The organism is Streptomyces sp. NPDC001663 (assembly GCF_042893105.1).
Taxonomy (GTDB): Bacteria; Actinomycetota; Actinomycetes; order Streptomycetales; family Streptomycetaceae; genus Streptomyces.
The window spans coordinates 565,485-622,564 of sequence record NZ_JBIAUR010000002.1; the positions used below are offsets into that span (position 1 = coordinate 565,485).

A 57,080-nucleotide genomic window follows, 5' to 3' on the forward strand; every position below is an offset into this window, starting at 1 on the left:
GAACGAGCACGTCGAACTCCACCCGATCTCGGAGGATGACCGTGAACCACTTCGCAAGATCGCATTCGACGACCGGATCTGGACGTACTTCGTTTCCCGTGTCGAGAGCGACGCTGATTTTGACCAGTTTTTCGACGCCATGCTCGCTGACCAGCACAGTGGCAAGCGCGCGGTCTACATCATCGTCGACAGGGGCACCGGACAGGTCGCCGGAAGCTCCAGCTACGGCAACCTGAGCGAGGCCGACGGGCGGCTGGAGATCGGCTGGTCCTGGCTCGGAGTCGACTTCCAGGGGAAGGGCATCAACCGCTGGGCCAAGTACCTGCTTCTGCAGCACGCGTTCGACGTCCTGGGCGCCGAGCGTGTCGAGTTCAAGACCGACGTCCTCAACGCTCAGGCCCGTGCCGGACTCCGCAAGATCGGTGCGTACGAGGAAGGCGTCATGCGCAGCTTCAACCCCATGCCCGAGGGCAGGCGGCGCGACGCGATCTACTACTCGGTTCTCCGCGCCGAATGGCCCTCGGTCGAGGACCAGCTCGGCCGGCTCGGCAAGGCTGTCAACCCGTGCGCGTGAACAGTGTGCCGCTCCTCGAGCTGTCCGGCCCGCCGCGCGCCCGTGGCCTCACCCACGGGCGCGCGCTGGCCGGACGGCTCCGCGGCTTTCTCGACGACTCGCTCGCCCGCCTCGGCCACCTCGGTGACCGCCCGGTCGACCTCGACTCGCTGCGGCCGGACATCGCGGCCCACCGTGAGGTCGTCACCAGGGCGCTGCCGGACCTCGCCGAGGAGATCGACGGCCTCGCCGCCGGCGCCGGAGTCGACCGCGACGCGGCCTGGCTGCTGCAGCTGCGCCGCGAACTGCTGGGCTACAGCCGTGTCACCGCCGGGGACTGCACCACCTACGCCTCGGTCCTGGGCGAGCCGGTGCTGGCGCAGACGGTCGACCTGAACGGGAACCTCGACGACCAGATCGCCGTCCTCGCGGTCTCCGGACCGCGCCACCGCTCCCTGGTGCTCAGCTTCGCCGGTCTCCTCGGCTACCTCGGTGTCAACGACGCCGGCATCGCCGTGGGCATCAACCTCGTCCTCGGCGGTGAATGGGAGCCGGGAGTGCCGCCGTACCTGGCGATCCGGCACGTTCTCGACACCGCCGACACGGTCGACCAGGCCGTCGAGACGCTGCGCGAGCTGCCGCTGGCCAGCTCGCGGTCGTTCATGATCTGCGGCGCGGACCGGACCGTGTGCGTCGAGGCCCTGGGCTCGCAGCGAAGCGTTCTCGAAGGCGATGAGCTGGCGCACACGAACCACTTCCTGGACGCCGGTTTCGCCGAACGGGACGAGATCAACATCTTCGCCAAGAACTCGTCCAGGCGGCGTCTGGAGACGGTTCGCGAGGCGGGCATCCCGAAGGCGAGCGACACCGCGGGCCATCACCGGCTCCTGTCGACACCGCCGATCCTCGTGCCGGACAACGGCGACATCCGACGCGAGCGGACCGTTGCGGCCGTGATACTGCGCCCGGATCTGGGGGAGATGCGGCTGTGGCCGGGCGACCCGTCCGCTGTGCCGGAGCAGGTCCACTGCCTGCGTTAGCAGTTGACACCTCTGTGCCATACGGGTTCGGCCCCGGGACCGTGAACACGGTCCCGGGGCCGAATGCTTCGACTCGGTGGGTGCGGACGCTCAGCGGCCGATGAGGTGATGCTGGTCCTGCGGCCGCAGTCGCAGGCTGTGCTGGCCGCCGTCCACGGCGAGCATCATGCCCACGGACGCGCTCGACAACGGGCTTGCCAGGTAGGCGATCGCGCCGGCCACCTCGTCGGCCGTCACCAGACGGCCCGGCGCGAGGAACTTGAGCAGCGACTCCCGGGCCGCCTCCGGGTCCGCCGTCCCCTGCAGCTGATTCTCCACCCACGGGGTGTCCGCCGTGCCGGGCGCGACACAGTTGACGCGGATGCCCTCGCGGGCGTGGTCCGCCGCCATGGCCAGGGTCAGCGAGTACACGGCACCCTTGCTGGCCGAGTACAGCGTGCGCGTCTGGTGTCCGGCCCAAGCCACGATCGAGCACGTGTTGACGATCGCGGCGGCGGGCGAGCGGCGCAGGTGCGGCAGGGCGTACCGGGCGACCCTGACCATGCCGACCACGTTGACGTTCAGGACGTTCAGCCACTCCTCGGAGCTGTTCGTGGCGACATCGCCGACCGCGGGTATGCCGGCGTTGTTCACCACGATGTCAAGGCGGCCGAACCGCTCGACCACGGCCTCCACGGCAGCCTCGACCTGGGCGTCGTCGCCGACGTCGGCCTGGACGCCGAAGACGTCGTCCGGCAGGCCTTCCGTCTTGAGATCGAGGACGGCGACCTTCGCGCCCCTGCTGGTCAGCAGTTTCGCCGTGGCCAGACCGATTCCCTGGGCGCCGCCCGTAACGATCGCCACGAGTCCTTCGAAGTCACTCACTGGTTCTCTCCTGTCACATGTCGAACTATCAGGAATGCGCGGCGGCCACCGCGTCGTCCGGGCGGCGCAGCCGCAGACAGAGCTGGGCGCTCAGCAGCCCGAGGACGCCGACCATGGTCCACAGAGCCCAGGGTGCGAACGCGTAGACGGCACCGCCGACGATCGGCCCCGCGCCCGTGCCGATCGTGTACGCGGCGCCGTACAGCCCCTGGTAGCGCCCGATCAGGCCCGGCGGGGTCAGACTCGCCAGATGGGCCTGGGCGATGGAGGAGTACACCATCTCGCCGAACGTCCAGATCAGCACCGTCACCGCCAGCAGGCCCATGCCGGTCGTGAACCCGGTCAGGGTGAGACCGACGCAGGTGAACAGGTTGCCGACGGCCAGGACATGGTGCGGCCGGTACCGAGAGACCACGCTGATGAGGGGCAGCTCGAAGAGCACCACCACCAGGCCGTTGAGCGCCATCAGGAGACCGAAGTCGCGCGCGTTCATGCCCACGTCGCTGACGTGCAGGGGCAGGCCGACGGTGGTCTGGATGTAGACGAACATGGCGAACACGGCCATCAGCAGGAAACGCACCAGGGTGCGGTCGCCGAGCGCCTGCCGGTACCCGACCGCCGAATCCTCCTGTGTTTCCTCGTCGTCGGCGTCGGACTGCGCCTTCGGCGCGTCCCGCAGCAGCACCGTCACGATCAGGCCGAACAGCAGGAGCGCGGCGGCCTCTCCGAGGAAGAGCCCCACATAGGAGATGCTGGCCACCACGCCGCCGACGGCGCCGCCCAGGGCGACGCCGATGTTCTGGGCGAACCTCAACACGCCGAAGGCGGCGAGCCGTTGGTCCGCCGCCACGGAGTCGACCAGCACCGCGGCCATGGCCGGCCGGTGGATCTGCGACACCAGGCCGATGAGTCCGACCACCACGACGATGAGCGCGAGCGGATCGACGAACGGCACGAGCGCCGTCAGGCCCGCGGTGGCCACGACGGACAGCAGGATGGCCGCGCGCCGGCCGATGGTGTCGGTGAGGTAGCCGCCGATGACGTTGCCGAGCACATTGCCCACACCGGACGCACCGAGCACGAGCCCGGCGGCCCCGGCGGAGTAACCGCGCCCGGTCAGATAGAGCACGATGAACGAGGGCAGGAAGCTGCCGGCGTTCAGGATCAGGCTGCCGAGGCTGATGACCCAGACCCGGCGGGGCAGGCTCCGCAAGGTGTCACGGAAGCGCGGCTTGTCGACGCTCGACCGGTCCGACGCCGTGGTACTCACTCGACCGACCCGGTACGCCGGTGGGCCGAGGGCCGCCTGCTGGTGGGTACGACATTGTTGGACAACGTGGCTCCTTTTCTTGCGTTTCCTCCCGGCGAAATGGACGCTACGACCCGCCGACGTCATGCGCGTCCCCGACAAGTTCATTCACGGGGACACATCGCGTTGACCTTTCCCCGCTGCGGCTAAGCGTCTCGGTTACCCCGGCGCGGTGCGGGGCCGTGCCACCCTCGATGCTGGTCCGGATTTTCTTGATGCAGCCCTGGGAACTGGGGGATTTTGAATGCCGCTTGATCCGATCTACGTGGGAATCAGGGAATATCGGGTCGCCACCGGATTCACACCGCTCTACACCATGTCGGTGGACCGGGCCCGGGTAGCGGATCGGGAGACCGAAGCCGAGATCTGGGACTGGGTCGAACAACCCAAAGAGGTATTCGACTTCGACATCGACGGTCCGACGGGTCCGCTGACGCTCAGGGCGTACCGCCCGCAGAGCGAGAGCGACGGTCCGCTTCCCGTGGTGGTGTACTTCTTCGGCGGCGGCTTCGTCGTCGGCTCCCTGGACACGTCCGAGGCGATCTGCCGCGCGGTGGCCAGCCTGACTCCCTGCGTGGTCGTGTCCGTGGGCTACCGGCTGGCACCCGAGCACCCGTTCCCTGCGGCCATCGACGACTGCTACGCCGCCGTGAAGTGGGTGGGGGAGCACGCGTCCGAGCTCGGCGCCGACCCGGCCCGTATAGGCGTCGCGGGAGACAGCTCTGGCGGCAATCTCGCCGCGGTCATGGCCCTGATGGCCAGGGACAAGGGCGGGCCGGAGATCTCCGCCCAGGTGCTCGTCTACCCGCCGACGCGCAATGACGCCACGACGCAGTCCATGCAGGACAACGTCGATCCGATGTTCTTCAACGCGCATTCGTCGGAATGGTTCTGGGACCATTACCTCGCCGACCCCGCCGACGGTGAATCGCCTTATGCCTCACCGGCCAAGGCGGACGACCACAGCGGACTTCCCGCGGCTTTGCTGATGACCGCCGAGTACTGCCCGCTGTACGACGAGGGCGAGGAATACGCGAATGTGCTCTCGCGTGCGGGTGTGCCGGTGGAGTTCCACCCGTACAAGAACCTGCCGCACGGGTTTCTGCAGTTGTCGGCCGTGCTCGAGACGTCCAGGAACGCCATGCGCCTGATCGCCGATTTCCTGCGCCGACGGTTGGGATGACATGAAAATGGCTGAAACCAACCGCGTGGTTCTGCGCGCGCCGAGGTATGTGCTCGGCGAGATCTCGATGGACCACACCGAGATCAAGGGATTTGCCGAACTCGTCGACGAGCGGCGGATGGTGCCCGATGCCGGGATGTGGGGCTGGGGCACTGTGCACCGTACGGAACTCGACACGGCCACGCTCGCCGTACGAGCCGGCCGCCTGACCCTCAGCGCGGCAGGCGTCGAGCCGGGCGAGGTCGACGCGATGGTGCTGTGCTCCACCACGTTTCCCGGCGAGGTCGGGGCCCACGGTGAGCTGATCGCGTCGGTCCTGCGCGGGCTTGGGCTCGACGACGTTCCGGTCACCGGGATCACACTGAACCGGTGCGCGACCCTGCTCACCGGTCTGCAGACGGCCGCCACGATGGTCGCCGCGGGCCGCCACCGGACCGTGCTGGTGATCACCACCGACGCGGTGGCCGACGAATCCGCGCGGCTGGCCGACTTCGCCCTGTTCAGCGACGGCGCGGCCGCCTGCCTGGTCTCGCAGCGGGTGGACGGCGCTTTGGAGTCCTACGAGTGGGTCGCCGACGCGCACGCCCAGGACCCGGCCTCGATGGGCAGGGGCACCGAGATCAGCGCCGATCTGGCCAAGGCGGCCAACCAGCGGCTGTTCGCCGGGGCCGGCATCGCCGTCGAGGAGATCGACGGCCTGCTGCACAACAACATCTTTCTGCCGATCGTGACGATGAAGGAAGTCCAGGCCGGGTTCGCCCAGTCCCAGCTGGACACCTCGAACATCACCAGGGTCGGACACTGCTTCGCCGCGGATCCGCTGATCAACCTGGTCGACCGGCAGTCGGCCGGCACCGTACGTCCGGGCGGGCTCTACCTGCTGGCATCGAGCGTGTCCGGGCTGCGGATGTGCGTCCTGCTGCGGGCAGACCGTCCCCGGCCAACCCACGAAGGAGTCACCGAAGTGCAGAAGAGTGTCGGCGCCGACCCCACCACGCTGTCGTGGCTGCAGACCACGGTCCGGGAGGTTCTGCAGCTGCCCGAGCCCGAGGACGTCGGGACGCGGACCCTGCGCGAGCTCGGCGCGAGCTCACTGCAGACGGTCGGTGTGCAGTACCGCATCCTCCAGGAGACCTCGGTCAGCGTGGAGATGAGCGAGCTGATCGGCTCGTCGACCGTCGCGGATCTCGCCGTGCTGGTCGAGGAGCGCAGGCGGGCCACCGCGTAGCACACGACCGACACGTAAGGGCCGGGGGCGGAAACGCCCCCGGCCCTTACGTGTCGACCGGGACAAAGAGAAACAGGACGCCGCCACCGTCGAGGACGGTGGCGGCGTCGCTCACGCGTACGACAACTGCGTCATCGAATCCCTGAGGTTCGCCAGCTCCGTGGCGGTGGGTGCCGTGATGCGCAGACCGGAGACGCGCCCCGGCTGCTTCCCGTCGAAGGCCCGCACGGCCACACCGTGGTCGAGGAAGAACTGGTACGCCTCGATGGGGTCTTCGGTGGCGATGAAGCGGTAGTGGACGGGAACACCGCGCACCAGACCGGGGAACCGGTCGCCGATGATCTCCTCCAGGCCGAGGGCGTTGGTCAGCAGGGCGGACCGGGTGCGGTCGGCCCACTCGGTGTCGGCCAGCGCGGCGGTCGCCAGAGCGACGTCGACGTAGGAGAGCGTCCAGTTGAGCTTGCGCTCGGCCACCTTGCGGTGGATCTCGGAGTTCAGCGTCCACAGGGCCCCGGTACGGGTGCCGGCGATCCCGAAGAACTTGTTCGGGGAGCGCAGCACCACCACGTTCGACAGACCGGTCTGCGTCATCGAGAGTTCGGCGTACTCGGGCAGGAACTCGATGTACGCCTCGTCGACGATGAGGACCGAGTCCGGGTTGGCGCGGCAGATCTCCACCAGGTCGTCCCGGTGCAGATAGAAGCCCAGCGGGTTGTTCGGGTTGGACAGGAAGACGTAGGGATGGTTGCGCATCCCGAAGTCCACGCGCTCCAGGCGCGACTGGGGCGTCTCCACGGTCCCCGACGGAGGGTCGAGATGCGTGGGGAACCACCGGATGGTGTCGGTGTAGTCGGGCGTGACGACCGCGACCTGCTCCGTGGGGAGAAGCTGTGCGAGGACGCGGATGAACTCGGTGATCCCGCGCCCGGGTATCAGCTGCTCCGGCGACGTCCCCATGAAGTGCGCATAGGCCTCGGTGAAGCTCTCCTCGGATCCGTAGGGGTGCGCGAGGAGATGCTCCGGCTTGATGGACCGCAGTGCGGCTTCCACGACAGGAGGAGGGCCGTAGCGGTTCACGCAGGTTCCCAGGTCCAGATACTCCCTGTCGCGGAGGCCTCTCAGGTCCCCGCCCTGTGTGTTCACTACTGTCGGCGCGTTGTCGATCAAGGCATGTCCCTACAGACGTTGCGGATGAAGGATCGGATTGCTGGGGGCGTACGGCGTCACACGACAGCCGGCGCGAGAACGGCTCTCATCTCCCGCAGATATCCTGGGACGTTGAGCAGGAAGGCGTCATGGCCGGCCGGCGAGTCGGTGTCCCGGTAGTGGGTGACCTTCGTCAGGCCGGTGGCCGTCAGCTGCACCAGGAGTTCGGTGGTGATGTCGCTGCCGAAGAGCCGGTCCGAGGCAAAGCTGAACACGTGGACCGCGGGGTCGTGGTCCGGTGTGAGGCCGTGCGGGCGGTCGAAGGCGCTGAACCGGTCCATCGCGGTCGTCAGATGGAGATAGCTGTTGGCGTCGAAACGGGCCACGAACTTGCCGGCCTGGTGCTCGAGATAGCGCTCGACGGCATAGCGGCCGTGCGCCGGACCGGTGGGCTCGCGGCCGGTCTGGACGGCGCGCCCGAACTTGGTCTCCAGTGATTCGGGAGACATGTACGTGAGGTGGGCGACCATCCGCGCGATACCCAGGCCCTGCCGGGGGCCCGCCCCGAAGAGGCCGTCCGCGTAACGGCCCCCGTCGAACTGCGGGTCGGAGCGGATCGCCGCTCTGCCGACCGCGTGGGCCGCCAGACCGTCGGTGGTGAGACGGGGCGCCGTCCCGATGAGAACGAAGCGCCCCGCGTCGCCGGGGTGCCGCAGCAGCCACTCCAGCGCCTGCATCCCGCCCATCGAGCCGCCGACCACCGAGTGCAGGCGATCGATGCCGAGATGGGCGAGGAGTGCCCGGTGCACGGTGACCATGTCCGAGACCGTGATCTCGGGAAAGTCAGGGCCCAGCGGGCGGCCGGTCTCCCCCGGAGACAGGGGGCCCGTCGTTCCCGCGCAGCCGCCCAGGACGTTGGCGCTCACGACGTGGAAGGTGTCGGTGTCGATCGGCCGGCCCGGACCGACCATCACGTCCCACCACCCGGGTATGTCGTCCGGGTCATGCCGTGCGGGGTGCGAGTCCCCGGTGAGGGCGTGGCAGACGAACACCGTGTTGTCGTGGTGGCGTGCAGGGGTCCCGTACTCCTCGTAGGCGACCTGCACATGGGAGAGCGAACGGCCCGACTCCAGAATGAGCGGACGGTCCGGGGTGAAGAGAGTGGCGATCTTCAGGTGACGGCTGAGAGACGCGGGAAGGCCGGAGGTGGCAGCCCTGCGGTCTTCGATGACGGGAAACGCGTTCAAGTTCTTGTCCTCCAGAAGTCAGCGGCCCGCCGCATGTTTCCGGGCAGCCTCACCGAAAGCGTGGAAGATCCTCCTCGACAGCCCGTCCGTGGTGGCGTACCACTCGGGATGCCACTGCACGGCGAGCCCGAAGGGGTGGCCGTCGGTGACGGCCACCGCCTCGACGACACCGTCGGGAGCTTCGGCCTCGATCCGAAGTCCCGCTCCCAGACGGTCGATGGCCTGGCCGTGGAGAGAGTTCACCCGCGCCGAACCGATGCGGTCGGTCAGCTCGTCCAGCGTTCCGCCCGCGACGATCCGTATCTCATGTGCGGGGAGGTACTGCTCGTCCCGGGGCAGCGAGAGGTCCTCGCGGTGAGTCCCCGACTCGAGGGTGCGCAGGGTGCCGCCGTGGACGACGTTCAGCTCCTGCAGTCCCCGGCAGATGCCGAAGAGGGGGAGGGCGGCCTCGACGGCCGCCGGGATCAGTGCGAGCGCGAGCGCGTCGCGATCGGGGTCGAAAGGGCCGGGCCCGTCCGACGCTCCGTAGCGCTCCGGGGCGACGTTCGTCTCATGGCCGCCGAGCACCAGGCCGTCGAACCGGTCCAGTCGGTCGGCGAAGGTGTGGCCGTCCCCCGGGACGAGGACGACGGTGCACTCGGCCACCTCCTCCAGCGCGGCGACGTACTTGTGACGTACCGCGTCATGACGTACGTCGTCCCAGGTTTCGGCCGAGCACGCGAGAGCGACGAGCGGCCGGTTCATGAGCGGTCCAAGGCCTGACCGAGGTCGGCCAGCAGATCGTCGATGTGCTCGACGCCGACGGCGAGGCGGATGGATCCCTGGGTCACTCCGGCGGCGAGCTGCTCCTGCTCGGGCAGCTGGGCATGGGTGGTCGAGGCCGGGTGGGTGGCGAGTGAGCGCACGTCACCGACGTTCGTCGCATGAGAGACGAGCCGGAGCGACTCGATGAACCTGCAGCCGGCCTCGCGTCCACCGGTCAGCTCGAACTGGACGAGCGGACCGCCGTTCTCCCCGAAGTAGCGTGTGGCGAGTTCGGCCTGCTCGCCGGTGGCGAGGCTGGGATGGCGCACCGCGCCGACCTTGGGATGGGCCTGGAGGAAGCGTGCCACCGCGGTTGCGTTCTCCCCGTGGGCACGCATCCGCAGGTGGAGAGTCTCCATGCCCTGGAGCAGCAGCCAGGCGTTGAACGGGCTGAGGCAGGGACCCAGGTCACGCATCAGGGTCTCGCGGGCCTTGAGCAGATAGCTGCTCCGGCCGAGCGGACTGTCCAGGTTCTTTCCGGTACGCGTCCACACCACGCCGCCGTGCGCCGAGTCCGGCTGTGTCAGCAGCGGGTGGCGCTCCGCGTGGAAGTCCCAGTCGAAGCGGCCGGAGTCGAGGATGAGCCCGCCGAGGGTCGAACCGTGCCCGCCGATGTACTTGGTGGCGGAGTAGACCACGATGTGGGCGCCGTGCTCCATCGGCCGGCACACGTACGGGACCATCGTGTTGTCGAGGATCAGCGGAACGCCCGCCTGCTCGCCCAGTTCGGCGACGGCCTCGATGGGGAACACGCTCAGCCGCGGGTTGGGCAGCGTCTCGCCGAAGTAGCAGCGCGTGCGCTCGTCCGTGGCGGCGGCGAAGTTCTTCGGGTCGGAAGGACTGACGAACCGGGTCTCGATGCCCATCCGCTGGAGGGTGTTGGCGAGCAGGTTCCAGGTGCCGCCGTACAGCTCGTTGGAGCTGACGATGTTGTCCCCGGCCTGACACAGGTTCAGCAGGGCGAGTGCGATGGCCGCTTGCCCGGAGGCGACGGCGAGCCCGGCGGCGGCACCCTCAACGGCTGCCATGCGCTCCTCGAGCACATCGCACGTGGGGTTGTTCAGCCGCGTGTAGGCGTGTCCGTCCTGCTGGAGGTCGAAGATCCCGGCCGCGTCGGCCGTGCTGGGAAGTTCGTACGCGGAGGTCTGGAAGATCGGCGTGACGATCGGCGGTGTGAGGCCGAGCCGCCATTCGTATCCGCCGTGGATGGCCGCTGTCTCCGCGGCACGGAATGCCTTGCGTTGTGCGGGTACGTCATACCGGGACACCGTTGTCCTCCTCAACTCGGACCATGGAGCGGACTATCGCGGTGATCGCGCTGGGCTGGCCCTGTGGACCGGGGTGCCACAATCCGCCGAACTGGGCGTCCACCTCGGCGTACTTCGGGTCGCGCATCCGTATCTCGCGTGCCTGGGGCAGCTTGTAGAAGGGCGTACGCGGGTCGAGATGGTGTTCCAGGTGGTAGTGGTCGTTGTGGATCCCGGTGAGCAGTCGCTCCCACAGGCGGCTCTTGCGGTTGCGGGTCATGTAGAGGTCCACCGAGGAGTCCCGCACCAGAGGCGTGTGCTCCGACAACTCGATGTACCAGCCCAGGATCTGAAAGCTCGTCAGGTAGGGGACGACCCAGAAGAGCAGCAGCTCGACGAACCAGTCTCCGTGCCAGGCCACTCCCGAAACCGTCGCCCAGAATGCCCAGAAGCCGAGCCCGTCGAGTATCCGCTTTCGACGCTGCACAGGATTCGCGGGGGCCGACGACTTCTCCGCCGCCCCGGTGAGCACCCGGTAGCGATTGCGGATGAGATAGCGGATGTACGCCCACGTCTGCGAGCCGAACAGCGGCATGAGCACCACCCGGCGGATGTACGACGGTGCCGTGTCCTGCTTGTAGGCCCCCTGCTCGATGAAGAAGCGCAGGTCGGGATCGAGATCGGGGCTGCCGAGGCGGGGGTGGTGCGTGTAGACGTGCGACACCTTGTACGCGTAGTGCTGCTGAAAGATCGGGTATGCGGTCAGCACGGTGCCGACGGCCATCTGCAGCCTGCGGTTCGATATGCCGACCCCGTGCGCGCAATCATGAAGAATCGTGGACAAGCCGCGCTGTCTGGCGCCGATGACGAGGGCTGCCAGGGGATAGAACCAATACGAGCCGTACACGCACAGCAGGACACAGCCGGCCATCCACACCAGGTCCTCGAGCCATGCAAGCAACGCGTGCCAATTGTCAGGCGTGTTCAGCGCCTTCAGGTCGCGTGCCACGTCGGTCGGAAAGCGATACATGGTGTATCGCCGGCCGGTGTACGCCCAGGTCGTTGTGTCGGTACTCACTCACCCTCCTTGCCTCCACCTCGGTGGCGGTTCTTCCGGTCGGAATTTCGTTGACATGCCGCGCCGAAGGGACACTAAAGGCGCGCCCGCACCGTGCACGTCCGCGACAATTGAATGCGCGGCGACGTATCACGCTGACTTTTCTCCGCTGCGACTGCGGATTTTGCTTACCAAGGTCTTTCAACTCGCCCGCGAGGGCGGCGTGATGCGGTAGTCGACCCTGTTCAGGGTGTTCTCCACGCGGTCGCGCAACTGGCTCATCGAATCGGCGACGACCGCGAAGCGGAGGAAGAAGTTCTCCCGCTTCAGGTCGGTGATCTCGTAGTGGTCGGTGATCCGTGCGCCGATCACACCGGGGAGGGCGCGCAGATCGTCCTCGGTGGTGCTCACCTCGACGGTGCCGAGCTCGTCGCCCTCCATGTCGATCCAGCCGACGATCGGCCGCTCACGCAGCGGAATCGGCTGTTCCAGCGTGAACTCGCCCAGTGCCATGGAGACGAGTGCGCCGACCGCGTCGATCCCGCTGATCTCGAGGACCGCTTCGGGGATCATGCCGCCGCCGGGACGCGGATTGATCTCGATGAGCTCCGTCCGGCCGTCCTCGGTGGACCGGCCCTCGAAGTGCAGCCAGCACTGGTCGAGCCGGAGATCGGTGCAGAACGCGTCGACCCGCTCGCACAGGGTGCGCACACCCTCACGTACGTGATCCTGCTCCGGCGGATGGAACTCGAGTCCCGCGTCGTGGTGCCTGACGTGGTCGTGCTCGGGCTTCTCGACCGCCAGAAGCGGATGGAAACGGCCGCCGACGACAGGCCCGTCCACGGAGAACTCGACGCCGGGCAGATACTCCTCGACGATCAACTCGGTGTCGGCATGGCCGGCTTCGGCCAGGCGGCGTCGGTAGTCGACCAGCTCGTCGGGCCCGTCCACCCGGCTGACCAGCCAGGAGGCCCCGGAGTCACGTGAGGGTTTGACGATGGCGGGGTAGAAGTCCACCGCCGCCGGATCGTCGCTGTAGCGCATGGCGGACAGACCCAGTGCCTTCATACGGTCGCGCACCAGCACCTTGCTGAACAGCACATGACGGTTCTCGTCGGCACCCGGAAGGCCGTAGTGCGCGGCTGTGGCCAGCTGCCAGGGCGCCAGCCTTTCCAGCATGTTGACGACGGCGACGGGCTCGATGTCGCGCTGTTCGAGCCGGGTCGTCAGCGCGTTCAGGTCCTCGCTGTCCCAGTCGACCAGGACGTGGTCGTCGCACTTGTCGCGGTAGAGGTGGTCGGAAAGCTCGGAGACCAGCACGGAACGCAGCCCGCGGGCTCGCAGTTGTTCGGCGACAAGTGCCACGTTGCCGAAATTCTGCGTGGAGAAGATGAGCACGGATTTCACGCCGCGACCTCCGGGGTTTGGTGTTCGGCAGTGATGGTCGATTCATTGGCGAAACAGAGCAAACCCCGCCCCTCAAGTACCGGGACCGGGTGCGGGTTCTGCGTGTTCAAAAGTCAGGGTGGCACGGGCGGGATTGCGGCCGAGTAATCGGGACGCGTATTCGTACGACGGGAATGTCAGCCGGATGCGTCCTCGGGAATGCGTTTGTCGCGGACGTGTGCCGGGCGGGTGGGCTCGTAGGTTGCGTTTTCGATGCGGCGGACATTTGTGCCGTTCGGTCGAGCAAGTGTCAGTGGACGGGAGGGAGTCGCGTGGTGGTGACCTTGAGCGGATCTGTGATCGGGGTGGAATCGTGATCCGGGTGGCGGTGGCCGGTGCGGCCGGCTACATCGGCGGGGAGTTGCTCCGGCTGCTGATCGGGCACCCCGAGGTCGAGGTGGTGGGCGCGGTCTCCTCCCGTTTCCCGGGCAAGCGGGTCGACGGGGTGCACCCGAATCTGCGGGCCTCCACCGATCTGCTGTTCTGCTCGGCCGACGAGGTGGAGGAGTGCGACGCGGTCTTCCTGGCCCTGCCGCACCGGGCCGTGATGACCCAGATCGACCACTGGATCGAGCGGGCCAAGCTGGTCGTCGATCTGACCGGCGACTTCCGCCTCGACGACGCCAAGGTCTTCGAGCGCTACTACGGCACCGCCCACCAGGCACCGCACCTGCTGGGCGACTTCGTGCCCGGCCTTCCCGAACTGCACCGTGAGCGTCTGCGCGGCGCGGACCTGGTCAGTGTGCCCGGCTGCATGGCCACGGCGGGTGTCCTCGCGCTCCAGCCGCTCGTCGCGCACGACCTGATCGACACCGAAGCGGGCGCCCAGCTCGACGCCCGCACCGGCTCCAGCGGCTCCGGCGCCACGGCCGGCCCGGCGAACCTGCACGCCGAACGCAGCGGCGCCATGCGGGTGTTCGCCCCCACCGGCCACCGTCACGAGGCCGAGATCTCCCAACACCTGGGAATGGCCGCGGCGATGACCGCCACCGGCGTCGAAGCCGTGCGCGGTGTGCAGACCATCTGCCACACCACCCTGCGCCCCGGCGTCGACACCCGGACGGTCCGCCGCGCCTTCCGCGAGCAGTACGCCGACGAGCCCTTCGTCCGCGTCGTCGCCCACCAGCGCGGCATCTTCCGCTACCCCGACCCGAAGATCCTCCTCGGCTCGAACTTCTGCGACGTCGGCTACGCCCTCGACGAGGACACCGGACGCCTGACCACCATCGGCGCCCTCGACAACCTCGTCAAAGGCGGCGCGGGCAACGCCGTCCAGTGCCTCAACATCCGCATGGGCTGGCCCGAGACGCTCGGCCTGACCTTCCCCGGCCTCCACCCCCTCTAGCCCTCGCCCCACCGGAGAGACCGTGACCACCAGACCACTCACCGTCGTCAAATGCGGCGGCAATCCCGCCGTCGACGCCGCGGGTATCTGCGCCGACATCGCCCGCCTCGTCCACGAAGGGCACTCCATCGTCCTGGTCCACGGAGGTTCCGGAGAGATCCGGCGGCTCGCGGGGGAACTCGGCGTCCCGCAGCGCACCCTCGTCGCCCCGGACAACGTGTCCACCCGGTACACCGACCCGGCCACCCTCGAAGTGGTCGTCCTCGCCCTGGCCGGCGCGGTCAAACCCAAGCTGGTCGCGGAACTCGCCCGCCACGACGTGCCCGCGGTCGGCCTCACCGGCATGGACGGCGGCATGCTCCGCGCCCGCCGCAAAACCGCCGTCCGCGCCGTCGTCGACGGCCGCACCGTCCTGATCCGCGACAACCACAGCGGTCGGCTCACCTCGGTCCGCACCGAACTGCCCGAAACCCTGCTGAACGCCGGCTACGTCCCCGTCGTCTCGCCACCCGCCATCGACGAGCACGACCAGCCCGTCAACGTCGATGCCGACCGGGCCGCGGCAGCACTGGCCGCCGCACTCGGCGCCGACCAGCTCCTCCTGCTCACCGGCGCACCCGGTGTACTCGCCGACCCCGGCGACCCCACCAGCGTGCAGAGCGTCCATCACATGTCCCCGACCGGCCCACCCGACCCGTCCGCCACCGGCGGCATGGCACTCAAGCTCATCGCCGCACGCGAAGCGCTCACCGGCGGAGTCGCCACCGTACGCATCGCAGACGGACGCACCACCGACCCCGTCAGCAAAGCACTCGCAGGAGCCGGCACCACGGTGAGCATCGCCTGCGCGCAGGCGCCGGCCCTCAGCTCACGTGAAAGGGAGATCCGCGCATGACCGAACCGAAGAGCGAACCAGCCGTGTGGCAGGGCGGCACGGTCTGGCTGACCGGACTGCCGAGCGCGGGCAAGACCACCATCGCGAAGGGCCTCGCCGAGCGACTGCAGGCCGGCGGACACCGGGTTCAGGTGCTCGACGGTGACGAGGTCCGAGCGGCACTCTCCGCGGAACTGGGCTTCTCGAAGGAGGACAGGGACACCAACGTACGGCGCATCGGTTACGTGGCCGGGCTGCTCGCCGAGCACGGTGTCACGGTGCTGGTGCCGGTCATCGCCCCCTACGGGCTGTCCCGCGCGGCGGTCCGGGACCTGCACGCGAAGCGCGGCGTCCCCTACGTCGAGGTGCATGTGGCGACTCCGGTGGAGATCTGCGCCGACCGTGACGTCAAGAACCTGTACGCCAGGCAGGCGGCGGGCGAGATCAGCGGACTCACCGGCGCCGACGACCCCTACGAGGCCCCGATCGACCCCGATCTGCGGATTCACACGCAGAACCAGACCGTCGACGAGTCGGTCCAGCAGGTACGCGCGCTGCTCACGGCACGAGGTCTGTCATGACCGCCGCGACCCAGGCCGTGCTCACGCACCTCGAGATGCTGGAAGCCGAGACGGCGCACATCTTCCGGGAGGTGGCGGGCGAGTTCGACCGGTCGACGCTGCTGTTCTCCGGCGGCAAGGACTCCATCGTCATGCTGCATGTGGCGCTCAAGGCGTTCGCCCCGGCGCCGCTGCCGTTCTCGCTGCTGCACGTGGACACCGGCCACAACTTCCCCGAGGTGATCGCCTACCGCGACCGGATCGTCGAGAAGCACGGACTCCGTCTCGACGTGGCATCCGTGCAGTCCTACATCGACGACGGAACGCTCCGCGAGCGCCCGGACGGCACCCGCAATCCGCTGCAGACCCTGCCACTGCTGGACGCGGTCCGTGACGGCCGCTTCGGTGCGGTGTTCGGCGGCGGCAGGCGCGACGAGGAGAAGGCACGCGCCAAGGAACGTGTGTTCAGCCTGCGGGACGAGTTCGGTGCATGGGACCCGCGCAGACAGCGGCCCGAACTGTGGCAGCTCTACAACGGTCACCATCAGCCCGGTGAACACGTCCGCGTCTTCCCCCTGTCCAACTGGACCGAGCTGGACGTGTGGCAGTACATCGAGCACGAAGGCATCGAACTGCCCGAGATCTACTTCGCGCACTGGCGGAAGGTGTTCCAGCGCGACGGCATGTGGCTGGCGCCCGGCGACTGGGGTGGCCCCCAGGACGGCGAAACCCTGTGTGAACGCCAGGTCCGGTACCGCACGGTCGGCGACATGTCCTGCACCGGCGCGGTCGACTCGTCGGCTTCGACGGTGGCAGCGGTGATCGCGGAGATCGCGGCGAGCCGAGTGACCGAGCGCGGTGCGAGCAGGGCCGACGACCGGTTGTCCGAGGCCGCCATGGAGGACCGCAAGCGAGAAGGGTACTTCTAGACATGTCAACGGGCGTCGCGGAAGCGGCAGATCAGACGTACTCCACCGGCCGGCTCTCGGGTGGCCTGTTGCGGCTGGCCACCTGCGGGTCGGTCGACGACGGCAAGTCCACCCTGGTCGGACGGCTGCTGTACGACACCAAGTCCGTCCTCGCCGACCAGGCGGCGGCCATCGAGGAGGTGTCCCGGAGGCGAGGGCAGGACGGCCCCGACCTGGCTCTGCTGACCGACGGCCTGCGGGCGGAACGGGAGCAGGGCATCACCATCGACGTGGCCTACCGCTACTTCGCGACGCCCAGGCGGCGGTTCATCCTCGCGGACACCCCAGGCCACGTCCAGTACACGCGCAACATGGTGACCGGCGCTTCCACCGCGGATCTGGCGGTGATCCTGGTCGACGCACGCAAGGGCGTGGTCGCACAGACCATGAGGCATTGCGCGATCGCGGCACTGCTCCGGGTGCCTCACGTCGTGCTGGCGGTCAACAAGATGGACGCCGTCGACTACCGGGAGTCCACCTTCACCGAGATCGTGGACGAATTCACCGAGCGGGCCCGCGAGTTGGGCATCGCCGAGGTCACCGCCATCCCGATGTCGGCGTTGGCCGGCGACAACGTGGTCGAACCGTCGACCCGGATGGACTGGTACGGCGGCGACACGCTGCTGTCCCACCTGGAGAACGTGCCACTCGGAGCGGATCCGATCGGGATGCCGCTGCGCCTGCCGGTGCAGTACGTGATCCGGCAGCCCTCGGGCGACCGGCGGACGGTGGACCGCTGGCTGGCCGGACAACTCGCCTCCGGCCTGCTCAGGGTCGGCGACCCGGTGGCCGTGCAACCGTCCGGGGCGACCAGCACGGTCGCCGGCCTCAGCGTGCTCGGCAGGGAGACCGACAGCGTGTGGGCACCGCAGTCGGTGGCCGTCCGTCTCGCCGACGACATCGACATCTCCCGGGGCGACATGCTGACCGCGGGCCCCGCTCCACAGGTGCTGCGGCACATCAGCGCCAACGTGTGCCATCTGCACGATCGCCCGTTGCGCGCACGACAGCGCGTGCTGCTCAAACACACCACCAGGACGGTTCCGGCGGTGGTGGACCGGATCGACCACGGCATGGACGTGACCGACGGCCGCCGACTGCCCTGCCAGGACGGTCTCTTCGCCAACGACATCGGCGGCGTACAGATCCGCACCGCCGAGCCGCTCGCCGTCGACGACTACCTGGAGAACAGACGAACCGGCTCGTTCCTGCTCATCGACCCGCAGGACGGGGCGACGCTTGCCGCGGGGATGGTCCTTCAGCCGCAGCGGGCCGGGTGACCGCGGTCGGTACGCAGGCCGTGGGCGACCACCCGGAGGCGGGGTCGTCCGCCTGCCAGCCGGCGCCGTCCCGGACCGAGCAGGCCGCCGCGTGGCCGGGCGGGGCGGACACGTCCTGCAGTGTCCAGTCGACGATGCCGGCCGGGCGTGTTCCGGTGCCGACGTAGTCGTGGGAGAGCCCCTGGGCGAGTCCGGTACCCGTGCCCTTCAGATACGCCTCCTTCCGCGTCCAGCACCGGGCGAACGCCGCAGGGCGTTCGGGCATGGGCAGCGCGGCCAGTTCGGCCCGCTCCCGCTCGTGCAGCCACTCGGCCACCAGCGCGACGGCGTCGGCGGACGGCAGTTTCTCGACGTCCACGCCGACCGGGTGCGAAGCGAAGGCGAGCAGGGCGACACCGTCGCAGTGGGAGAGGGAGAAGTGCAGGGGCGCGTCCCGCACGGCGGGGCGGCCGTGCGGCCCGCCGCAGCAAGGGCAGGGCTCGCGGTAGAACTGCAGCGCGGCCGGATCCGTTCCCAGGTAACAGCCGAGCAGCCGCCGGAGCGCGGTGTGTGCGGCCACGTACTGCCGTCGGTCCGTTTCGCGCGCGAACGCCCGCGCCCGACCGCGTTCATGGGTGTCCAGCACGCTTTGCTCACCGGCCGCGGGTGCATCGGAGAGGCGGCTGTCGACCAGCCAAATCTGCACGGGGCCATGCTGCCAAGGGCCCGGCATTGCCCGTTCGCCGTAGACGGCGGGCAGTCGGGGCGGCTCGTGCTGGATGGAAGTCATTCGAGGGACGCTACGCGCAGACCGACACCGCCCGCGTCCGCGACAGGTTCGTCCTCGATGGCGCATGCCGCTTACCCGCCGAGCACGGAGACGGCCGGGGCCGCCACCCCCCACAGGAGAGGCCCCGGCCGTCGCACGGCACGGGCCGCGCGGCGGCCCGTACTTCCTACAGCGCCATGAGTGCGGTTTCTGTCACACCCCGGGTACGGCCTGCCCCGCCCTAGGGTGGTTGCATGTTGTACGGACATGGACGAGCAGCGGTTTCAGGTCGTAACGTGCCTTTCGCGCCGGGCGCGGAAGACTAATGACCATCGCGACGAATGACCATCGCAACGATCGGCGGCCTCGAAGCCGCGACCAATGACGAGGAACAATCGGGTGCTGGGGGACGACGCGGAGCTGACCGCCGCGGTGCTTGCGGCACAGGACGGGAACGAGACCGCGTTCCGGACTGTGTACCGAGCTGTGCATCCGCGGCTGCTCGGGTACGTCCGCACACTGGTCGGCGACCCGGACGCCGAGGACGTCGCCTCCGAGGCCTGGCTGCAGATAGCCCGTGACCTGGAGCGGTTCGACGGGGACGCGGACCGCTTCCGCGGCTGGGCCGCCCGGATAGCCCGCAACCGTGCGCTCGATCACATACGCATGCGCGGCCGCCGCCCCGCGATCGGCGGCGACGAGACGGAACTGACCGGCAAGGCCGCCGAGTCCGACACCGCCGGCGAGGCCATCGAGGCCCTGGCCACCGACCACACCCTCTCCCTGATCGCCCGGCTGCCGCAGGACCAGGCCGAGGCCGTCGTACTGCGTGTGGTGGTGGGCCTGGACGCCAAGACCGCCGCCGAGACGCTGGGCAAGCGTCCGGGGGCCGTGCGCACGGCGGCGCACCGCGGTCTGAAGCGGCTCGCCGAACTGCTCGGCGAGGATCCGGAATCGACGGGCGGCCTGGACGGGCTGCCCAACCAGCGAGAACCGCGCGACCGTGCGGTGACGTCCGCGAGTGTGACGCATATGCGTTCGCGGACGCAGAAGGACATGTGATGGCCGACGAGCAGTACAGGTGGCTGGACCGCGAAACAGCGGAGCTTTTGCTGCGCGGAGAGTCACTGGAAGCTGTCGATGCCGCCGCCCGTGACCAGGCCGAACGGCTCGCGAAGAGCCTCGGCGAGCTGGCCCCGCAGGCCCCGCTGAGCAGCGCCGAACTCCCCGGTGAGGCCGCCGCGCTGGCCGCCTTCCGCAAGGCGCGCGAGGGCGGGCGCACCGAGCAGGCCGCCGGCGGCCGGCACGCCCGTCCGCGCACCTCCGACGCCGGGCTCGTCCGTATCGCCGCGCCCGCCCCGGCCGCCCGGCGCTCCCGCTGGGGCCGGCCCGCGCGCTTCGGGCTGACGGCCGCGCTGGCCGTCGGCATGGTCGGCGGGGTCGCCGTCGCGGCCACCACCGGAGTGCTGCGGACGCCGTTCGACGACAACCCGGGTCCCGCCGCCTCGGTCTCGGCCGGCGTCACCCCGAACCGCCCGCTCGTCTCGCCCTCGCCGAACGGCGTCCCGGGCGCACCCACCCCGGACGGCTCCACCGCCGGTTCCACCGCCCCGGGCACCCCGGACGGCTCGGCGGGCGACGGCGCCTCCGCGAAGCCCGGCTCCGACTCCGACAACCGCGGCGGCGGCTCCGGCGGCTGGAGCGAGGCCCCGGAGGCCTGCCGCGCCGTGCGCGACGGCAGGGAGCTGACGCCCGAGCGCAGACGGGCCCTGGAGGGCGCGGCGGGCAGCTCCCGGCCCACCCGTGTGTGGAAGTACTGCAAGACCGTTCTCGCCGACGCCGAGAGCACGGCCCGCGACGGCAAGGACCGGGACAAGGGCAAGGACGGCAGGGGCGGCGGTGGCTCCGGCGGCGAGGGCGACCAGAACGGCCACGGCGGCGACCAGGGCGAGCAGGGCGGTGACGACGACGGCCACCACATAGCCCCCGGCGGGACGGGCGGCACCGGCGCGCCCACGCCGACGGTCACGCCGCTCGTGCCGCTGGTGCCGCCGCACCTGCTGACCCCGGGCTCCCCGTCCCCGGCCTCCCCGTCCCCGGAACCGACGTACAGCGCGCTCTGACCTGCGGTTTCTCGGGGTGGGAAAATTCTTCGCCCCGCCAGTAACGTTTTCGGGCCCGGCCGCGCAGTACTGAATGAGCCGACTGGTCATCGGCCGTCGCACAGAGCCGGGGTTCCCCCCGTACCCACGGCTCGTGCACCTAGGCGCGGGCGGGACACGTTCCCCCGGTCCCGCCCGCGCCCCGCACATCTCCCGCGCGCCTCACCAGTACACGACGACCTTGTCGCCGTTCCTCACCTGCCCGTACAGATCCGCGATCGCCGCCTCGTCCCGTACGTTGACGCAGCCGTGCGAGGCGCCGGAGTAGCCGCGGGCCGCGAAGTCGTACGAGTAGTGCACGGCCTGGCCGCCGCTGAAGAACATGGCGTACGGCATCGAGGAGTCGTACAGCGTCGACCAGTGGTGCCGCGACTTCCAGTACACGTGGAAGACGCCGTCCCGGGTGGGCGTGCCCGTCGCGCCGAAGCGGACCGACATCTCCGACACCGTCCGCCCGTCGATCATCCAGCGCAGGGTCCGGGTGGACTTGTCGATGCACAGCACCCGACCGGTCAGGCACCGCGGATCGGGTGCGCCGGCGGGCTGGCCGCCCATCAGATACAGCTCCCACTTCCCGGGCTCGTGCGTCATCTTCTTCAGCCGCTGCCAGGTGACGGTGTCCGTCTCGCCGGTCTTCGGCAGCCCGCGCTTGCCCTGGAACCCCTTGACCGCCTTCACGGTCAGGTCGTCGTACGTCCCTGTCGGCCCGTCGAAGAGCCAGTCGACCTGACGCAGCCGGGCCTGCAGTTCGCGGACGTCGGTGCCGCTGTCTCCGGGCGACCACAGGACGGGGGCACCGGACTTCGTGGACGGGGTGGCGCTCGGTTTGTCGTCGGAGTCTGAGTCGGCCCCGGGGGAGGGGGCCTTGCTGCTCGGCAGCGTGATGTGCACCGGCGAGTTCCCCTTGCCGTCCGCACCCTGCACCGTGCACCCGCACACGGCGGCCAGGGCCGCGAGGGCCGCCGTGGCGGCGATCGATCTCCCCATGCCCGTAGTACGCACTGCGACCCCCGTCGTCTCACCGGTGTGCACGCATGTCACCACAGATGCTGCCCCCGCGTGACGGGTTGCGAACGGCGCGGCATTGTTGTGGGCGGGACCGGGAACAGCCTGTGCTGTACTGGTGAGTAACTGAAGGCCAACTCGAGCATTGCTCGGCGGGAGGCATCGACCATGGCGCGCGAGTCGGAGTCCGGACTGCCCATCGAACCGGTCTACGGGCCCGAGGACCTTGCGGGCTGGGACCCGGCCGCGAAGCTGGGCGAGCCCGGCTCGTACCCGTTCACCCGCGGCGTCTACCCGTCGATGTACACGGGCCGTCCCTGGACCATGCGCCAGTACGCCGGTTTCGGTACGGCGACGGAGTCCAACGCCCGCTACCAGCAGCTGATCGCCAACGGCACCATGGGCCTGTCGGTCGCCTTCGACCTGCCCACCCAGATGGGCCACGACTCCGACGCCCCGATCGCACACGGCGAGGTCGGCAAGGTCGGCGTCGCCATCGACTCGGTCGACGACATGCGGGTGCTGTTCGGCGGGATCCCGCTGGACAAGGTGTCGACGTCGATGACGATCAACGCACCCGCGGCTCTCCTGCTGCTCCTGTACCAACTGGTGGCGGAGGAACAGGGTGTTCCCGCCGACCGGCTCACCGGCACGATCCAGAACGACGTGCTGAAGGAGTACATCGCGCGCGGGACGTACATCTTCCCGCCCAAGCCCTCCCTGCGCCTGATCGCCGACATCTTCAAGTACTGCAGGGCCGAGATCCCGAAGTGGAATACGATCTCGATCTCCGGCTACCACATGGCGGAGGCCGGCGCCTCGCCCGCGCAGGAGATCGCCTTCACGCTGGCGGACGGCATCGAGTACGTCCGTACGGCGGTCGCGGCCGGGATGGACGTCGACGACTTCGCGCCCCGCCTGTCGTTCTTCTTCGTGGCGCGTACGACGATTCTCGAAGAGGTCGCCAAGTTCCGTGCGGCAAGGCGCATTTGGGCGCGGGTCATGCGGGACGAGTTCGGCGCGAAGAACCCCAAGTCGCTGATGCTGCGCTTCCACACGCAGACCGCCGGGGTGCAGCTGACGGCCCAGCAGCCGGAGGTGAACCTGGTCCGGGTCGCCGTCCAGGGCCTTGCCGCGGTGCTCGGCGGCACGCAGTCGCTGCACACCAACTCCTTCGACGAGGCCATCGCGCTGCCGACGGACAAGAGCGCGCGGCTGGCGCTGCGCACCCAGCAGGTGCTGGCGTACGAGACCGATGTGACGGCGACCGTCGACCCCTTCGCGGGTTCGTACGCCATCGAGAAGATGACGGACGACGTCGAGGCGGCGGCCGTCGAGCTGATGCGGAAGGTCGAGGACCTCGGCGGTGCGGTTTCCGCCATCGAGCACGGTTTCCAGAAGTCCGAGATCGAGCGCAGCGCGTACCGGATCGCCCAGGAGACCGACTCCGGCGAGCGGGTCGTCGTCGGCGTCAACCGCTTCCAGCTGGACGAGGAGGAGCCGTACGAGCCCCTCCGCGTCGACCCGGCCATCGAGGCCCAGCAGGCCGAACGCCTCGCCGCACTCCGCGCCGAACGCGACCAGCCGGCCGTGGACGCGGCCTTGGCGGCCCTGAAGAAGGCCGCCGAGGGCGAGGACAACGTCCTGTACCCGATGAAGGACGCGCTGCGGGCGCGGGCGACGGTGGGCGAGGTCTGCAACGCACTGCGGGAGGTCTGGGGGACGTACGTCCCGTCCGACGCGTTCTGACGTCAGCGGGACTCCGGGACGAGGCCCAGCCGCCCGGCGTACTCCCCGAGCCCGGCCGCCGAGTCGCCCGCCCAGCCGACGTAACCGTCGGGCCGTACGAGGAACAGGCCCGTCCCGTACGGCTCCTGGGCCGCCGGTCCGCTGACGACCCGCACCGAGTCGACGTCCAGTGCGGGCGCCCGGGTGCCCAGCGCCAGCAGTGTCCAGTGCGGGCCGCGGAACGCGTCGAAGAGGCGTACGTCCGCCACGGTGGCGTCCGGCGCGCGGTCGCCCGCGTGCACCTGGCCCGGGGCCGTCCGGGTGTCCTCGGTGAGCGCCGAGTCCCGGTAGCCCAGGCCGAGTTGGACGGTCGCCGCCCCGCGCCGGATCTCGCCGCGGTGCACGCCCGTCGAGATGCCGAGCATCTGTGCCGCGATGGGCCGCCGCTCCTCCTCGTACGTGTCGAGGAGCGCGGCCGGCGCCCCCTCCCGGAGCACCGCGCCCAGCTTCCAGCCCAGGTTGTAGGCGTCCTGGACGCTGGTGTTCAGCCCCTGCCCGCCCGCCGGGGAGTGGACGTGCGCGGCGTCCCCGGCGAGGAAGACCCGTCCGGAGCGGAAGCGGTCCGCCAGGGCCGCCCGGGGGCGGAAGTCCGAGGCCCACCGGACCTCCGTGATGTCCTCCGGCGCGAGGTGCGAGCGCGCGGCGGCCACCTTGCGGATGCCGTCCAGGGACACGTCCACGTCCGTGCCCTCGGGGAACTGGGCGACCAGCTGGAAGTCCTCCGTACCGGCCAGTGGGCAGATCGCCAGGTAGCCGTCGCCGTCCCCGCTCGGCGGGAAGACGTGCCAGTTGTCGCGGTCCAGGCCGGTGATGCGGACGTCCGAGACCAGGACCGGGTTCGGGTCGACCGTCTCCCCGGTCATGCCGATGCCGAGCGCGCGCCGTACGACGGAGCGGCCGCCGTCCGCGGCGACGAGGTACCGGGCGCGCAGGCCGGCCCCGGAGGCGAGGCGCACGGTCACGCCGTCCTCGTCCTGGTCGAGCCCGACGACCTCCCGGCCGAAGACCACCCTTCCGCCCAGCTCCCGCAACCTCTCGAAGAGGATCTCCTGCGTCCGCCACTGCGGGACCATCCACGGCTCGGTGAACGCCGAGTCCCCGGCCGCCTCCTTCACCTCGTCCGCGTCGAACATCCGGTGCTCGCCGACCTGCCTGCCGTCCTGCCAGATCATCCCGACCGGATAGCGGCCGCCGCTCGCGAGGACCGCGTCCAGTACGCCGAGGTCCTCCAGGACCTCCATGGTGCGCGGCTGGATGCCCTTGCCGCGCGAACCCGGGAACAGACCGTCCGCCTTCTCCACGACCAGCGCGTCCACTCCCCGCCGGGCGAGGTCGACGCCGAGGGCCAGACCGGTCGGGCCCGCGCCCACGATCACGACGTCCGCGCCACCGGTCACTGCGTCGGTACCACTCATGATCCATTCTCCTTAACGCTGTTAAGTGCCGTCCTTCAGGAGAGTGCCCTTAACGCTGTTAAGCTGTCAAGCGTGAGTACGGAACGACGCGCGCCCCTCGACCGCAAGCGGGTGGCGGACACCGCCCTGAAGCTCCTGAACGAGGTGGGCCTGGAAGGGCTCACGCTGCGGGCCATCGCCAAGGAGCTGGACGTCAAGGCACCCGCCCTGTACTGGCACTTCAAGGACAAACAGGCGCTGCTGGACGAGATGGCGACGGAGATGTACCGCCGGATGGTCGCCAGTGCCGCCCTCGATCCCGCCGACAGCTGGCAGGAACGCATGCTGAAGGCCAACCGCGGACTGCGCGCGGCCCTGCTCTCCTACCGGGACGGCGCCCGGGTCTACAGCGGCTCGCGCTTCACCGGCACCGACCATGCGCGCGAGATGGAGTCGAATCTGCGCCTGTTCACAGCTTCCGGTTTCACCCTCGCCCAGACGGTCCGCGCGAACTCGACGGCGTACTCGTACACCATCGGTTTCGTCATCGAGGAGCAGGGCGTCAAGCCCCTCCCCGGCGAGCGCCGGGAGGGCTACGACGTGCAGGAACGCGCCCGACTGCTGGCCGAGTTCCCCCTCGCGGCGGCGGCCGGCGCGGAGATCTTCGAGGACTACGACCGGCACTTCGAGGAGGGGCTGGCGCTGATCGTCGCGGGCGTCGAATCGTGGACAAGGCTTGGTTGACGAGCCAACGATTCGCTCTTAGGTACCGAGCGGTTCACCTGGATGTCGTTTTCGCTACCTAATTTTCCCCAGCATCCCCCCACGCCGCGGTAAACCCGTCACACGACTCGGTCATCCGCAACCACTCGCAGCACCAGCTCGGTAAACAACCGGCAAGTATCCAGGAGCGCCATGACGAGGGTCCAGAACAGACGGGGACGCGCACGCGGAGGGGAGTTGGACGACTGCCTGCGCGCCTGCGCCGCCCACAGCGGCAAACTCGTCGGCAGCATCGACCGTCGTCGCGTGGAACTCGCCGAACAGCTGCGCAGGCTGCTCGTGGTGTGGGGCACGACCGCCACCACGGCCCCCGCGCCCGCCCCGGCCGCCGGCGCCACCGCCCTGCTCAAGCGCGCCGTCAAGGGTGCCGCGACCCCCGCCTCGCCGATCGCCCCCGAGCTGCTCGACGCCCTGCTCGCCGTCGCCAACAAGGCGCTGGAGTGCGGCTACGACGACGAGCTGAACCTCGCCCTGGTCATCAGCGACACCGTCCTCGCCCAGCGGAAGAACTCCCGCGCCGGCTGGCGGCTGCGCGCCCGCCTCCTGGAGGCCGTCGGCGACGAGGCCGAGGCACTGGCGGCGTACGAGAAGTACCTCGAGCTCACCCAGGACGACGGCTTCGGCGTCCGCGCCCGGATCGCAGGGCTGCGCATCGCGGCCGAGAAGGAGCGCGAGCTGCTGGACCTGCTGGTCCGGCAGGCCCCGCGCGCCGAGGAGTTCGCCCCCCGCCCCGCCACCGACGTGTGGGCCGAGGGCCTGGCCGCGCACGCCGTCGGCGACTGGGCGGAGGCCGAGCCGCGCCTCGTGGGAGCGCTCCTCGCGCTCGCCGCCGAGGACGCCCCGGTCACCGACCGGCAGGAGCTGCTCAGCCAGTACCTGGACCTGCGCACCGCCGCCCCCGGCGGCGACCTGCCCGCGCTCACCGCGGCCCTCGCCCTCTACGCCGAGCAGCGCCGCGCCCGGATGCGTGGTCCGGTCGCCGACCCGACGATCGGCGGTGTGCAGTGGATCAGCCTCGGCGAGTTCCGCAACCGCATCGCCGGCAGGTCGATCTGCCTGATCGCCAACTCCGGCCGGGTGGGGGCCAGTTCGCTGGGCGCCGAGATCGACTCGTACGACCTCGTGGTCCGCTTCAACTCGTACCGGATCGACCCGAAGCACACCGGCAGCCGTACCGACATCCACGCCACGATCCACAAGCACGGCTTCAACTGGGAGAAGCAGGTCGACACCCGGCTGGTCTTCGGCGGTGTGTCCGGCGACTGGAGGCACTCGCTGCGCAACCGCCTGGTGCCCGGCGCGCAGACCTGTCTCGGCGACGAGTCGCTGCGCTGGCCCGTGCGCAACATCGGCAAGGTCGGCAGCGACGTGTGGTCGGGCATCCCGACGACCGGCTTCAACATGCTGTGGCTGCTGGACTTCCTGGACGTCAGCCCGACCCTCGACCTGATCGGCTTCGACTTCTACGAGAGCGGCGCCTATCGCGTGCCGGAGGCGATGAAGCTGGCCATCACGTCCGTGCACGAATACACCAGCGAGAAGGACTGGGTCATGCAGCGGGCCCAGCGCGTGACCGACATGAGGATATCCCTGCGATGATCACGATCTCCCCGACCTCGGCCGCCGCCCCCCTGGCCCCGGTGACCGACGCGTCCGCGCTCACCGGCAAGCGCCGCATCGCCTTCGCGAGCTTCGTCGACGAGAACTACCTGCCGGGCTTCCTCGTCCTGCTGCGCAGCCTCGCCCTGTCCAACCCGGAGGTGTGCGAGGACTTCGTCGTCCTCTACGACGACCTGCGCCCCGGCTCGATCGCGCAGATCCGCGCCCTGCACCCGCGGATCGTGCTGAAGCGCGTCGACGCCGACCGCTACGACTCGTACAAGAAGGGCGACCAGGACAACTACCTGGTCCGCAAGGCGTACTTCATCCTCGACGTCTTCAGGATCCGCGAGTACGACACCGTCATCACCCTCGACACCGACATGGTGGTGCTGGGCGACCTGAGTGAACTGCTGCAGCTGCGCGAGGGGTTGGCGGCCGTCCCGCAGTTCTTCTACGGGCAGCACAAGCTCAACTCGGGGCTGCTGGTCATCCAGCGCGAATACCTGAGCGACGTGTTCTGCGCGAAGCTCGACAAGTGCGGCCGCTCCGGCCACTACGAGCTCGACAAGCACGACCAGGGCATCCTCAACTCCGTCCTGGACGGCGACTTCGTGCGCCTCGACGCGCGCTACAACTTCGTCAAGCGGCGGCTGTCCGGCGATCTGCCCGTCCCCGACGACACCGCGATCCTGCACTTCACCGGCCGTCACAAGCCGTGGCAGGGCGGCGAGGCCGGCTACAGCCTGGCGGAGGAGCGCTGGCGTGAATTCGAGCTGACGGACGCCGAGTTCCACGCCGCCTACCTGGAGAAGCAGGCCGCCCTCCACCACGACCTGCTCGTCCACTACGGCACCCCGCACGTCGCCCGCACCCAGGACGCCGAGGTCGCCCGCAAGGTCGCCGCCGCGCACATCGCGTCCGGCGACTACCAGAACGCCGTCGACATCCTCAGCAGCGTGCACATCCCGCTCGACGAGGCGTGGCCGCACGAGGTCCTGGGCCACGCCCTGATGAGCGTCTCCCGGTACGAGGAGGCCAAGGCCCAGCTGCTGCTGGCCACCGCCGCCCCCAACCGGGCCGCCACCGCCTACGCCCGGCTCGCCCAGATCTCCTGGGTGCACGGCGACAACGCCCAGGCCCTCAAGCACGCCACGGCCGGCATCTCCGTCGACCCCACCCACCGCCCCAGCCGCCTGTGGGCGCAGCGCGCCGCCGCCCTCCCCGCCCAGGAGCAGGGCGCCCCCGAGGACCAACTCGCCCACGTCGCCTTCTACATGGACCGGCAGGGCAACGCGGGCGACAAGCTGCTCCCGGAGAGCGTCCGGCTCGCCTTCGGCAAGGACACCACCTCCCGCCGCTGGCACTCCGTGCACGCCCACCGTCTCTTCGACCAGGCGGCCCTGGAGCGGGTCAACGCCCGCCGCGGCCTGGTCATCGGCGGCGGCGGCCTGTTCATCCCGGACACCATGCCGAACGGCAACAGCGCCTGGCAGTGGAACGTCCCGGACGAGCTCCTGAACCGCATCGACGTGCCGATCGCGGTCTACGCGGTGGGCTTCAACGCCTTCGACGGCCAGTCCTACCGGGCGGGCCGCTTCCGCTCCTCGCTGCGCCAACTCGTCGAGCGCGCAAGCTTCTTCGGGCTGCGCAACCACGGCTCGATCGACAAGGTGCGCGCCATGCTCCCGGCCCACCTGCACGACAAGGTCCGCTTCCAGCCGTGTCCCACGACGGTCACCCGCCAGCTGGTCGAGGGCTGGCAGGATCCGGCGAGCCGCGAGGACACCATCCTGATCAACGCCGCCTACGACCGCGCGGGCCTGCGCTTCGGCCACGACTACGACTACTTCCTCGCCCAAATGGCCAAGGCCGTACGGGAGTTGGGTGAGCTCGCCGAGGTGCGGTGCGCGGCGCACTCGCTCGACGACGAGCGGATCGCCTTCGACCTGCGGCGCGAGCACGGCATCTCGATGCCGGTCATCCCGATGTACGACTTCGAGAACGACGAGATCCGCGACCTGTACGCCCGCACCAAGCTGGTGATCGGCATGCGCGGTCACGCGGGCATGATCCCGTTCGGCTGCGGCACGCCCATCATCAGTCTGATCTCGCACCCGAAGATGGCGTACTTCCTGCGGGACATCGAGCGCCCCGAGTGGGGCGTCTCCGTCCACGAACGCCATCTCGCCGCCCGCCTGGTGGAGCGCTCCAAGGACCTCCTCGCCGACCACGCGAAGACCGTGGCCGACGTGCACGGCCGCCAGCAGGAGCTGTGGAAGGTCACCGAGGCGAACGCCGCCGATCTGCGGATCGTCCTGGGCGGCTGACCATGGCGACGGCCCTGGCCGACGACGACACCGCCGTACGGCCTGCGCGCAGCGGCCGCCGCTCACCCCTGTGGTGGGCGGCGGTCGCCCTGCCGGCCACGGCGGCCGTGGTGTACACCGTGCTCACCCGGCGGCTCACCGGCGACCTCCACTACGTCCTCGCCGCCCTGCGCACGGGCCGCGCGGCCGGCTTCGGACCGTCGGAGGTCTTCACCCACCGCCCGTTCTTCTACCGGTGGTTCATCGCCCTCCTCGACCGTGGCACCTCCTTCGCCGCTACGACGTCGGTGCGCGAGGCCCTGATCGCAGCGGCCGGTGTGCTGCTCGCCGCGGCGGCCGCCGCCGCCCTGTTCGCCGCCCTGCGCCGCCGGGTCGGCGGACGGGAGGCGGCCCTCACGGCAGGCACCACGGGACTGGCCCTGGCGCTCGCCCCGCGCAACGACTTCCTCCAGCCGGAGTGGGCGGCGGTCGTGCTGACGGTGTTCGGCGTCGCCGCCGCGATCGGCCCGAAGCAGCCGTGGCGGGCGGCCCTGCTCGCCGCGCTCCCGCTCGGCCTCGCGGTGATGATGAAGTACTCCACCGCCGCCACGGCCGCCATCGGCATCCTCCTCGTGTACGTCGTCGACCGGGGCCGCGCCGTACGGGTCGCCCTGGTCGCGGCACCGGCAGCGGCGGCCCTGTTCGGTCTGAGCGTGCTCGGCGGTTCCCATGAGCTGCAGTGGACGCACGACATGCCGCTGATCAACCAGTCGGCGCTCAGCCGTACCGGCATCCGCCCGCAGTTCATCCTCACCCGGTCCGTGGAGTTCCTGGCGGACCGGGCCGTGGCCGGCCCGGTGCTGCTGCTCCTGCCCGGGGCGCTGCTTCTGGTCCTGGCCCGGGTGCGCGGATGGCGGCGGCGGGCCGAACTGCTCCTCGTCGCCCTCACCATCGGCACAGCCGCCCTGGCGGTCGTGGTCGTGCAGGGCAACTGGTTCCTCTACCACGCGGCCCAGCTGCCGGTGCTCGCCGCAGCGGCCTGGGGCCTGGCGGTGGGCGGCGCGCGCCGGTCCCCGCCGTGGACGTTCGGGGCCGTGTCACTGGCGTACGGCGTGCTGCCCGTGCTGTACGCGAAGGCGCCGGAGCAGGACCAACGACCGTACGTGGTCTGGGTGTTCGCTCTGGTCGCCCTGCTCGCGGCCCTCCTGGACGCCCTGTTGGAACGACGCCGTTCCAAGGCCTCCGCCGGATCCGCCGTCCTGGTCGCCCTCACCGGCGTGGTGTGCCTGGCCGCGTCCGTCTGGCCCGGCTCCCCGCATCTGGTGTTCGACGGCAGGGTCACCGTGACCAGCGCCCAGTACCTGGACGAGATGCGGGGCATCGAGCGGGAGGCCGACCGGATCCGGGCCGAGATGCCGGCCGACGCTCCCGTCCTCTACCTCGCCTTCGGCGACACCACCTACTACGTCGACCACCCGGCCCGCTGCCGCTACCCGATCGCCACGTTCCTGCAGCGCAGCCGCTTCCTCCCGGACGTCGCCCGGCTGAAGTCCTTCAAGGAGAACGCCGACTGCGTCGACCACGGCCCCGCCCCGTACGCGGTGCTGGAGCGCCCCTGGTTCAAGCCCGGCAAGGTCGACCCGGAGCTGTGGCGCCGCATCCGGGCCGTCTACGACTGCCCGCCCGGCGACGCCGGGACCAGAATGGTCCTCTGCGTGCGCAAGAGCGACGACGCACGGGCGCACGACTGACCGCTGTCCCCGGCCCGGCAGCGCCCTCAAGGGGCGCGGGCAGCCAGTCGGGGCCGGCGGAGCGCTCAGCGCAGTCCCAGCGACGCAGTCACCTCGCGGGCCAGCTCCACCGAGTAGCTCTGGCCCCGGTCCTGCGGGTAGATCTGGGCCATCGTCGCCAGCGTGACCCGGCTCATCGGTGTCTCGTGGGCCGGGATCAGGGCGCGGTACGCGGGTGTCACCACCGGCTGCGCGAAGGGCGCCTTCGAGAAGTGCCAGTCCTGGACCCAGGAGGCGTCGAAGTCCGGGTTGACGCGCCGCAGATACGGCAGGAAGCGGGTCAGCAGCTCGCCCGGTTCGGTCGTGAACCGCCAGTCGTCGCGCTCGACGTAGTTGCCGACGTAGAGGATGTGCCGGCCGCCGTAGACCGACGGGTCGATCATGCGCGTGTGCTCGACCACCGCGAGGAACGGGAAGTCCGGCTCGTTGATGTTGAGCCAGTAGTACGGGATCGCACTGCGGTCCAGCTCCAGCACGAAGCAGGTGGCGCCCAGGTACTGGTTCTTCCACACCGTGTCGTCGGCGGGCAGCCCGGCGGCCTTCGCGAACGCGGGCTGCGGGGTCGTGACGATCAGCCGCTCGAAGTCGTACGACGAGCCGTCCGCGCACCGCACCACCGCGGGCGCGTCGTCGCCGTCCTGCCGTATCGACTCGACCGCCTTGCCGAACTCCACCTTGCCGCCGCGCTCCTCGACGCCGTCCCGCAGCGCCGCGTAGACCCGCTCGAACCCGCCGTCCACATAGCCGAGTTCGAAGGTACGGCAGTGGATACGGGCCCACAGCCAGGCCATCGACACCTGCTCGGCCCGGTCGCCGAACTTGCCGCGGAGAAGGGGCTCCCAGATGGCCGCCGTGACCTTCCGGCCGGCCCAGCGGCGCAACCAGGCAAGGGCGGTGAGGTCGTTGAACCGCTCCCCGCCCCGCACCGCCTTCAGCACCGCCGACGAACCGGCGAAGCGTACGGCGTCGACGGGGGAGAACTCCGGGAAGCGGAGCATGTCGAGGGGCGTGGTGAAGTCGGTCAGCCTGCCGCCCCGGTAGATGCCGGTCGTCGGCCTGTGGAAGCGCAGGGCGTCCCCCAGCCCCAGCTCCTCGATCAGGGCGATCATGGCCCTGTCACTCCGGAAGATGTGGTGGTAGTAGCGCTCCAGCGGGACGCCCCCCACCTCCAACGAGGCGGCGAGGCCCCCGAGTTCGTCGGCCGCCTCCAGGACGGTGACCTGGTGGCCGGCGCGTACGGCGTCCCAGGCGGCGGTCAGGCCCGTGGCACCCGCGCCGATGATGCCGAGGTTCATGCGAAGCTCCACTTTCTGTTGAGCACGAACTGCAGCGCCAGAACCAGCGGCAGCGAACCCGCCTTGACCAGGTTGGCGTCGACTCCGAGTCCGTCGGTGAAGGCGAGGAAGAGCAGGTTCGTCAGCGCGATGCCGGTCAGGCCGACGGCGTAGAAGCGCAGGAAGCGGACGACGAGCCGGTCCCGGCGCTCGAAGGTGAACCGGGCGTTCAGCGCGAAGTTGTTGGCGATGCCGAGGGTGGTGCTGATCGCGTTGGCGAACTGCTCGTTCATCCCGGCGACGTTGTGCAGCAGCAGGAAGACGAGCAGGTCGAGGGCGACTCCGCTGCCGCCGACCAGGGTGTAGCTGATCAGCTGGCGCGATATGCGGGGAGCCACGGTGGTCGTCGTGGTCTCAGCGGTCACCGTCGCCGCCGATCACCTCGCGCACCAGGTACAGCGGACGGCCCTGCGCCTCGCTGTAGATGCGCCCTATGTAGGTGCCGATGACCCCGAGCGAGAGCATCTGGGTGCCGCCGAGGAACAGCACGACGCACATCAGCATCGTCCAGCCGGAGACGGTGATGTCGGGGCGGAAGAACTTCATGCCGAGCGCGTAGAGGATGCCGAGCAGCGACAGCGCGAGCACCACGAAACCCAGCCGGGTGATCATCTTCAGCGGGGCGGTGGAGAAGCTGGTCATCCCGTCCACGGCCAGCCGGGCCATCTTGCGCAGCGGGTACTTCGTCTCGCCCGCGAACCGCTCGTCCCGGTCGAAGGCCACCTCGGCCTGGGCGTACCCCATCGAGGCGACGATCCCGCGCACGAACCGGCTCCGCTCCCGGTACCTGCGCAGCTCGTCGGCGACCTTGCGGTCCAGCAGCCTGAAGTCACCGGTGTCCAGCGGGATGTCGACCTCGGTGGAGGCGCGCAGGAGGCGGTAGTACAGGTGCGCGGTGGCCCGCTTGAACGCGGTGTCCTGGCGGCTGCGGCGGCGGGCGTGCACGATCTCCGCGCCCTCGAGCCAGGCGTCGACCAGCTCGAGGCTGACCTTAGGCGGATCCTGGAGGTCGGTGTCCATGACGATCACCGCGTCGCCCGCGGCCAGGTCGAGCCCGGCGGTGATGGCGAGCTGGTGCCCGAAGTTGCGGGCGAAGTCGACCACCCGGACCCGGGGGTCCCGCTGCGCGAACCCCTTGAGCAGAGCCAACGACCCGTCCGTGGAACCGTCGTTGACGTAGACCAGCTCGAAGTCGAGCTCCGGGCGGGCGTCGAGCGCGGCGGTGAGCTCGCCGTGGAACGCGGCGATGCCGTCCTGCTCGTTGAAGACGGGCAGGACGTACGAGACGAGCGCCCGCCCGGTCGGCTCCGGATCCGGCTCCACCGCCGCGAGCACGACCGGGGCCTGGGCGGGCGGACGTATGTCCTGCTGGGTCATCTCGGCCCGCCCGGGACGCCGGAGGGTCTGGAGACGAAGAGTGCTGTTTGCGCCATTCGGGGAAGCTATGGAGGCTCTGTGAACCCCACCCCAACAACCCGCGTCGGAAGGAGGTCTTCCCCGTTGCGCTTCACTTCGTGACGGCCTTCTTCAACGCCCTCGCCCGGCGTACCACCCGGCGGGCCGTGGAGTTGCGCGGGAGGAACGCCAGGCGTTCCGGGATACCGCCCGGGAGGCCGAGGGCGGTGAGGCGCTTGCGCTTGAAGTACCGCTTGGTGCGCGGGCCGAGGTGCTGGGAGAGGTGGCGCTCCGCCGCCCGGCGCAGACTCGGGTAGATCTGCGGCTGCATGGTGAAGCTGAGCGCGTCGAGCAGGCCGTCCAGCGTGTCCGCGGCGACGACGGCCTCGCCCTTCCTGCCCTCCAGGTCGGGGACCAGCGCGTCGGCGAGGACGGCCGGGACCCGGTTGCTGTTCTGGTACGGCGTGAGCCGGTCCAGGAGCGGCTCGGTGCCGATTCGGGCGACCGGGAGGCCGTAGAACGCGGACGCCGTGAACAGCGCCGTGGAGAAGCAGCCGACGACCAGGCCGGGCGGGGACTTCTCGAACAGCACCTCGGCGAGCACCGGCACGTCGAGGACGGTGAGGTCGACGCCCAGCTTGTCGGCCTCCTTCTCCAGGGCGCGGCTGTAGCGGGCCGGTGCGGTGGGGTGCGGCTTGAAGACGATGGCGCGGTGGCCGCGCTCGACCGCCCCGCGCATCATCCGCACATGCAGGTCCTCCTCCTCCTCGGGGGAGAGGATGTTCAGCGCGGAGAGGTACTGACCGAGCAGCAGTGCCGAGTTCTCCGGCAGTACCGGCAACTCCGGGAGGGAGGCGGTGAGTTCGCCCAGCACCTTCAGGAAGGCCTCCGTCGGCAGTATCTGCGCCGGCACCTCGAACTCGGTCAGCAGCCGCGGCGTGAGCCCCGGCACCAGGTCCAGGTGGAGCAGCCGCCGCACACGCGTGCCGACCAGCGGGTCGATCTTGTTGCGGGTCGGGCCGTAGCTCATCAGACCGTCGGCGTACACGTCGACGGGAGCGTCGGTGAACAGCTGGGCCACGGTGAGCGCCGGGGTGACCTGGATGGACTCCAGGACCAGCTCCACCCGGTCGTCGCCCAGGTCCCACAGCAGCCGCAGATAGCGCTCGAAGAGGGGGATGTCGTCCTGGCGCGGGGTCCAGGCGCCCGGATGGAAGGGGCGGATGGCCTCGTTCCAGGACAGCACGGCGTCGAAGTGGTCGCGCAGCGGCTCGAAGCCGGGCATCTCGTCGACCGGCGGCGTGGTCTCCGGTGTCGCGGAGTTGTTGAACACCAGCAGCAGCCGGCGGTCCTCGTCCCGCTCCGTGAAGGAGTCGGAGTCGATCGCGGCGGCCAGGGTCGCGGCGCCGTACAGCGTCGAGACGCAGAAGATACGGGTCGTACGGGACATCAGGCGGCCGCCTTCGCTGTGGTCACCCGGCGCCGCAGCCGCCGGAGCTTGGAGGAGCGGTGCATGTCCATGGTCTCCAGCACGTCGCCGAGCATGTCCTGCGGCAGGCGCTGGATGGCGGCCGCGGCCCTCGCCCGCAGCTGCTTGTACACGGACGGCTCCCACTTGTCCTCGTCCGAGACGTGGTGGGCGATGATCGCGCAGTACGTGCGCACCGCCTTCGGCAGCAGCTGGTCGGCGTCCGGGTCCTTCCGCGTCTCCTCGATCACCTGGTCGAAGGCGCGGATGAAGTCGAGCTGGCGGACGTCGCCGATCTGCGTCAGTGAGGAGGCGACCCCGCGCCGGTAGAAGACGCCGAGCAGGCTCACCACGGCGAACGACTCCGCCTCGCGGTGCAGCCGCCAGATCCACGGCCGGTCCTCGGCCGTGCGCAGCCCGTCGGTGAAGTGCAGCAGGCCCTTGTCGAGGAGGCGGCGGTGGTAGGCGCCGGCCCACGCGTACGCGTAGTCCACGGAGGTCGAACGGTCGGCCGGCAGGATCGCCTCGCGCGGGTTGAAGGCCTCCCAGCGGCGCCCGATCGGCACCCGGTGCACACTGCGCGCGCGGGCGGTCGCCTGCACATGGTCGGTCCGCACGAAGTCGCAGCCCAACCCCTCGATGGCGCCCACCAGTTCGGCGAAGTAGCCGGGGGCCAGCCAGTCGTCGCCGTCCAGGAAGGTGAGGTACTCGCCCTGCGCGGCGTCCAGGCCGGTGTTGCGCGCGGTGGCGAGTCCCCCGTTCTTCTCATGGCGGATGTAACGCACCTGCGCGACATCGGAAAGCTCGTCGGCCGCGCGTTCGAGAATGGCCGGAGTTTCGTCCTTCGAATGGTCGTCGACCAGTACGAACTCGAAATCCCGTTGCGCGTTCAATCGAAGGCTTCTGAGGGTGTCGGGGGCGTATTGCTGCACGTTGTAGAACGGCACGATCACGGAAAGCTTTGGCACACACGGAAGCCTAGGAGGCCGTCCGGCGGCGTAACTTTCCGGTGTCCGTACAGGGGGTGAACTCAATGTGTCGGATCGGTGCATCCCCTGTACTTCCTGAGAATTGGCGGCCCAGTTCGGCTCTCGGCGAGGTGTTGTTAACTTTTTGTTGAGGTGCGGTTGGGCCGCTCCTCGGAATTGCTTCCTAGCGTCTTCGTCGTGCCACCAAGTACAACGAAGCCCACGCGAATCGCCGTACTCGCGGACTCCGACACCCGCTGGAAATGGGGTGCGTTGACCGCGGCTCGTGTCGCCCCGGGCCCGTCCATGGAAGCCGCACCCCGCGAGGACGCGCAAGTCGGCCTCGAGCTGAGCGGATTCCTGCTGCGCGGGCGGGCGACGCCGACCGCCCGTCAGCTCGCGGAGGTCGGTGTGCGCGCCGACTCCCTCCGGGAGGTCACCTCCGTCGAGTTCCTGCGCGCCATGGCGGAGGAGGAGTACGACGTCGTCGTGCTCGCCCTCGTCGGCGGCGGCGTCCAGGCGATGCTGCACGGCCTGAAGCGCGTCTGGGAGGGCCGCTCCCGGCGCCCCGTCGTGGTCACCGGCTACGTCGGCGTCGTCTACGAGAAGCTCGCCGACGGCCTACTGCTGCGGCACGGCGCGGACCTCGTCCTCGCCAACTCCCGCCAGGACGCCGAGCGTTTCCGCGCGGTGTACGAGGGCGTGGGCGCCGACGCCTCGTCGGTGACGGAGGTGGCACTCCCGTTCCTCGGCGGCGCGGCCTACGAAGGCGAACACGACCCGTACACCGTGGTGTTCGCCGTCCAGCCGTCCGTGCCGGACAGCCGCAAGGACCGTACGTACCTGCTGAACCGCCTGGTCCAGCACGCCCGGAAGCACCCCGAGCGCGAGGTGCTGCTGAAGCTGCGCTCCAAGCCGGGCGAGCACACCACGCACATCGAGGAGCAGCCCTACCAGAAGCTGGTCCAGCGGCTCGACCCGCCGGCCAACTTCCGCCTGGTGTACGGGAACATGGGCGAGGTCCTCGACCGCACCGACCTGCTGGTCACCATCAGCTCGACGGCGGCGCTGGAGTCCCTGCACCGCCGTATCCCGACGGTCGTCCTGACCGACCTCGGTGTGCGCGAGGTGCTGGGCAACCACCACTTCGTCGGCTCCGGGTGCCTCGCCTCCTGGGACCAGCTGGACGCCGGCCACCGGCCGACGCCGGACGAGGAGTGGGTGGCCCGGCAGGGCGTCGCGGCTGGGGGAGGCTCCTACGAGACGGCCTTCGACGCGGCCCGGGAGCGCATCGCCAAGCTGCTGGCCGCGCCCGAGCTGTCCCCGCTGACCCCGTACTACACACCGGCGACCGCGCCCGGCTATCTGCCCGGCATCCTCGCCCGCCACCACCTCGGCCCCGACGGCAGCCCGCTGCCGGGAGCGCCCGCCGCCGACAAGGAGCCGGGCCCGGTCCGGCAGATCGTGCGCCGGGCGGCACGGGGTGCCTACCGGCACGGGGTGCAGCGCGTGGCGCCCGTCATCCGGCGGATGGGGGAGCTGTGAGCGCCGACCGGACGACCGGCGTGCAGGCCGCGGGCGCCGCGGAAGCGGCGGTCGCGCGAGCCGTGTCCGCCGCGAAGGCGGGTGCGATCCGGCCGACCGGTACGCAGGCGCAAGCCGTGCCCGCCGCAGACCCGACCGGCGTCGCACGAGCCGCGGCCGCCGCCGACCCGACAGAGGCGCGAGCCGTGCCCGCCCTGATTCCTCCGCAAGGAGCCCAAGGAGTAGAGCCCATGTCCAACCCGCAAGCGGGCCAAGGCGCTTCGGTGCGCCGGGTGCTCGCGGTGATCCCCGCACGCGGCGGCTCCAAGGGCGTGCCCGCGAAGAACCTCGCCCCCGTCGGCGGTGTGCCGCTGGTGTCCCGGGCGGTGCGCGAGTGCCTCGCCACCCGCCTGGTGACCGACGTCGTGGTCTCCACCGACGATCAGGCCATCGCGGCGGCGGCGCGCGAGGCCGGCGCCGAGGTCGTGCTGCGCCCCGCCGCCATCGCCGGCGACACCGCCACCTCCGAGGCCGCCGTCCTGCACGCCATGGACGCCCACGAGGCGCTGCACGGCGCGGCCGTCGACGTGGTGCTGCTCGTGCAGTGCACCAGCCCGTTCATCATCCGCGAGGACATCGACGGGGTGGCCGGCGCGGTCGTCGAGAACGGCGCCGACACCGCGGTGACCGTGGCCCCCTTCCACGGCTTCATCTGGCGCGACGCCGAGGACGAGATCGCCCCCGGCACCGTCTCGGAGGCCGACGCGGCCACCGGCGGCGGCTACGGCGTCAACCACGACAAGTCCTACCGCCCGCGCCGCCAGGACCGCCCCCAGGACCTCCTGGAGACCGGCGCCGCCTACGCCATGGCCGCCGAGGGCTTCCGCAAGCACCAGCACCGCTTCTTCGGCCGTACGGAACTCATCCGCACGGACCCCGCCCGCGTGCTGGAGATCGACGACCCGCACGACCTCGCGCGGGCCCGCGCCCTCGCGCCCCTCTTCGACGCGGACCGCCCCGGTTCGCTGCCGACCGCCGAGGACATCGACGCGGTCGTACTGGACTTCGACGGCACCCAGACCGATGACCGGGTGCTGATCGACGCCGATGGAAAGGAGTTCGTCTCCGTGCACCGCGGAGACGGCCTCGGCATCGCGGCGCTGCGCAAGAGCAGCCTGAAGATGCTGATCCTCTCCACGGAGCAGAACCCGGTCGTCGCCGCCCGCGCACGGAAGCTGCAGATTCCCGTGCTGCACGGCATCGACCGCAAGGACCTCGCACTGAAGCAGTGGTGCGAGGAGCAGGGCATCGCGCCCGAGCGCGTGCTCTACGTCGGCAACGACGTCAACGACCTCCCGTGCTTCGCCCTCGTGGGCTGGCCCGTGGCGGTCGCGAGCGCCCACGACGTGGTACGCGGCGCCGCACGTGCGGTCACCACCGTCCCCGGTGGCGACGGCGCGATCCGAGAGATCGCCAGCTGGATCCTCGGCCCCTCTCTCGATTCCCTAACCAAGTAAGGACAGTTCCTGCCATGAGCACCAACTCCCGTCTGCGCACGTTCGGTTCGAAGACCGCCGGCCCGGGCCAGCCCGTGTACGTCGTCGGCGAGATCGGCATCAACCACAACGGCGAGCTCGAGAACGCCTTCAAGCTGATCGACGCGGCCGCCGAGGCCGGCTGCGACGCCGTCAAGTTCCAGAAGCGCACCCCGGAGATCTGCACCCCGCGCGACCAGTGGGACATCGAGCGCGACACCCCCTGGGGCCGGATGACCTACATCGACTACCGCCACCGTGTGGAGTTCGGCGAGGACGAGTACCGCCAGATCGACGAGTACGCCAAGACCAAGAACATCGACTGGTTCGCCTCCCCGTGGGACACCGAGGCCGTCGCCTTCCTGGAGAAGTTCGACGTCCCGGCCCACAAGGTCGCCTCCGCCTCCCTCACGGACGACGAGCTGCTGCGCGCCCTGCGCGCCACCGGCCGCACGGTCATCCTGTCCTCCGGCATGTCGACCCCGAAGCAGATCCGCCACGCGGTCGAGGTCCTGGGCAGCGACAACATCCTGCTCTGCCACGCCACTTCGACGTACCCGGCGAAGGCCGAGGAGCTCAACCTCCGCGTCATCAACACCCTGCAGGACGAGTACCCGAACGTCCCGATCGGCTACTCCGGCCACGAGACCGGCCTGCAGACCACCCTCGCGGCGGTCGCCCTCGGCGCCACCTTCGTCGAGCGCCACATCACCCTCGACCGCGCGATGTGGGGCTCCGACCAGGCCGCCTCCGTCGAGCCCCAGGGCCTCACGCGCCTGGTCCGCGACATCCGCACCATCGAGGCCTCCCTCGGCGACGGCGTCAAGAAGGTCTACGACTCCGAGCTCGGCCCGATGAAGAAGCTGCGCCGTGTCACGGGCGTCGTCGCCGAGGCGGAGATCGCCGCCGCCGCGGGCGAGCCGGTCGCGGTCTGAGACACCCTGCAACGCTCTACGACGGGACGGTCGTACGTAGATGAGCCCCCGCGCCGGGTCAGCCGGCCCCCACACTCTCGCCTTCGTCGAGAGCCCGGTACAGCTGCTGAACGTGCTGGAGTGGGCGCACCTCCATGCCCTCGGGGCCGAGGAGGCACCCGGCGCGGCGCTCACCGTCGTCGTCCTGTCCCCGAACGACCCCATGACCCGCGGCCAGCTGCGCCGGATGGCCGAGCTGGCCCGGGACGAGGGGTATGCGGTCCGCTGGGAGGAGGCGCGCGGTGGTCCGGGCGCCCCCTTCCACACCATCGGCGGTCTTACCCCGCTGCTGCGGCGGGCCCGCCGGGTCGTGATGGGGGATCCGTTCTCCCGTTACGTACAGCTCCTGCTGACGATCACCAAGGCCCGGGATCTCGTCGTCGTCGACGACGGCACGGCCACCATGGAGTTCGTCGCCCAGCTCGCCCGCGGGGAGCGCCTGGTGCGCTGGCACCGCAAGGGCGGCCGCCCGGGCGCGCGGGACCTGATCTTCGCGCCGGTGTCGTCCTCGGCCCGGCGCCGCCTCACGCCGAGCGAGAAGCGCAGGGTGGAGATCTTCTCCTCCATGCCGATGGAGGAGACCCTCGTCGGAGTGACGGTCACCGCCAACTCCTTCGCCTGGACCCGGGCCCGCTTCGGCCCGCCGCGCATCACCAAGGGTGCCGACATGGTGGGCACCTCGCTGGTGGAGACCGGCGTGGTGGACGGCGACCGCTACCTGGAGGCCGTCCGCACCCTCGCGAAGGCTCATGGGGCCACGCGCTACTTCGCGCACCGCCGCGAGAGCACGGACAAGCTCCACCGCCTCGCGGTCGAGACGGGCCTGGAGATAGTCCGCCCGGACCTCCCCCTGGAGCTGATCGCCCGCCGCGGCCCGGTCGGCCGCACCATCCTCAGCTTCCCCTCCACCGTCGTGCACACCCTGCCCCTCGCCCTCGCCGGCACGGACGTCAAGGTCGCCGTCTGCGACATCGACCCCGCCTGGCTGACGGAACACGCCTCACCGCGGGCGCAGGGCTTCCTGTCGGGGGTGACGGGGACGGCCCGGGACGTCACCCGCCTCCAGACCGTCAGCGCGGTCGGCTGACCTTCTGCGCCAGCAGATACGCCCGCGGCCGCGTCTCGTCGTCGTCCGGCTCGCGCAGCACGCGCGCGTGCAGCCGCAGACCCGCCTTGACCAGCAGCTCGACGACCCTGTCCGGCGTACGCCAGTAGTAGTCGAGCGAGATCTCCTGACCGAACCGCTCGGACAGGTGCAGCCGGTCCTCCTCGTCGCCGCTCTGGAAGCCGAGCAGGACATGGCCGCCGGGGACCAGGACACGGTGGAACTCGGCGAAGGCCGCCGGCAGGTGGTCGTCCGGGACATGGATGATCGAGTAGAGGGCGAGGACGCCGCCGAGCGTCTCGTCCGGCAGGTCCAGCGAGGTCATCGAACCCACGTGGAAGCGCAGGTGCGGATGCGCCTCCCGGGCCAGCGCCACCATCCGCGGCGACACGTCCACCCCGAACGCCGGCACGCCGAGCGCGTCCAGCCGGGCGGTGACATTCCCGGGACCGCTCCCGACGTCGGCGACGGGCGCCGTACCGCCCTGCCGGACCAGCTCCGCGAAGGCGGTGACCAGGGCCAGGTCCAGCGGTCTGCCGCTCAGCCAGTCGGCGAGCTGTTCGGAGTAGGGCCGCGCGATCGCGTCGTACGCGGCCCGTGTGTCGTTCAGGAATCCCGGTGCACCCGGTATCTCGGAGCTCACGCGCCCGCACCTTACTCGGGCTCGTGCGTCCTCCAGGTGAAACCACCGAGAGAGTCCTGCGAAGTCTCCTCGAACTCGACCGACACCGGCGGGTGCCGCCACCGCTGGTACAGCGATACCGCCAGCACCAGCAGCCAGCCCGTCAGGATCATCGCGACCAGCAGGCCCAGGAACAGCCCCGCCGTGCCGAGCAGGCCGAATTTCGCCAGCATCCAGGGGATGTGTTCCTCGCCGCAGCCGCATGCCTCCATGGAGGCAGGGTGCCCGCGATCGGCCGCTGTGTGCGCAGCGTGCTGGAATCGTCGCGCGGTGGTGATGATTCCGGGACCGGGAACCGGGCGGGGCACAGAGGTGTTCCGACAGGTGAACAGAACCGGCCTTGAGCGTGCGGAGCGTGGTATGCGTAGAGAAAGGAGAGGTTTACCCATCTCAATCCACACCCATGCGTCGAGCGGCCAGATTTTCTTCCCCTGAGGGGTTGAACTTTTGTTGATCGAGGGTCAGTTGGCCACCCCGGCGTCCTACCCTTCAGAGGGTGAAGCAACTGATGTCACTGGAGTCCGAGGTCGATCTTCCCGGGGAAGCAGTGCTCCCCGGCACGCTGGGCGAGGAACTGTTCGCCGAACTCGTGGCGTTCCGGCGCGACTTGCACATGCATCCGGAGCTCGGCAACCAGGAGTTCCGCACGACCGCCGCGATCAAGGAGCGCCTCGAGAGGGCCGGCCTGCGGCCCCGCGTGCTCGCCACCGGCACCGGCCTCGTCTGTGACATCGGGGAGTGGGACGGCGGCCGCCCCATGCTCGGCCTGCGCGCCGACATCGACGGCCTGCCCATCCCGGACACGAAGAGTGACTGCCCCTACCGCTCCACGGTCCCCGACCGCGCCCACGCCTGCGGCCACGACGTGCACACCACCGTGGTCCTGGGCACCGGCCTCGTCCTGGCCGAACTGCACAGGCAGGGCCGTCTGCCCCGCCCCGTGCGGCTCCTCTTCCAGCCGGCCGAGGAGGTGCTGCCCGGCGGCGCCGCCGACGCGATCGACTGCGGAGTGCTGGAGGGGGTGGGCCGGATGCTCGCCGTGCACTGCGACCCCCGGGTCGACGCCGGCCGTATCGGCCTGCGGCAGGGCGCCATCACCTCCGCCTGCGACCGCCTCGAGGTCTCGCTCGACGGCCCCGGCGGCCACACCGCCCGGCCGCACCTGACCACCGACCTGGTCACCGCCGCCGCCCGCGTCGCCATCGACGTGCCCGCGCTCGTCGGCCGCCGCGTCGACACCCGCGCCGGGCTCGCCGTGACCTGGGGCCGTATCGAGTCCGGTCACGCCCCGAACGTCATCCCGCAGCACGCCGAGCTCTCCGGGACCGTCCGCTGCCTCGACCTCGACACCTGGCGGCAGTCCCCGGACATCGTCGTCGCCGCCATCGACGAGGTCGCCAACCTGCACGGCGCCAAGTCGGAGATCAACTACGTGCGCGGCGTCCCGCCCGTCGTCAACGACCCGGACGTGACCGACCTGCTGCGCGACGCCATGACCGCGCGCCGCGGCCTGGAGTCGATCGAGTCCACCGAGCAGAGCCTCGGCGGCGAGGACTTCTCCTGGTACCTGGAGCACGTGCCCGGCGCCATGGCCCGCCTCGGCGTCCGTACCCCCGGCGAGCGGACCGTGCGCGATCTGCACCAGGGCGACTTCGACGCCGACGAGTCGGCGATCAAGGTGGGCGTGGAGCTGTTCACGGCGGCGGCGCTGCTGGACGCGGCCGAGTGACGCGAGCGTGACGTGCGGCCCCCTCGGGGGCCGCTGCGCCGTCCGGCGCAACATGGTCGTAAGCCAATCGTGCACTCTTCGAAATCCGCGCGTGTGAAGGCTCCAGACGCCGAGTTCAGACGCCGTTTGCCTCGAATCGATAACGGCTTTGGAAGAGGTCTTTTTCTGACATCTACGCGCGTTACGATGCCGCGAAGCCGACGCCGCAGGGGCGTCCGGGCCCGAGCACTGGCATGGTGCTCACATGAAGCGCCGACAAGGCGCTCAGGTCAGGTGAAGGAGCCTCCCGTGCGCCGGGTAGCCAAGCTTTCCGCTGCGTGTATCGCCACTGCAGCTCTTGCACTGACTGCCACAGCCTGTGGCAGCACCTCGTCCGAAAAGGACAGCTCGTCCTCCTCCGCCTCCGCCGGCGGTGGCAAGGGCATCAAGATCGGTCTCGCCTACGACGTCGGCGGCCGTGGTGACCGTTCCTTCAACGACTCCGCCGCGCGCGGTGCCGACAAGGCCGAGAAGGAGTTCGGCGGTTCCATCAAGGAGCTGACCGCCAAGAGCTCCGACACCGAGGCCGACCGCGAACAGCGCCTGACCGACCTGGCGGACGCCGGCTACAACCCGATCGTCGCCGTCGGCTTCTCCTACGCCACCTCGGTCGACAAGGTCGCCGCCAAGTACCCCAAGGTCAGCTTCGGCCTCATCGACTCGGTCGCGACCGCCAAGAACGTCGACAGCATCACCTTCACCGAGGAGCAGGGTTCCTACCTGGCCGGTGTCGCCGCGGCGCTGAAGACCAAGAAGGACCACGTCGGCTTCATCGGCGGCGTGGACACCCCGCTGATCAAGAAGTTCGCGGCGGGCTACGTCCAGGGCGTCAAGGACACCAACCCCAAGGTGAAGGTCGACGTCCAGTACCTGACCCACGGCTCCGACCTGTCCGGCTTCGCCAGCCCCGACAAGGGCAAGGAGGCCGCGTCCGGCCAGCTCGACAACGGCGCCGACGTGATCTACGCCGCGGCCGGCTCCTCCGGCAACGGCTCGATCGAGGCCGTCTCCGGCGTCAAGGGCGCCTGGGCCATCGGCGTGGACTCGGACCAGTACAACATCCCGGGTCTGTCCAAGTACAAGAACTCGATCCTGACCTCGATGGTCAAGAACGTCGACGTCGGTGTCTACGACTTCGTCAAGTCCGTGCACGACGGCAAGCCGCTGACCGGCAACCAGATCTACTCCCTCGCCAAGGGCGGTGTCGGCCTGGCCACCAGCGGTGGCTTCATCGACGACATCAAGACCCAGCTGGACGCCGCGAAGAAGAAGATCGTCGACGGCACCGTCAAGGTCAAGACCAGCTGACCTGACGGTTCCCGCGGGAACCCGGGCTCGGCGAGGGGGCGCTCGACAAACCCCCTCGTCGAGCCATAACAATGTGTCAACTCTACGCGTGTAGCATGGAGTTGCCGCGCTAGCGTCGCCGACGCCTGCCCTCCCCTACGCAGCCCCTTTTCCCCGAGGAGAGTGCGCCATCAACGCGTCCAGCCCTCCCGCTGCCGTCGAACTGCGCGGCATCACCAAGCGATTCCCCGGTGTCGTGGCCAACAAGGACATCGACATCACCGTCCGTACGGGCACCGTCCATGCCCTGTGCGGTGAGAACGGCGCCGGCAAGTCCACCCTGATGAAGATCCTCTACGGCATGCAGCAGCCGGACGAGGGCACCATCACGGTGAACGGCGAGACGGTCACCTTCCACAACCCCGCCGACGCCATCGCCCGCGGCATCGGCATGGTGCACCAGCACTTCATGCTCGCCGACAACCTCACCGTCCTGGAGAACGTCGTCCTGGGCGCGGAGAAGCTGTACGGCATCGGCGCCAAGGCCCGCGCGAAGATCAAGGAGATCTCCGACGCGTACGGCCTGAACGTCCGCCCCGACGTCCTGCTGGAGGAGCTGGGCGTCGCCGACCGCCAGCGGGTGGAGATCCTCAAGGTCCTCTACCGCGGCGCCAAGACCCTCATCCTCGACGAGCCCACCGCGGTGCTCGTGCCGCAGGAGGTCGACGCGCTCTTCGACAACCTGCGCGAGCTCAAGGCCGAGGGCCTCACCGTCATCTTCATCTCCCACAAGCTGGGCGAAGTCCTGTCCGTGGCCGACGAGATCACCGTCATCCGCCGCGGCACCACCGTCGGCACGGTCGAGCCGGCCGGCACCACCCCCAAGCAGCTCGCCGAGCTGATGGTCGGCAGCGAACTGCCCACGCCGGAGACCCAGGAGTCGACGGTCACGGACGTCCCGCTGCTCAAGGTCGACAAGCTGCACCTGAGCCAGACCGACCTCGACGGCATCGAGCGCATCATCCTCGACGCGATCTCCTTCACCATCCACAAGGGCGAGGTCCTCGGCATCGCCGGCGTGGAGGGCAACGGCCAGTCCGAGCTGGTCGAGGCGATCATGGGCATCCGCGACCCCGACGCGGGTGTCATCACCCTCGACGGCATCGACATCTCCCACGCCCCCACCCGCGACCGCCGCGAGGCGGGCGTCGGTTACATCCCCGAGGACCGCCACCGCCACGGCCTGCTGCTCGAGGCCCCGCTGTGGGAGAACCGCATGCTCGGCCACGTCACGGAGCGGCCCAACTCCCGTGGCCAGCTGCTCGACATCAAGGGCGCCCGCAGCGACACCCGGCGCATCATCCAGGCGTACGACGTCCGCACTCCCGGCATCGACGTCACCGCCGCCTCCCTCTCCGGCGGCAACCAGCAGAAGCTGATCGTCGGCCGGGAGATGAGCCACTCGCCGAAGCTGCTCATCGCCGCCCACCCCACCCGTGGTGTGGACGTCGGTGCGCAGGCCGCGATCTGGGACCACATCCGCGAGGCCCGCCGCGAGGGCCTGGCCGTGCTGCTGATCTCCGCCGACCTGGACGAGCTCATCGGGCTCTCCGACACCCTGCGGGTGATGTACCGCGGCCGTCTGGTCGCCGACGCCGACCCCGCCACCATCACCCCCGAGGAGCTGGGCTCCGCCATGACGGGTGCGGCCACCGGCCACCTGGAGCACACAGAGGACGACGCCCGATGAACAAGCTGACCAAACGCATTGACAAGGAGCGGCTGCTCCTCGGCATCGCGGCGCCGCTGCTGGCGATCGTCGCCGCCCTCGTCGTCACCGCCCTGGTCATCCTCGCCACCGGCAAGAACCCGGGCAGCGCCTTCAGCGACATGGTGACCTACGGCACCGCGAGCGACAGCCAGGTCTACATCCTGAACAAGGCGACGACGTACTACCTGGCGGGCGTCTCGGTGGCCATCGGCTTCCGGATGAACCTGTTCAACATCGGCGTCGACGGCCAGTACCGCATCGCCGCGTTCTTCGCCGCCGTCCTCGGCGGCGCGCTGACCGTGCCCGGCTGGATCGCCATCCCGCTGATCATCCTGTGCGCCATGGCGACCGGTGCCCTGTGGGCGGCCATCGCGGGTGTCCTGAAGGTGACCCGAGGCGTCAGCGAGGTCATCTCGACGATCATGCTGAACTCGATCGCGACCGCGATCATCGCCTACCTGCTGCAGCCCGGGAAGCTCGCCGAGCTGCAGAGCGGCGGCACGGTCATCTCCACCAAGCCGCTGCCGGAGTCCTCGTACTTCTTCCAGATCAACACCGGCGCGGCGGGCGAGCTGTGGGGCTTCATCGTCATCGCCGTGATCATCGGCGTCGCGTACTGGTTCGTGCTCGGCCGCACCCGCTTCGGCTTCGACCTGCGCACCGTCGGCCAGTCCGAGAGCGCGGCCACCGCGAGCGGTGTCTCCGTCAAGAAGATGATCGCCACCAGCATGGTCATCTCGGGCGCGGTGGCCGGCCTGATCGGCATGCCGACCCTGCTCAACGACAGCCACCAGTTCAGCAACGACTTCCCGTCGGGCATCGGCTTCACCGGTATCGCCATCGCGCTGCTCGGCCGCAACAACCCCGTCGGCATCGCGCTCGGCGCGCTCCTGTGGGGCTTCCTGGAGCGCACCACCAACCACCTGGAGTTCCAGGGCTACGACAAGGAGATCCTCGGCGTCATCCAGGGCGTCATCGTCCTGTGCGTCGTCATCGCCTACGAGCTCGTACGCCGCTACGGCCTCCGGCGCCAGCAGCAGCGGGTCGGCGCCGAGCTCGCCGCCCAGGCCGCCGCCCCGACCAAGAAGCAGGAGGTGGCGTGATGACTGCCACGATGACCGACACGCCGCCCCCCGCGGCTCCCAAGGCGGACACCCAACGCGGCCGCTCGGGCCGTCCGATCGGCCAGATCCTCATGATCGTCGCCGGTGCGCTGCTGCTCGTCGCCGCGGTCCGCGTCATCACCGGCTCCGACCAGCTCACCTCCGAGGGCCAGGTCTCCGCCGCGCTCGGTCTCGCCGTACCGATCGGCCTCGCGGGTCTCGCCGGTCTGTGGTCGGAGCGCTCCGGTGTGGTCAACATCGGCCTCGAGGGCATGATGATCCTCGGTACCTTCGGCGCCGGCTGGATCGGCTGGCAGTCCAACCCGTGGCTCGGCCTGCTGTGCGGCATCGGCTTCGGTGTCCTCGGCGGTCTGGTGCACGCGGTCGCGACCATCACCTTCGGTGTCGACCACATCGTCTCCGGTGTCGCGGTCAACCTGCTCGCGCTGGGCATCACCCAGTACCTCGCCAAGATCTTCTTCTCCGAGGGCAAGGCGGCCGACGCGGGCGGCAACCCCAAGCAGTCCCCGCCGGTGGACTCGCTGCCCAACATCGACGTACCGGGTCTGTCGGACGGCCTGAAGTCCCTCGAGAACCACCACTGGTTCCTGATCTCCGACATCGCCGGCATCCTCGGCGGTCTCGTCACCGACCTGTCCGTGGTGACGCTCTTCGCCGCGCTGCTGTTCGTCGGCAGCTGGTGGCTGCTGTGGCGGACCTCGTTCGGTCTGCGCCTGCGCTCCTGCGGTGAGAACCCGATCGCCGCGGAGTCCCTCGGCGTCAACGTCTACAAGTACAAGTACGTGGCCGTGGCGGTCTCCGGCGGTCTCGCCGGCCTCGGCGGCGCCTTCCTCGCGCTGGTCACCTCGCACACCTACCTGGAGAACCAGACCGGCGGACGCGGCTACATCGGTCTCGCCGCCATGATCTTCGGCAACTGGCGGCCCGGCGGCCTCGCGATGGGCGCGGGCCTGTTCGGCTACTCCGACGCGCTGCAGCTGCGCAACGGCGGCGAGACCGTCCACGCGCTGCTGCTCCTGCTGGTCGTGCTCCTGGTGGGCCTGGCCGGCTGGAAGCTGTACCGGAAGGCGCACTGGCAGGGCGGAATCAGCCTCATGGTGGGCGCGGGTGTCCTGGTCTGGTACCTGGTCACCGACGAGGTCCCGAGCGACTTCGTGGGCGCGACGCCGTACGTCGTCACCCTGCTGGTGCTGTCGCTGTCCGCGCAGCGCCTGCGGATGCCCAAGGCCGACGGCATGCGTTACCGGAAGGGCCAGGGCAAGTGACCACTCCGGCCGCCGTCGACTGGGAGGCGCTGCGCGAGCTGGCCCGCGAGGCCATGTCGCACGCGTACGCCCCCTACTCGGACTTCCCCGTCGGGGTCGCCGCCCTGGTCGACGACGGCCGCACGGTCTCCGGCTGCAACGTCGAGAACGCCTCCTACGGCCTCGGCCTGTGCGCCGAGTGCGGTCTGGTCTCGGAGCTGCAGCGCACGGGCGGCGGCCGCCTGACGCACTTCACGTGCGTCGACGGCCGGGGCGAGATCCTGGTCCCGTGCGGCCGCTGCCGTCAGCTGCTGTACGAGTTCGGGGGCCCCGACCTGCTGCTGGAGACCCCGGCGGGGATCCTGCCGCTGTCGGAGATGCTCCCGCAGGCCTTCGGGCCGGAGCACCTCACCAAGTAATTCCCGTACGGCCCCTCCGAGTTGTTCAAGTGACCGGCTCAGAGGGGCCGTACGACTTCTGGAACCTTCGGAAGGAAAGCAAGCCATGGCCATGGACGCCATCTCCGTCATCCGCACCAAGCGGGACCGCGGCGAGCTCAGCGACGAGCAGATCGACTGGGTCATCGACGCGTACACCCGCGGGGAGGTCGCCGACGAGCAGATGTCCGCACTCGCCATGGCGATCCTCCTCAACGGCATGAACCGCCGTGAGATCGCCCGCTGGACCGCCGCGATGATCGCGTCCGGCGAGCGCATGGACTTCTCGTCCCTGTCCCGCCCGACTGCCGACAAGCACTCGACGGGCGGCGTCGGCGACAAGATCACGCTCCCGCTGGCGCCCCTGGTGGCGGCCTGCGGCGCGGCCGTACCCCAGCTCTCGGGCCGGGGCCTCGGCCACACCGGCGGCACCCTGGACAAGCTGGAGTCGATCCCCGGCTGGCGCGCGCTGCTGTCGAACGAGGAGATGCTCTCCGTACTGGACGGCACCGGCGCGGTGATCTGCGCGGCGGGCGACGGTCTGGCTCCCGCGGACAAGAAGCTGTACGCCCTGCGCGACGTCACCGGCACGGTCGAGGCGATCCCCCTGATCGCGTCCTCGATCATGTCGAAGAAGATCGCGGAGGGCACCGGCTCGCTGGTCCTGGACGTGAAGGTGGGCACGGGCGCCTTCATGAAGACCATCGAGGACGCACGGGAGTTGGCGTCCACGATGGTGGGCCTCGGCACGGACCACGGAGTGAAGACGGTCGCGCTTCTCACGGACATGTCCACCCCCCTGGGCCTCACGGCGGGCAACGCCCTGGAGGTCCGCGAGTCGGTGGAGGTCCTGGCGGGCGGCGGCCCCTCGGACGTGGTGGAACTGACCATCGCCCTGGCCCGCGAAATGCTCGACGCGGCCGGCGTGAAGGACGCCGACCCGGCGAAGGCCCTGGCCGACGGCTCGGCGATGGACGTCTGGCGCCGCATGATCGCGGCCCAGGGCGGCGACCCGGACGCGGAGCTGCCGGTGGCCCGTGAGCAGCACGTCATCAAGGCCCCGTCGACCGGTGTCCTCACCCGCCTCGACGCCTACGACATCGGCGTCGCCGCCTGGCGCCTGGGCGCGGGCCGCGCCCGCAAGGAGGACCCGGTGCAGGCGGGCGCGGGCGTGGAGCTCCACGCGAAGCCCGGCGACACGGTGACCGAGGGCCAGCCCCTGCTGACCCTCCACACGGACACCCCGGAGCGCTTCGAGTACGCGCTGCAGTCGGTGGAGGGCTCCTACGACATCGGGGCGGCGGGCACGGAGTTCTCGGCGTCGCCGGTGGTGCTGGAGCGCATCGCCTGACGTTGCCGCGCGTTCTGCGAGGGGCCGGTCCTTCGGGGCCGGCCCCTCCGGCTCGAGCGGGTCGGCCGCGGCCCGGGCGTGGTGGCGTGCGGCTCGGGCGGGGTCAGCCGAGCAGAGCCGCCACCACGACCAACACCGGCACCGACAGCACCGTCGACAGCAGGATCGAGTCCCGCGCCAACCCCTCCGCCACGCGATACCGACTCGCGTACGTGTACAGGTTCTGCGCCGCCGGCAGCGCCGACGTCACCACCACGTCGAGGAGTTGGTGACCGTGGAGGCCGAACACCCCCGTCGCCAGCGCCCAGGCGGCCACCGGCTGACCCACTGCCTTGAGGGCCACCGAGAGGAACACCGGGCCCCTGTCGGCACCCCGCCCCGGCATCGTGCTGCCGCACAGCGAGATGCCGAAGGCCAGCAGGACCGCCGGGACCGACATGTTGCCGATGAGCGTCACCGGGTCCATGACCGGGTCCGGCACCTTCAGCCCCGTCGCCGCGACCGCGACGCCGGCGAGGGAGCCGACGGCGATCGGGTTGCGCAGGGGTGTGAGCAGCCGCAGCCACAGCGGGCCCTTCTCGCCCTTGCCGGACAGGTCGAGGATCGTCAGGGCGATCGGGGTCAGCGCGATGATCTGGAACAGCAGCACCGGCGCCACCAGCGAGGCATCGCCCAGCACGTACACGGCGATCGGGATGCCGAGGTTGCCCGAGTTGACGTAACTGGAGCACAGGGCGCCGATGATGGTGCGCCCGATGCCCCAGCCCCGTACGACACCTACCGCCACGAAGACCCCGGCCGCGGCGGCCGTGCTCATCGCCGTCACCAGGAGCCGGCTGGAGAAGATCACCGACAGGTCGGCCTTCGCGAGCGTCGTGAACAGGAGGGCCGGGGAGGCCACATGGAAGGCCAGCTTGGTCAGGACCTCGCGGCCGTGCTCGCCGAGGTGCCCCTGCCGTCCGATGACATAGCCCACGCCGATGACGACCGCGATGACCGCGAAGCCCGTCAGCACCCCCTGCACGGCGCCTCCTCGACGGGGTGGAGGAGGCCGTCGGGTATCCAGGGCGGTGCTGATGCTTGGGGCATACACCCAACCCTCTTGGGAACGAGGGGAGCGGGTCAATGTGATCCCGGTCCGCGGACACGCACGGTGGTCGGGTGTGCCGCGATGAGTTCCGTCCGTCCGCCCGGTCTACCGCTCGTGGACGCCGCCAGGACACCCGCCGTACTCGTACTGCCCGGCCCCGTCACCCGTGACGAGGTGACCGGGCTGTGCGAGGACGTGCGCGCGCTGCTGGAGTCCACCGGGGCCGCGGTCGTGGTGGTGGACGTCGCCGCGATCGGGCCGCCGGGGCTCGGGGCCGTGGACCTGCTGGCGCGGCTGGAGCTGGCCGCCCGGCGGGCGGCAGGCCGCATCCGTCTCCGCGACCCGGCCCCCTCCCTACACGCCCTCCTCGACCTGGTCGGACTCCGCTTCGAGGTGGAGCGGCAGGCCGAACAGCGGGAACCACCGCTTCGTGTCGAGGAAGAAGTGGAACCCGGTGAGCCTCCCGTCTGATATCTCCAGCACCTGCACCGCCCACGGGGTGTAGCCGCCCTCCTCCGGGTCCGGCTTGTACTGGGCGAAGCCCGGTAGTCCGTTGACCTGCACCGGGATCAGCCGTGAGCCCTCGCAGGCGGAGCCGAGCGTCGTCATGAAGCCGGTGATGTCGTCGTGGCCCGTCAGCCACAGGTCGAACGGCGGCATCGTCATCACGGCGTCCTCGTGCAGCAGGGCCGTGAGCGCCGTCATGTCGTAGCCCTCGAAGGCCGCGACGTACCGGTCGAGCAGCTTCTGCTGCTCCGGGTCCAGGGGGTCGGAGACGGCGGCGCCGGCGGCCTTCTCACCGTCCCGCTCGGCGAGCGTGGCCCGGGCCCGCTGCAGTGCGCTGTTGACCGACGCGACCGAGGTGTCGAGCAGTTCGGCGACCTCGCTCGCCTTCCAGGCCAGCACCTCGCGCAGGATCAGCACCGCCCGCTGCTTGGCGGGCAGCTGCTGCAACGCGGCCATGAAGGCGAGCCGCACGGACTCCTTGGCGACGGTGGCCTCCGCGGGGTCCTCGACGGTCGGCAGCACCCGGGCGTCCGGCATCGGCTCGAGCCAGGTGTTGTCGGGCCGGGGGGAGAGGGCGGCCTGGGCGAGGGGCGTGGACTCGCTGAGGTCCATGGGCCGGGCGCGTTTGTTCCCGGCGGTCAGCATGTCCAGGCACACATTGGTCGCGATCCGGTACAGCCACGACCGCAGACTGGAGCGGCCCTCGAACTTCTCGTAACTTCGCCAGGCGCGGACCATCGTGTCCTGCACCGCGTCCTCGGCCTCGAAGGAGGAGCCGAGCATGCGGTAGCAGTACCCGGTCAGCTCGACGCGGTGCTTCTCCAGCCTGACGTCGAGATCCGCTGTCGTAGTCGCCGTACCGTCGCTCATCGTCCACCCACCCCTGTGGCCGTTCTGTGTCGCGCCTTTGCGCCCCAGCACGTTCGAAGCTAGCGCAGCCCACTGACAACGGCCCCCGGAGCAGAAGAACACCCAGGTGGAAAGGGCAGTCCCCCTGGCCGACCGACCTCGGCCAGGGGGAAGAAGGGGGGAGGGGACGTGCGGCTCAGGCCGTCAGGAGCCGCTGCTGGGCCCGAGCCGCACGCGTTCCGAAGACGGTGATCGTCACGACGCCCAGCACCGCCAGCAGGCCGACCCCCACCGTCCCGGCCCAACCGCCGGCGTGGAAGGCCACCGCCCCGACCGTGCTGCCCGCGCTGGACCCCACGTAGTACGCCGACTGATACAGCGCCGAAGCCTGCGCACGCCCGCTCGTGGCCGTCTTGCTCACCGCCGACGAAGCAACCGCATGCCCCGCGAAGAAGCCCGCCGTGATCAGCACCAGCCCCAGCAGCACCGGCACCAGAGACCCGGCCAGGGACAGCACCAGCCCCGTCGCCGTCGTACCGCCCGCCAGGTACAGCGCCCCACGGCGGCCCAGGCGACCCACCAGCCGCCCCGCCGTGGACGCCGACACCGTACCCACCAGATACACCAGGAAGATCGACCCGATGACACCCTGCGGGAGCGAGAACGGCGCCTCCGTCAGCCGGTAGCCGATCACCGTGTAGACCCCGCCGAACACCGTCATGAACAGCGCGCCGATCGCGTACAGCCGGCACAGCAGCGGGTTGGAGAGGTGGTCGCGGACAGTCCGCGCGAGCACCCGCGGCCGCAGCGATCCCGCGACGAAGTGCCTCGGCGCCGGCAGCAGCAGCCGGAACGCCACCGCACACGCCACCGCGATCGCACCGATCACCCCGACGGCGACCCGCCAGCCCCACTCCTGCGCGACCCAACCGGTGATGACCCGGCCGCTCATCCCGCCGACACTGTTGCCCGCGACGAACAGCCCGATCGCCGTGACCAGCGCCTTCGGCCGGACCTCCTCGGCCAGATACGCCGTCGCCGAGGCCGGCAGCCCGGCCAGCGCCGCACCCTGCAGCCCGCGCAGCACCACCAGCACGCCCAGCGAAGGCGCGAAAGGAACCAACAGCCCCACGGCCACCGCGACCACCAGCGAACCGGTCATCACCGCGCGGCGTCCGAACCGCTCCGACAGCGCGCTCATCGGCAGCACGAACAGCGCCAGCCCACCGGTCGCCGCCGCCACCGTCCAGCTCGCCTCGCTCGCCGCCACCCCGAACTCACCGGAGATCAGCGGCAGCAGGGCCTGCGTGGAGTACAGCAGCGCGAAGGTCGCCACCCCCGCGAGGAAGAGCGCGAGACTCATCCGCCGATAGCCGGGCCCACCGGGAGCCAGGCGCGAATCGGCGGCGGAGTCGGAGGCGGAAAGGGACGATACGGCGCCCACGACGGTGGACGCCCCGGTACTGGCGGGAGACATGCCTCGAAGCTACGTACGCTCCCGCTCATCCGTCCAATGCATGGAATCGCCATAATCGTTCCCATGGTGCATCAACACAGCTCACAGCCTCGACTGTCACCGTCCAGTGACACAGAAGACATGGCGGACATGGCGCGGCTGCTCGCCCCACGTCTCGCGCACTTCGCCGGCGTCGCCCGCACCGAGCACGTCACCCGGGCCGCGCAGGAACTCCAGGTCCCCCAGTCGACCCTCTCCCGTGCCATGGTCCGCCTCGAACAGGACCTGGGCGTCGACCTGTTCGCCCGCCGCGGCCGCACAGTCTCCCTCACCCCGGCCGGCCGCACCTTCCTCACCCACGTCGAACGCGCCCTCGCCGAGATCGAGCGTGCAGCCGAGGAGGTCCGCGCCGACGCCGACCCGGCCACCGGCAAGGTCGCCTTCGGCTTCCTGCACACGATGGGCGCGGAAACGGTCCCCGGCCTCATCCAGGCCTTCCGCGTCGACCACCCGCGCGTCCGCTTCAGCCTCGTCCAGAACTACGGCGAGGCGATGCTGGAGAAACTCCGCGCAGGCGAACTCGACCTCTGCCTCACCTCCCCGGTCCCCGACGCCCCCGACCTCGTGGCCCGCCGCCTGGACGAACAGAAACTCCGCCTGGTCGTCCCCGCCGACCACCGCCTCGCCACCCGCCGCCGCATCCGCCTCGCGGAAGCAGCCGACGAAACCTTCGTCACCCTGGAACCCGGCTACGGCCTGCGCCGCATCACGGACGACCTCTGCCAGGAGGCCGGCTTCCGGCCCCGAATCGCCTTCGAGGGAGAGGAGGCGGAAACCCTACGGGGCCTGGTCGCGGCCGGCCTCGGAGTCGCACTCCTCCCGCCACCGGCCTTCCCCCGCCCGGGAGTTGTGGAACTCACCGTCACAGCCCCGAGAGCGGCAAGAGAAATCGGCGTGGCATGGCTCGACGGCCACCCGGACACACCCCCGGTGGCCGCCTTCAAGAGGTTCCTGCTCGCAAGAAGGGGCAACCTGCTGCCTACGTGAACGGCAGCGGCTTTTCAGGGGCGCGGGGAACTGCGCGAGCAACCACACACAACCCGCAGACCGACGACGATCCACACCTCAACGGCGCTACCGACGCAACGACTTACCGAACCCCGCAGCCAACGGCATCCGCAACCCCAAAGGAGGCGGAGCCGCCAGCGCATCCTCAACAGGCCGCGAAAAGGACCGCCCGAACAACGCCCCCATCACGAAGTCCTCGGCCAGCGCATGGACTTCGCCCCGGTACTGATGCAACCCGTGCCCGTCCGCATGGACTTCGAACCGGCACACGTCCCGGTTCGCCTTCTTCGCCCGGGCCGCCAGCCGAAACGACAACTCCGGATCGGTCCGCTCGTCATTCGTTCCGTGGACGATGAGCACCCGCCGCCCCGCCAGCTGTTTCACCGGTTCCGGCGAAGCCGCCACGTCCTCCTC

General features: G+C 70.1%; 51 protein-coding genes (2 of these 51 cut by a window edge). 29 read left to right on the forward strand and 22 right to left on the reverse strand.

Translation table 11 applies throughout. The features are described 5' to 3' along the window. Both ACFY1L_RS08885 and ACFY1L_RS08890 read left to right on the forward strand, forming a co-directional pair. Positions 1-574, forward strand: partial view of a GNAT family N-acetyltransferase gene (locus ACFY1L_RS08885; RefSeq protein WP_388820277.1) — the 3' portion only. Its footprint begins 44 nt before the window's first position; 574 of the gene's 618 nt are visible here — the last part of the coding sequence; its start codon lies off the left edge, out of view; its stop codon occupies positions 572-574. Beyond that, positions 565-1,593 (forward strand): C45 family autoproteolytic acyltransferase/hydolase, encoded by a 1,029-nt coding sequence (locus ACFY1L_RS08890; RefSeq protein WP_388820280.1) that lies wholly within the window; start codon positions 565-567, stop codon positions 1,591-1,593. Before ACFY1L_RS08885 ends, ACFY1L_RS08890 begins: the two co-directional genes overlap by 10 nt. Positions 1,594-1,683: 90 nt before the next feature. Here ACFY1L_RS08890 and ACFY1L_RS08895 read toward each other — a convergent pair whose 3' ends face one another. Both ACFY1L_RS08895 and ACFY1L_RS08900 read right to left on the reverse strand, forming a co-directional pair. Further along, the gene (locus tag ACFY1L_RS08895; protein ID WP_388820283.1) at positions 1,684-2,457 is read right to left on the reverse strand and encodes an SDR family NAD(P)-dependent oxidoreductase; all 774 of its coding nucleotides are present in this window, start codon (positions 2,455-2,457) and stop codon (positions 1,684-1,686) included. 28 nt (positions 2,458-2,485) lie between these two features. Continuing rightward, complete coding sequence (locus tag ACFY1L_RS08900) at positions 2,486-3,727, reverse strand: MFS transporter (RefSeq protein WP_388820286.1); 1,242 nt, start codon at positions 3,725-3,727, stop codon at positions 2,486-2,488. A 283-nt stretch (positions 3,728-4,010) separates the two neighbouring features. Here ACFY1L_RS08900 and ACFY1L_RS08905 point away from each other — a divergent pair, with 283 nt between their 5' ends. Next, positions 4,011-4,949 carry an alpha/beta hydrolase gene (locus tag ACFY1L_RS08905; RefSeq protein WP_388820289.1) on the forward strand — a complete coding sequence of 313 codons (939 nt, stop codon included), beginning with the start codon at positions 4,011-4,013 and terminating at the stop codon, positions 4,947-4,949. A gap of 7 nt (positions 4,950-4,956) precedes the next feature. Then, positions 4,957-6,177: a phosphopantetheine-binding protein gene (locus tag ACFY1L_RS08910; protein ID WP_388820292.1), complete on the forward strand. Its 1,221-nt coding sequence runs from the start codon at positions 4,957-4,959 to the stop codon at positions 6,175-6,177. A 111-nt stretch (positions 6,178-6,288) separates the two neighbouring features. Here ACFY1L_RS08910 and ACFY1L_RS08915 read toward each other — a convergent pair whose 3' ends face one another. The 6 genes from ACFY1L_RS08915 to ACFY1L_RS08940 all read right to left on the reverse strand — a co-directional run bounded on the left by ACFY1L_RS08915 (position 6,289) and on the right by ACFY1L_RS08940 (position 13,085). Beyond that, positions 6,289-7,320, reverse strand: a complete 1,032-nt coding sequence (locus tag ACFY1L_RS08915) for an aminotransferase class I/II-fold pyridoxal phosphate-dependent enzyme (RefSeq protein ID WP_388821150.1) — start codon at positions 7,318-7,320, stop codon at positions 6,289-6,291. Between the two features lie 80 nt (positions 7,321-7,400). Continuing rightward, positions 7,401-8,570, reverse strand: coding sequence for a homoserine O-acetyltransferase (locus tag ACFY1L_RS08920; protein WP_388820295.1), 1,170 nt, complete (start codon positions 8,568-8,570; stop codon positions 7,401-7,403). 18 nt (positions 8,571-8,588) lie between these two features. After that, a complete protein-coding gene (locus ACFY1L_RS08925; protein WP_388820298.1) occupies positions 8,589-9,314 on the reverse strand; it encodes a gamma-glutamyl-gamma-aminobutyrate hydrolase family protein in 726 nt (241 codons plus the stop codon). Continuing rightward, positions 9,311-10,642 carry an O-acetylhomoserine aminocarboxypropyltransferase/cysteine synthase family protein gene (locus tag ACFY1L_RS08930; protein ID WP_388820301.1) on the reverse strand — a complete coding sequence of 444 codons (1,332 nt, stop codon included), beginning with the start codon at positions 10,640-10,642 and terminating at the stop codon, positions 9,311-9,313. The genes ACFY1L_RS08925 and ACFY1L_RS08930 overlap by 4 nt, the downstream gene beginning before the upstream one ends. Next, positions 10,629-11,699 carry a fatty acid desaturase family protein gene (locus tag ACFY1L_RS08935; protein WP_388820304.1) on the reverse strand — a complete coding sequence of 357 codons (1,071 nt, stop codon included), beginning with the start codon at positions 11,697-11,699 and terminating at the stop codon, positions 10,629-10,631. The genes ACFY1L_RS08930 and ACFY1L_RS08935 overlap by 14 nt, the downstream gene beginning before the upstream one ends. Positions 11,700-11,879: 180 nt before the next feature. Further along, positions 11,880-13,085: an acetyl-CoA carboxylase biotin carboxylase subunit family protein gene (locus ACFY1L_RS08940; protein WP_388820307.1), complete on the reverse strand. Its 1,206-nt coding sequence runs from the start codon at positions 13,083-13,085 to the stop codon at positions 11,880-11,882. A 352-nt stretch (positions 13,086-13,437) separates the two neighbouring features. Here ACFY1L_RS08940 and argC point away from each other — a divergent pair, with 352 nt between their 5' ends. Genes argC through ACFY1L_RS08965 form a run of 5 tightly spaced genes read left to right on the forward strand, consistent with a single transcriptional unit; the run spans position 13,438 to position 18,151 of the window. Next, the gene (argC, locus tag ACFY1L_RS08945) at positions 13,438-14,469 is read left to right on the forward strand and encodes an N-acetyl-gamma-glutamyl-phosphate reductase (RefSeq protein WP_388820309.1); all 1,032 of its coding nucleotides are present in this window, start codon (positions 13,438-13,440) and stop codon (positions 14,467-14,469) included. A gap of 22 nt (positions 14,470-14,491) precedes the next feature. Continuing rightward, a complete protein-coding gene (locus ACFY1L_RS08950; RefSeq protein ID WP_388820312.1) occupies positions 14,492-15,364 on the forward strand; it encodes a [LysW]-aminoadipate kinase in 873 nt (290 codons plus the stop codon). Beyond that, the gene (gene cysC / locus ACFY1L_RS08955) at positions 15,361-15,924 is read left to right on the forward strand and encodes an adenylyl-sulfate kinase (protein ID WP_388820315.1); all 564 of its coding nucleotides are present in this window, start codon (positions 15,361-15,363) and stop codon (positions 15,922-15,924) included. Before ACFY1L_RS08950 ends, cysC begins: the two co-directional genes overlap by 4 nt. Beyond that, entirely contained in the window at positions 15,921-16,832 is a 912-nt protein-coding gene (gene cysD, locus ACFY1L_RS08960) for a sulfate adenylyltransferase subunit CysD (RefSeq protein ID WP_388820318.1), read from the forward strand. The genes cysC and cysD overlap by 4 nt, the downstream gene beginning before the upstream one ends. A gap of 2 nt (positions 16,833-16,834) precedes the next feature. Continuing rightward, on the forward strand, positions 16,835-18,151 hold the full coding sequence (locus ACFY1L_RS08965) for a sulfate adenylyltransferase subunit 1 (RefSeq protein WP_388820321.1): 1,317 nt from the start codon (positions 16,835-16,837) through the stop codon (positions 18,149-18,151). Here the strand turns inward: ACFY1L_RS08965 and ACFY1L_RS08970 are convergent. Further along, positions 18,084-18,920 carry a 4'-phosphopantetheinyl transferase family protein gene (locus ACFY1L_RS08970; protein ID WP_388820324.1) on the reverse strand — a complete coding sequence of 279 codons (837 nt, stop codon included), beginning with the start codon at positions 18,918-18,920 and terminating at the stop codon, positions 18,084-18,086. The two genes, ACFY1L_RS08965 and ACFY1L_RS08970, sit on opposite strands and share 68 nt — an antisense overlap. A 378-nt stretch (positions 18,921-19,298) precedes the next feature. Between ACFY1L_RS08970 and ACFY1L_RS08975 the strand changes: the two genes are divergently transcribed. Next, positions 19,299-19,961: an RNA polymerase sigma factor gene (locus ACFY1L_RS08975; RefSeq protein ID WP_388821153.1), complete on the forward strand. Its 663-nt coding sequence runs from the start codon at positions 19,299-19,301 to the stop codon at positions 19,959-19,961. Continuing rightward, a complete protein-coding gene (locus tag ACFY1L_RS08980) occupies positions 19,961-21,022 on the forward strand; it encodes a hypothetical protein (protein ID WP_388820326.1) in 1,062 nt (353 codons plus the stop codon). Before ACFY1L_RS08975 ends, ACFY1L_RS08980 begins: the two co-directional genes overlap by 1 nt. A 201-nt stretch (positions 21,023-21,223) precedes the next feature. Here ACFY1L_RS08980 and ACFY1L_RS08985 read toward each other — a convergent pair whose 3' ends face one another. Then, entirely contained in the window at positions 21,224-22,048 is an 825-nt protein-coding gene (locus tag ACFY1L_RS08985; protein WP_388820328.1) for a L,D-transpeptidase family protein, read from the reverse strand. A 186-nt stretch (positions 22,049-22,234) separates the two neighbouring features. Here ACFY1L_RS08985 and ACFY1L_RS08990 point away from each other — a divergent pair, with 186 nt between their 5' ends. Beyond that, positions 22,235-23,815 carry a methylmalonyl-CoA mutase gene (locus tag ACFY1L_RS08990; RefSeq protein WP_388820331.1) on the forward strand — a complete coding sequence of 527 codons (1,581 nt, stop codon included), beginning with the start codon at positions 22,235-22,237 and terminating at the stop codon, positions 23,813-23,815. Between the two features lie 2 nt (positions 23,816-23,817). Here the strand turns inward: ACFY1L_RS08990 and ACFY1L_RS08995 are convergent, their stop codons facing one another. Further along, a complete protein-coding gene (locus tag ACFY1L_RS08995) occupies positions 23,818-25,269 on the reverse strand; it encodes an FAD-dependent oxidoreductase (RefSeq protein WP_388820334.1) in 1,452 nt (483 codons plus the stop codon). 72 nt (positions 25,270-25,341) lie between these two features. On the opposite strand from ACFY1L_RS08995, the gene ACFY1L_RS09000 reads away from it, so the two are divergent. The 4 genes from ACFY1L_RS09000 (at position 25,342) to ACFY1L_RS09015 (ending at position 31,690) form a co-directional block, all read left to right on the forward strand. After that, positions 25,342-25,992 carry a TetR/AcrR family transcriptional regulator gene (locus ACFY1L_RS09000; protein WP_388820337.1) on the forward strand — a complete coding sequence of 217 codons (651 nt, stop codon included), beginning with the start codon at positions 25,342-25,344 and terminating at the stop codon, positions 25,990-25,992. Between the two features lie 171 nt (positions 25,993-26,163). Next, on the forward strand, positions 26,164-27,630 hold the full coding sequence (locus tag ACFY1L_RS09005; protein WP_388820339.1) for a glycosyltransferase family 29 protein: 1,467 nt from the start codon (positions 26,164-26,166) through the stop codon (positions 27,628-27,630). Continuing rightward, positions 27,627-29,960 carry a glycosyltransferase gene (locus ACFY1L_RS09010; RefSeq protein WP_388820342.1) on the forward strand — a complete coding sequence of 778 codons (2,334 nt, stop codon included), beginning with the start codon at positions 27,627-27,629 and terminating at the stop codon, positions 29,958-29,960. The genes ACFY1L_RS09005 and ACFY1L_RS09010 overlap by 4 nt, the downstream gene beginning before the upstream one ends. Before the next feature lie 2 nt (positions 29,961-29,962). Beyond that, complete coding sequence (locus ACFY1L_RS09015; RefSeq protein WP_388820344.1) at positions 29,963-31,690, forward strand: hypothetical protein; 1,728 nt, start codon at positions 29,963-29,965, stop codon at positions 31,688-31,690. Between the two features lie 65 nt (positions 31,691-31,755). Here the strand turns inward: ACFY1L_RS09015 and ACFY1L_RS09020 are convergent, their stop codons facing one another. The 5 genes from ACFY1L_RS09020 to ACFY1L_RS09040 all read right to left on the reverse strand — a co-directional run bounded on the left by ACFY1L_RS09020 (position 31,756) and on the right by ACFY1L_RS09040 (position 36,894). Beyond that, positions 31,756-33,024, reverse strand: coding sequence for an NAD(P)/FAD-dependent oxidoreductase (locus tag ACFY1L_RS09020; RefSeq protein WP_388820346.1), 1,269 nt, complete (start codon positions 33,022-33,024; stop codon positions 31,756-31,758). Continuing rightward, a complete protein-coding gene (locus ACFY1L_RS09025; RefSeq protein WP_388820349.1) occupies positions 33,021-33,428 on the reverse strand; it encodes a GtrA family protein in 408 nt (135 codons plus the stop codon). Before ACFY1L_RS09025 ends, ACFY1L_RS09020 begins: the two co-directional genes overlap by 4 nt. Then, positions 33,418-34,440 carry a glycosyltransferase family 2 protein gene (locus ACFY1L_RS09030; protein WP_388820352.1) on the reverse strand — a complete coding sequence of 341 codons (1,023 nt, stop codon included), beginning with the start codon at positions 34,438-34,440 and terminating at the stop codon, positions 33,418-33,420. Before ACFY1L_RS09030 ends, ACFY1L_RS09025 begins: the two co-directional genes overlap by 11 nt. 130 nt (positions 34,441-34,570) lie before the next feature. After that, positions 34,571-35,908 carry an alpha-2,8-polysialyltransferase family protein gene (locus ACFY1L_RS09035; protein WP_388820355.1) on the reverse strand — a complete coding sequence of 446 codons (1,338 nt, stop codon included), beginning with the start codon at positions 35,906-35,908 and terminating at the stop codon, positions 34,571-34,573. Next, on the reverse strand, positions 35,908-36,894 hold the full coding sequence (locus ACFY1L_RS09040) for a glycosyltransferase family 2 protein (RefSeq protein WP_388820358.1): 987 nt from the start codon (positions 36,892-36,894) through the stop codon (positions 35,908-35,910). The genes ACFY1L_RS09035 and ACFY1L_RS09040 overlap by 1 nt, the downstream gene beginning before the upstream one ends. 198 nt (positions 36,895-37,092) lie before the next feature. Between ACFY1L_RS09040 and ACFY1L_RS09045 the strand changes: the two genes are divergently transcribed. The 4 genes from ACFY1L_RS09045 to ACFY1L_RS09060 all read left to right on the forward strand — a co-directional run bounded on the left by ACFY1L_RS09045 (position 37,093) and on the right by ACFY1L_RS09060 (position 42,014). Further along, positions 37,093-38,439, forward strand: coding sequence for a DUF6716 putative glycosyltransferase (locus ACFY1L_RS09045; protein WP_388820360.1), 1,347 nt, complete (start codon positions 37,093-37,095; stop codon positions 38,437-38,439). A 230-nt stretch (positions 38,440-38,669) separates the two neighbouring features. Next, entirely contained in the window at positions 38,670-39,935 is a 1,266-nt protein-coding gene (locus ACFY1L_RS09050; protein ID WP_388820363.1) for a cytidylyltransferase domain-containing protein, read from the forward strand. Positions 39,936-39,949: 14 nt separating this feature from the next. Next, positions 39,950-40,888: an N-acetylneuraminate synthase family protein gene (locus tag ACFY1L_RS09055; protein ID WP_361267036.1), complete on the forward strand. Its 939-nt coding sequence runs from the start codon at positions 39,950-39,952 to the stop codon at positions 40,886-40,888. Positions 40,889-40,928: 40 nt separating this feature from the next. After that, entirely contained in the window at positions 40,929-42,014 is a 1,086-nt protein-coding gene (locus ACFY1L_RS09060; protein WP_388820366.1) for a hypothetical protein, read from the forward strand. Here ACFY1L_RS09060 and ACFY1L_RS09065 read toward each other — a convergent pair. Together ACFY1L_RS09065 and ACFY1L_RS09070 are read right to left on the reverse strand one after the other, a co-directional pair. Continuing rightward, positions 41,998-42,675 (reverse strand): class I SAM-dependent DNA methyltransferase, encoded by a 678-nt coding sequence (locus ACFY1L_RS09065; protein ID WP_388820369.1) that lies wholly within the window; start codon positions 42,673-42,675, stop codon positions 41,998-42,000. The two genes, ACFY1L_RS09060 and ACFY1L_RS09065, sit on opposite strands and share 17 nt — an antisense overlap. Positions 42,676-42,686: 11 nt before the next feature. Further along, positions 42,687-42,926, reverse strand: a complete 240-nt coding sequence (locus tag ACFY1L_RS09070; protein ID WP_388820372.1) for a hypothetical protein — start codon at positions 42,924-42,926, stop codon at positions 42,687-42,689. 296 nt (positions 42,927-43,222) lie between these two features. Between ACFY1L_RS09070 and ACFY1L_RS09075 the strand changes: the two genes are divergently transcribed. The 7 genes from ACFY1L_RS09075 (at position 43,223) to ACFY1L_RS09105 (ending at position 51,696) form a co-directional block, all read left to right on the forward strand. Beyond that, entirely contained in the window at positions 43,223-44,443 is a 1,221-nt protein-coding gene (locus ACFY1L_RS09075) for a M20 family metallopeptidase (RefSeq protein WP_388821156.1), read from the forward strand. Positions 44,444-44,731: 288 nt separating this feature from the next. Continuing rightward, on the forward strand, positions 44,732-45,790 hold the full coding sequence (locus ACFY1L_RS09080; protein WP_388820374.1) for a BMP family protein: 1,059 nt from the start codon (positions 44,732-44,734) through the stop codon (positions 45,788-45,790). A gap of 235 nt (positions 45,791-46,025) precedes the next feature. Then, entirely contained in the window at positions 46,026-47,519 is a 1,494-nt protein-coding gene (locus ACFY1L_RS09085) for an ABC transporter ATP-binding protein (RefSeq protein ID WP_388820377.1), read from the forward strand. Further along, positions 47,516-48,643 carry an ABC transporter permease gene (locus ACFY1L_RS09090; RefSeq protein WP_388820380.1) on the forward strand — a complete coding sequence of 376 codons (1,128 nt, stop codon included), beginning with the start codon at positions 47,516-47,518 and terminating at the stop codon, positions 48,641-48,643. Before ACFY1L_RS09085 ends, ACFY1L_RS09090 begins: the two co-directional genes overlap by 4 nt. Then, positions 48,643-49,929, forward strand: coding sequence for an ABC transporter permease (locus tag ACFY1L_RS09095; protein ID WP_388820383.1), 1,287 nt, complete (start codon positions 48,643-48,645; stop codon positions 49,927-49,929). The genes ACFY1L_RS09090 and ACFY1L_RS09095 overlap by 1 nt, the downstream gene beginning before the upstream one ends. Next, the gene (locus ACFY1L_RS09100) at positions 49,926-50,327 is read left to right on the forward strand and encodes a cytidine deaminase (RefSeq protein ID WP_388820386.1); all 402 of its coding nucleotides are present in this window, start codon (positions 49,926-49,928) and stop codon (positions 50,325-50,327) included. Before ACFY1L_RS09095 ends, ACFY1L_RS09100 begins: the two co-directional genes overlap by 4 nt. 91 nt (positions 50,328-50,418) lie before the next feature. Then, entirely contained in the window at positions 50,419-51,696 is a 1,278-nt protein-coding gene (locus ACFY1L_RS09105; RefSeq protein WP_388821159.1) for a thymidine phosphorylase, read from the forward strand. Between the two features lie 103 nt (positions 51,697-51,799). Here the strand turns inward: ACFY1L_RS09105 and ACFY1L_RS09110 are convergent, their stop codons facing one another. Continuing rightward, the gene (locus ACFY1L_RS09110; protein WP_388820389.1) at positions 51,800-52,720 is read right to left on the reverse strand and encodes an AEC family transporter; all 921 of its coding nucleotides are present in this window, start codon (positions 52,718-52,720) and stop codon (positions 51,800-51,802) included. Positions 52,721-52,867: 147 nt separating this feature from the next. Between ACFY1L_RS09110 and ACFY1L_RS09115 the strand changes: the two genes are divergently transcribed. Next, on the forward strand, positions 52,868-53,257 hold the full coding sequence (locus ACFY1L_RS09115) for an STAS domain-containing protein (protein ID WP_388820391.1): 390 nt from the start codon (positions 52,868-52,870) through the stop codon (positions 53,255-53,257). Here the strand turns inward: ACFY1L_RS09115 and ACFY1L_RS09120 are convergent. After that, positions 53,141-54,163 carry a sigma-70 family RNA polymerase sigma factor gene (locus ACFY1L_RS09120; protein ID WP_388820394.1) on the reverse strand — a complete coding sequence of 341 codons (1,023 nt, stop codon included), beginning with the start codon at positions 54,161-54,163 and terminating at the stop codon, positions 53,141-53,143. The two genes, ACFY1L_RS09115 and ACFY1L_RS09120, sit on opposite strands and share 117 nt — an antisense overlap. A 175-nt stretch (positions 54,164-54,338) precedes the next feature. Continuing rightward, positions 54,339-55,619, reverse strand: coding sequence for an MFS transporter (locus ACFY1L_RS09125; protein ID WP_388820396.1), 1,281 nt, complete (start codon positions 55,617-55,619; stop codon positions 54,339-54,341). Between the two features lie 63 nt (positions 55,620-55,682). Between ACFY1L_RS09125 and ACFY1L_RS09130 the strand changes: the two genes are divergently transcribed. Beyond that, positions 55,683-56,645 carry a LysR substrate-binding domain-containing protein gene (locus ACFY1L_RS09130; protein WP_388820398.1) on the forward strand — a complete coding sequence of 321 codons (963 nt, stop codon included), beginning with the start codon at positions 55,683-55,685 and terminating at the stop codon, positions 56,643-56,645. A gap of 87 nt (positions 56,646-56,732) precedes the next feature. On the opposite strand, the gene ACFY1L_RS09135 is transcribed toward ACFY1L_RS09130, so the two are convergent. Beyond that, positions 56,733-57,080: the end of an alpha/beta hydrolase gene (locus tag ACFY1L_RS09135; RefSeq protein ID WP_388820401.1), read on the reverse strand. The gene runs 414 nt beyond the window's last position; the window shows 348 of its 762 coding nt (coding positions 415-762); its start codon lies beyond the right edge, outside the window — the gene reads right to left on this strand; it ends in the stop codon at positions 56,733-56,735.

Coding starts and splice junctions, on each gene's coding strand:
- ACFY1L_RS08905 (WP_388820289.1), top strand. CDS start 4,011: ATGCCGCTTGATCCGATCTACGTGGGAATCAGGGAATATCGGGTCGCC.
- ACFY1L_RS09035 (WP_388820355.1), bottom strand. CDS start 35,908: ATGTCCCGTACGACCCGTATCTTCTGCGTCTCGACGCTGTACGGCGCC.
- ACFY1L_RS08910 (WP_388820292.1), top strand. CDS start 4,957: ATGGCTGAAACCAACCGCGTGGTTCTGCGCGCGCCGAGGTATGTGCTC.
- ACFY1L_RS09130 (WP_388820398.1), top strand. CDS start 55,683: ATGGTGCATCAACACAGCTCACAGCCTCGACTGTCACCGTCCAGTGAC.
- ACFY1L_RS09050 (WP_388820363.1), top strand. CDS start 38,670: ATGTCCAACCCGCAAGCGGGCCAAGGCGCTTCGGTGCGCCGGGTGCTC.
- ACFY1L_RS09115 (WP_388820391.1), top strand. CDS start 52,868: ATGAGTTCCGTCCGTCCGCCCGGTCTACCGCTCGTGGACGCCGCCAGG.
- cysC (WP_388820315.1), top strand. CDS start 15,361: ATGACCGAACCGAAGAGCGAACCAGCCGTGTGGCAGGGCGGCACGGTC.
- ACFY1L_RS08970 (WP_388820324.1), bottom strand. CDS start 18,920: ATGACTTCCATCCAGCACGAGCCGCCCCGACTGCCCGCCGTCTACGGC.
- ACFY1L_RS09055 (WP_361267036.1), top strand. CDS start 39,950: ATGAGCACCAACTCCCGTCTGCGCACGTTCGGTTCGAAGACCGCCGGC.
- ACFY1L_RS08990 (WP_388820331.1), top strand. CDS start 22,235: ATGGCGCGCGAGTCGGAGTCCGGACTGCCCATCGAACCGGTCTACGGG.
- ACFY1L_RS09060 (WP_388820366.1), top strand. CDS start 40,929: ATGAGCCCCCGCGCCGGGTCAGCCGGCCCCCACACTCTCGCCTTCGTC.
- ACFY1L_RS09010 (WP_388820342.1), top strand. CDS start 27,627: ATGATCACGATCTCCCCGACCTCGGCCGCCGCCCCCCTGGCCCCGGTG.
- ACFY1L_RS08965 (WP_388820321.1), top strand. CDS start 16,835: ATGTCAACGGGCGTCGCGGAAGCGGCAGATCAGACGTACTCCACCGGC.
- ACFY1L_RS09070 (WP_388820372.1), bottom strand. CDS start 42,926: ATGGAGGCATGCGGCTGCGGCGAGGAACACATCCCCTGGATGCTGGCG.
- ACFY1L_RS09030 (WP_388820352.1), bottom strand. CDS start 34,440: ATGACCCAGCAGGACATACGTCCGCCCGCCCAGGCCCCGGTCGTGCTC.
- ACFY1L_RS08980 (WP_388820326.1), top strand. CDS start 19,961: ATGGCCGACGAGCAGTACAGGTGGCTGGACCGCGAAACAGCGGAGCTT.
- ACFY1L_RS09120 (WP_388820394.1), bottom strand. CDS start 54,163: ATGAGCGACGGTACGGCGACTACGACAGCGGATCTCGACGTCAGGCTG.
- ACFY1L_RS08925 (WP_388820298.1), bottom strand. CDS start 9,314: ATGAACCGGCCGCTCGTCGCTCTCGCGTGCTCGGCCGAAACCTGGGAC.
- ACFY1L_RS09090 (WP_388820380.1), top strand. CDS start 47,516: ATGAACAAGCTGACCAAACGCATTGACAAGGAGCGGCTGCTCCTCGGC.
- ACFY1L_RS09105 (WP_388821159.1), top strand. CDS start 50,419: ATGGACGCCATCTCCGTCATCCGCACCAAGCGGGACCGCGGCGAGCTC.
- ACFY1L_RS09125 (WP_388820396.1), bottom strand. CDS start 55,619: ATGTCTCCCGCCAGTACCGGGGCGTCCACCGTCGTGGGCGCCGTATCG.
- ACFY1L_RS09095 (WP_388820383.1), top strand. CDS start 48,643: ATGACTGCCACGATGACCGACACGCCGCCCCCCGCGGCTCCCAAGGCG.
- ACFY1L_RS09015 (WP_388820344.1), top strand. CDS start 29,963: ATGGCGACGGCCCTGGCCGACGACGACACCGCCGTACGGCCTGCGCGC.
- cysD (WP_388820318.1), top strand. CDS start 15,921: ATGACCGCCGCGACCCAGGCCGTGCTCACGCACCTCGAGATGCTGGAA.
- ACFY1L_RS08995 (WP_388820334.1), bottom strand. CDS start 25,269: ATGAGTGGTACCGACGCAGTGACCGGTGGCGCGGACGTCGTGATCGTG.
- ACFY1L_RS09020 (WP_388820346.1), bottom strand. CDS start 33,024: ATGAACCTCGGCATCATCGGCGCGGGTGCCACGGGCCTGACCGCCGCC.
- ACFY1L_RS09075 (WP_388821156.1), top strand. CDS start 43,223: ATGTCACTGGAGTCCGAGGTCGATCTTCCCGGGGAAGCAGTGCTCCCC.
- ACFY1L_RS08985 (WP_388820328.1), bottom strand. CDS start 22,048: ATGGGGAGATCGATCGCCGCCACGGCGGCCCTCGCGGCCCTGGCCGCC.
- ACFY1L_RS09005 (WP_388820339.1), top strand. CDS start 26,164: ATGACGAGGGTCCAGAACAGACGGGGACGCGCACGCGGAGGGGAGTTG.